The sequence below is a fragment of the Shewanella sp. 0m-6 genome (genome assembly GCF_052977325.1).
In genome coordinates, this window is record NZ_JBRIMD010000003.1 from 230,687 (window position 1) to 273,512 (window position 42,826).

Annotated in this window: 35 protein-coding genes, 1 other RNA gene and 2 pseudogenes; 15 read left to right on the plus strand and 23 right to left on the minus strand. The window is 45.0% G+C overall.

Annotated elements, in window-relative coordinates; all coding sequences use genetic code 11:
- Nucleotides 1-75 precede the first annotated feature (75 nt).
- On the plus strand, nucleotides 76-969 hold the full coding sequence (locus ACVBJC_RS03755; RefSeq protein ID WP_447159542.1) for a LysR family transcriptional regulator: 894 nt from the start codon (nucleotides 76-78) through the stop codon (nucleotides 967-969).
- Between the two features lie 89 nt (nucleotides 970-1,058).
- On the opposite strand, the pseudogene ACVBJC_RS03760 reads toward ACVBJC_RS03755, so the two are convergent.
- From ACVBJC_RS03760 to ACVBJC_RS03795, 8 genes and pseudogenes are all read right to left on the minus strand, one after another.
- A pseudogene (locus ACVBJC_RS03760) lies at nucleotides 1,059-1,319 on the minus strand (ElyC/SanA/YdcF family protein); the annotation flags it as partial.
- 266 nt (nucleotides 1,320-1,585) lie between these two features.
- Nucleotides 1,586-2,118, minus strand: a pseudogene (locus ACVBJC_RS03765) (dihydrofolate reductase family protein).
- Between the two features lie 119 nt (nucleotides 2,119-2,237).
- Nucleotides 2,238-3,035 carry a heme ABC transporter ATP-binding protein gene (locus ACVBJC_RS03770; protein ID WP_447159543.1) on the minus strand — a complete coding sequence of 266 codons (798 nt, stop codon included), beginning with the start codon at nucleotides 3,033-3,035 and terminating at the stop codon, nucleotides 2,238-2,240.
- Nucleotides 3,036-3,046: 11 nt separating this feature from the next.
- On the minus strand, nucleotides 3,047-4,063 hold the full coding sequence (locus ACVBJC_RS03775) for a FecCD family ABC transporter permease (RefSeq protein WP_447159544.1): 1,017 nt from the start codon (nucleotides 4,061-4,063) through the stop codon (nucleotides 3,047-3,049).
- Between the two features lie 45 nt (nucleotides 4,064-4,108).
- Nucleotides 4,109-5,041, minus strand: a complete 933-nt coding sequence (locus ACVBJC_RS03780; RefSeq protein ID WP_447159545.1) for a heme/hemin ABC transporter substrate-binding protein — start codon at nucleotides 5,039-5,041, stop codon at nucleotides 4,109-4,111.
- 96 nt (nucleotides 5,042-5,137) lie between these two features.
- Complete coding sequence (locus ACVBJC_RS03785; RefSeq protein WP_447159546.1) at nucleotides 5,138-5,551, minus strand: ExbD/TolR family protein; 414 nt, start codon at nucleotides 5,549-5,551, stop codon at nucleotides 5,138-5,140.
- A complete protein-coding gene (locus tag ACVBJC_RS03790; protein WP_447159547.1) occupies nucleotides 5,548-6,327 on the minus strand; it encodes a MotA/TolQ/ExbB proton channel family protein in 780 nt (259 codons plus the stop codon). Before ACVBJC_RS03790 ends, ACVBJC_RS03785 begins: the two co-directional genes overlap by 4 nt.
- A 141-nt stretch (nucleotides 6,328-6,468) precedes the next feature.
- Entirely contained in the window at nucleotides 6,469-7,212 is a 744-nt protein-coding gene (locus ACVBJC_RS03795; RefSeq protein WP_447159548.1) for a TonB family protein, read from the minus strand.
- A gap of 334 nt (nucleotides 7,213-7,546) precedes the next feature.
- Between ACVBJC_RS03795 and ACVBJC_RS03800 the strand changes: the two genes are divergently transcribed.
- From ACVBJC_RS03800 to ACVBJC_RS03820, 5 genes are all read left to right on the plus strand, one after another.
- The gene (locus ACVBJC_RS03800) at nucleotides 7,547-9,610 is read left to right on the plus strand and encodes a TonB-dependent hemoglobin/transferrin/lactoferrin family receptor (protein ID WP_447159549.1); all 2,064 of its coding nucleotides are present in this window, start codon (nucleotides 7,547-7,549) and stop codon (nucleotides 9,608-9,610) included.
- 76 nt (nucleotides 9,611-9,686) lie between these two features.
- Entirely contained in the window at nucleotides 9,687-10,199 is a 513-nt protein-coding gene (gene hutX / locus ACVBJC_RS03805) for a heme utilization cystosolic carrier protein HutX (protein ID WP_447159550.1), read from the plus strand.
- An 83-nt stretch (nucleotides 10,200-10,282) separates the two neighbouring features.
- Nucleotides 10,283-10,852 (plus strand): heme utilization protein HutZ, encoded by a 570-nt coding sequence (gene hutZ / locus ACVBJC_RS03810; protein ID WP_447159551.1) that lies wholly within the window; start codon nucleotides 10,283-10,285, stop codon nucleotides 10,850-10,852.
- Between the two features lie 129 nt (nucleotides 10,853-10,981).
- Nucleotides 10,982-12,841 (plus strand): ABC transporter transmembrane domain-containing protein, encoded by a 1,860-nt coding sequence (locus ACVBJC_RS03815; RefSeq protein ID WP_447159552.1) that lies wholly within the window; start codon nucleotides 10,982-10,984, stop codon nucleotides 12,839-12,841.
- 173 nt (nucleotides 12,842-13,014) lie between these two features.
- Nucleotides 13,015-13,554, plus strand: a complete 540-nt coding sequence (locus ACVBJC_RS03820; RefSeq protein ID WP_447159553.1) for a lipocalin family protein — start codon at nucleotides 13,015-13,017, stop codon at nucleotides 13,552-13,554.
- A 117-nt stretch (nucleotides 13,555-13,671) separates the two neighbouring features.
- Here the strand turns inward: ACVBJC_RS03820 and ACVBJC_RS03825 are convergent, their stop codons facing one another.
- From ACVBJC_RS03825 to ACVBJC_RS03840, 4 genes are all read right to left on the minus strand, one after another.
- Nucleotides 13,672-15,270 carry an AMP-binding protein gene (locus ACVBJC_RS03825; protein ID WP_447159554.1) on the minus strand — a complete coding sequence of 533 codons (1,599 nt, stop codon included), beginning with the start codon at nucleotides 15,268-15,270 and terminating at the stop codon, nucleotides 13,672-13,674.
- 516 nt (nucleotides 15,271-15,786) lie between these two features.
- Entirely contained in the window at nucleotides 15,787-17,271 is a 1,485-nt protein-coding gene (gene ccoG / locus ACVBJC_RS03830; RefSeq protein ID WP_447159555.1) for a cytochrome c oxidase accessory protein CcoG, read from the minus strand.
- Nucleotides 17,272-17,511: 240 nt separating this feature from the next.
- A complete protein-coding gene (locus tag ACVBJC_RS03835) occupies nucleotides 17,512-18,972 on the minus strand; it encodes a sigma-54 interaction domain-containing protein (protein WP_447159556.1) in 1,461 nt (486 codons plus the stop codon).
- Nucleotides 18,973-19,093: 121 nt separating this feature from the next.
- Complete coding sequence (locus ACVBJC_RS03840; protein WP_447159557.1) at nucleotides 19,094-19,636, minus strand: thioredoxin family protein; 543 nt, start codon at nucleotides 19,634-19,636, stop codon at nucleotides 19,094-19,096.
- A gap of 365 nt (nucleotides 19,637-20,001) precedes the next feature.
- On the opposite strand from ACVBJC_RS03840, the gene ACVBJC_RS03845 reads away from it, so the two are divergent.
- Entirely contained in the window at nucleotides 20,002-20,616 is a 615-nt protein-coding gene (locus ACVBJC_RS03845; protein WP_447159558.1) for a LysE family translocator, read from the plus strand.
- 93 nt (nucleotides 20,617-20,709) lie between these two features.
- Here ACVBJC_RS03845 and ACVBJC_RS03850 read toward each other — a convergent pair whose 3' ends face one another.
- The 3 genes from ACVBJC_RS03850 to ACVBJC_RS03860 all read right to left on the minus strand — a co-directional run bounded on the left by ACVBJC_RS03850 (nucleotide 20,710) and on the right by ACVBJC_RS03860 (nucleotide 22,244).
- Nucleotides 20,710-21,030: a DUF3144 domain-containing protein gene (locus ACVBJC_RS03850; RefSeq protein ID WP_439267540.1), complete on the minus strand. Its 321-nt coding sequence runs from the start codon at nucleotides 21,028-21,030 to the stop codon at nucleotides 20,710-20,712.
- Between the two features lie 74 nt (nucleotides 21,031-21,104).
- Nucleotides 21,105-21,638 (minus strand): type II secretion system protein, encoded by a 534-nt coding sequence (locus tag ACVBJC_RS03855; protein WP_447159559.1) that lies wholly within the window; start codon nucleotides 21,636-21,638, stop codon nucleotides 21,105-21,107.
- Between the two features lie 54 nt (nucleotides 21,639-21,692).
- A complete protein-coding gene (locus ACVBJC_RS03860) occupies nucleotides 21,693-22,244 on the minus strand; it encodes a type II secretion system protein (RefSeq protein ID WP_447159560.1) in 552 nt (183 codons plus the stop codon).
- 266 nt (nucleotides 22,245-22,510) lie between these two features.
- On the opposite strand from ACVBJC_RS03860, the gene ung reads away from it, so the two are divergent.
- Nucleotides 22,511-23,179 carry a uracil-DNA glycosylase gene (ung, locus tag ACVBJC_RS03865; protein ID WP_447159561.1) on the plus strand — a complete coding sequence of 223 codons (669 nt, stop codon included), beginning with the start codon at nucleotides 22,511-22,513 and terminating at the stop codon, nucleotides 23,177-23,179.
- Nucleotides 23,180-23,268: 89 nt separating this feature from the next.
- On the opposite strand, the gene ACVBJC_RS03870 is transcribed toward ung, so the two are convergent.
- From ACVBJC_RS03870 to ACVBJC_RS03905, 8 genes are all read right to left on the minus strand, one after another.
- Nucleotides 23,269-24,006: a DUF2182 domain-containing protein gene (locus ACVBJC_RS03870; protein ID WP_447159562.1), complete on the minus strand. Its 738-nt coding sequence runs from the start codon at nucleotides 24,004-24,006 to the stop codon at nucleotides 23,269-23,271.
- A 47-nt stretch (nucleotides 24,007-24,053) separates the two neighbouring features.
- Nucleotides 24,054-24,674: a DUF1326 domain-containing protein gene (locus ACVBJC_RS03875; RefSeq protein WP_447159563.1), complete on the minus strand. Its 621-nt coding sequence runs from the start codon at nucleotides 24,672-24,674 to the stop codon at nucleotides 24,054-24,056.
- A gap of 212 nt (nucleotides 24,675-24,886) precedes the next feature.
- Nucleotides 24,887-25,495, minus strand: coding sequence for a 5-formyltetrahydrofolate cyclo-ligase (locus ACVBJC_RS03880; protein ID WP_447159564.1), 609 nt, complete (start codon nucleotides 25,493-25,495; stop codon nucleotides 24,887-24,889).
- A gap of 133 nt (nucleotides 25,496-25,628) precedes the next feature.
- Nucleotides 25,629-27,521: a hypothetical protein gene (locus ACVBJC_RS03885; RefSeq protein ID WP_447159565.1), complete on the minus strand. Its 1,893-nt coding sequence runs from the start codon at nucleotides 27,519-27,521 to the stop codon at nucleotides 25,629-25,631.
- A 25-nt stretch (nucleotides 27,522-27,546) separates the two neighbouring features.
- Nucleotides 27,547-30,021 (minus strand): PEGA domain-containing protein, encoded by a 2,475-nt coding sequence (locus ACVBJC_RS03890; RefSeq protein ID WP_447159566.1) that lies wholly within the window; start codon nucleotides 30,019-30,021, stop codon nucleotides 27,547-27,549.
- Nucleotides 30,014-31,474, minus strand: a complete 1,461-nt coding sequence (locus ACVBJC_RS03895) for a glycerophosphodiester phosphodiesterase (protein ID WP_447159567.1) — start codon at nucleotides 31,472-31,474, stop codon at nucleotides 30,014-30,016. Before ACVBJC_RS03895 ends, ACVBJC_RS03890 begins: the two co-directional genes overlap by 8 nt.
- A 478-nt stretch (nucleotides 31,475-31,952) precedes the next feature.
- A non-coding RNA gene (ssrS, locus tag ACVBJC_RS03900) (6S RNA) lies at nucleotides 31,953-32,134 on the minus strand.
- An 82-nt stretch (nucleotides 32,135-32,216) separates the two neighbouring features.
- Entirely contained in the window at nucleotides 32,217-32,537 is a 321-nt protein-coding gene (locus ACVBJC_RS03905; RefSeq protein WP_012156522.1) for a cell division protein ZapA, read from the minus strand.
- A 362-nt stretch (nucleotides 32,538-32,899) separates the two neighbouring features.
- Here ACVBJC_RS03905 and ACVBJC_RS03910 point away from each other — a divergent pair, with 362 nt between their 5' ends.
- The 7 genes from ACVBJC_RS03910 to ACVBJC_RS03940 all read left to right on the plus strand — a co-directional run bounded on the left by ACVBJC_RS03910 (nucleotide 32,900) and on the right by ACVBJC_RS03940 (nucleotide 42,491).
- Nucleotides 32,900-33,475, plus strand: a complete 576-nt coding sequence (locus tag ACVBJC_RS03910; protein ID WP_447159568.1) for a UPF0149 family protein — start codon at nucleotides 32,900-32,902, stop codon at nucleotides 33,473-33,475.
- A gap of 99 nt (nucleotides 33,476-33,574) precedes the next feature.
- Nucleotides 33,575-34,837, plus strand: coding sequence for a 2-octaprenyl-6-methoxyphenyl hydroxylase (ubiH, locus tag ACVBJC_RS03915; RefSeq protein WP_447159569.1), 1,263 nt, complete (start codon nucleotides 33,575-33,577; stop codon nucleotides 34,835-34,837).
- A 93-nt stretch (nucleotides 34,838-34,930) separates the two neighbouring features.
- Entirely contained in the window at nucleotides 34,931-36,151 is a 1,221-nt protein-coding gene (locus ACVBJC_RS03920) for an FAD-dependent monooxygenase (protein WP_447159570.1), read from the plus strand.
- A 305-nt stretch (nucleotides 36,152-36,456) separates the two neighbouring features.
- Nucleotides 36,457-37,551: a glycine cleavage system aminomethyltransferase GcvT gene (gene gcvT / locus ACVBJC_RS03925; RefSeq protein ID WP_447159571.1), complete on the plus strand. Its 1,095-nt coding sequence runs from the start codon at nucleotides 36,457-36,459 to the stop codon at nucleotides 37,549-37,551.
- Nucleotides 37,552-37,977: 426 nt separating this feature from the next.
- Nucleotides 37,978-38,367: a glycine cleavage system protein GcvH gene (gcvH, locus tag ACVBJC_RS03930; protein WP_447159572.1), complete on the plus strand. Its 390-nt coding sequence runs from the start codon at nucleotides 37,978-37,980 to the stop codon at nucleotides 38,365-38,367.
- A gap of 247 nt (nucleotides 38,368-38,614) precedes the next feature.
- Complete coding sequence (gene gcvP / locus ACVBJC_RS03935; RefSeq protein WP_447159573.1) at nucleotides 38,615-41,515, plus strand: aminomethyl-transferring glycine dehydrogenase; 2,901 nt, start codon at nucleotides 38,615-38,617, stop codon at nucleotides 41,513-41,515.
- A 313-nt stretch (nucleotides 41,516-41,828) separates the two neighbouring features.
- Complete coding sequence (locus tag ACVBJC_RS03940) at nucleotides 41,829-42,491, plus strand: hypothetical protein (RefSeq protein WP_447159574.1); 663 nt, start codon at nucleotides 41,829-41,831, stop codon at nucleotides 42,489-42,491.
- Nucleotides 42,492-42,826 lie beyond the last annotated feature (335 nt).

Consider the following 42,826-nt stretch of genomic DNA (forward strand, 5'->3'; position numbering starts at 1 on the left):
CAGTATTTGTATTGCGGTTTAGGCAGACTATAAGTTAGCACTGCTCGGTAGAAAGGCTGTGAAAGGAAAAGTGGCATGTATAGTTTTGAGCAGTTAAAAATCTTTGTTGCCGTGTGCGAAACTGGCTCGTTTTCTGCTGCGGCACGTAAGTTAAAGCGGGCGCAATCAGGGGTTAGCCAGGCAATTTCAAATTTAGAGATCGCCATTAATCAAGAGCTGTTTAATCGCGATAAAAATACCCCAGTATTAACTGAAAACGCTAAAGCGTTATTGCCAATTGCGTACTCAATCTTGCATCAACAGCAATACTTCGATCAAAAAGTTGAGTCGTTATCTAAAGTTACTGAGCATGAATTGATTATTGCTGTGGACGAAAGCCTAGTAAACGATGAGCTAGTGGCCATTATTGCACCGTTAGCTGATAAGTTCCCAATTACTCAGTTTGAGATTATTGCCGCATCGACCTTTGATGTTGAAGAGCTGATTCGCCAAGGTAAAGCGCAGGTGGGGATCATTTATGCCGATGGTGAGCTTAAAGTGGATATGGACTTCTTTGTATTAGGGCAGGCGCGTTTTCTGACTATTGCAGCAGCTGAACATGATTTGGCCAAACTGACCTTGGTGCAGGACTCGGATCTAAAAAGCTATCGTCAATGTGTGCACCGCAGTTCAGAGCAAAAGGAATTGTGGTTTAGCTACGTGATAAGCACAATGGCATGGTACGCCAATACTCATCAAAACTTAGTTAGCTTAGTTGGCAAAGGAGTGGGCTGGGCGGTTGTGCCTGAATGGTTAGTGAAACAGAGAATTGAACGTGGCGAACTTGTAGCTTTGCCTGTAGCTCATGAATATCACGGTTGGTTAACCACGGTTGGCTGCTTGATATCGAGAAGTCATGGCTCTGGACCGGTGCTAGAAAGTGTAATTGAAAGTTTAAAGGCCTATTTCTTTAGCTATGATAATCCTTAATCTAGCGGTAATTTGATCTACTATCAAAGCTAACGAGTAGGCGTAAATTCGCAGGAAGTTAGCCTACCTCAACATGTTATCTAAACGCCTCATTCAAAATAGTTAGCCAGATTTCTTCGCTCCCTATTCATAACCGACATTTCATGGGTTTCAAGCTGTTGTAACTTTTCAGTGGACAGCGTTGATCGAGCCGTGCAGTAGTTTAGCTTGATATCTGCAATAGCCCGCGGCATATGAAATGCTGAAGTGACTAAGGTCATTTCATTAAATCTATGTTGCTCAACGATAGATTTAGCCAGCGTGGCATCTTCAAAGGTAAAGCGGCTGAGAGTAATATCGGTAAAGGCGCTGTTATCTACGCCTAACTAGGTTAAATAACGCTGGCAATAAATAGCATGTGGGGTGTCAGTTTGGTTAAAGTGCGCATCAAAGCCCCCAGTGAGTAACAGCATACTATTAGGCGATAGCTAGTATTATCTAAAAGCCGTTTGACAGCGAGCAAACGCGATGGCCAACAGATTACCTGAATCGGCATTGTGGGAGCTTAAAACAATAATTACTTGCTTCATGCTGTAAATAACTATAGCAGTTGGTTTTTTGCCGTTTTTGAGAGTCATTATCGTTGTCTGATAAAGCTATTTTGCACTAGGCAGTCAAGTAAGCGCTCGGCTTGAACATGCTTAAATTTAAGCTGCGTAGCAAGCTCGCCAAATAGGGATATCCCACCACCAAGCAATACCGGAATCGTAGTTATAATCAGCTCATCAATTAAGTCTTGTTGTAAGAAGCCTTGAATAGTTTTACCGCCATCAATATAGAACTCATTATATCCTTTAGCATTGAGCTGCTGGATAAGTTCTGGCAATGACCATTAACCAAAAACACTTTTCCCTCAAGCCCATCAGGCACTTGAGTTAGCGTGTTGCTCAGCACAAATACCGGTTTAGTGTAAGGCCAATCAACCCCAAAGCTGAGCACAATTTCTAAAGTGTTACGCCCCATTATCAGTGCATCAATACGCGCCATAAAGTCACAAAAACCAAGGTCTTAACCATCAGAGTTAGGCACATCATGCAACCAATAAACCTGGTTGTTTTTGTCAGCAATAAAACCGTCAAGGCTGGTGGCGATATATACGATATTTGACATAGTAAGCTCTGAATTTATTTAGAAAAACAGTGTACTTTAAGTGATGCAAAAAGCGAGTCTCCAGTAGGGCAACTATGACTCGTCTTTTAGGTTGAGAATGCTAATCGAAGTCGGTTTTTCTAGAACAGTAAAGGCGTTTGCTTACCGGGTTCCATGACCACCACGGGATCGTAATGCCACACCTGCCTTACTGTTTCTGGCGTTAAGGTTTCACTAGGAATGCCATCGCTGACGATACAACCATTTTCTAACACCACTAATCGGTCAGCATAGCGTGAGGCTTGGTTAAGGTCGTGTAGCACCACTATTACCGCATGATTTTGTTCATGGGCAAGGCTACGTGCCAAGCCTAATACACGATGTTGCTGGGCTAAATCGAGTGCTGAAGTCGGTTCATCGAGCAATAAGATCGGCGATTGCTCAGACTGTGCAAGCTGAGTTAGCACGCGCGCCAATTGTACTCGCTGTTTTTCTCCTCCAGAGAGGGTCGGATAGCTGCGCTCTTTTAAGTGCGAAAGCGCTACTTGTTCAAGCTGCTCAGCAACAAGCCTTTTGCCTTGTTGTTGGTTAAGAGATAGTGGATACAAGCCCATCTCCACTACCTCGCGTACCTTAAATGGAAAGGTGAGTGAGGCATGTTGCGGCAACACTGCCATAGACTTGGCTAGCTGTTGTCTGTCCCATGAACTAAGCGATTTACCATGAATTTTAATGTTGCCCGCCTCTACTTCAACGTCTTGGCAAAGGCTTTTGAGTAGGGTGGACTTGCCTGCACCATTGGGGCCTAGCAGCGCGGTCACCTCGCCGGCTTTAATTTGCAGGTTAATATCAGTAAGTACCGGTTTGTGACCAATGCGCACCGATAATTGGTTTACTTCAAGCACATTTGGCGCCGAGTTTGGGTTGTAAGTCTGCATAATGATTGACCTTAAACTAAGCGATGACGTTGCTTAAGTAGCAACACAATAAAGAATGGTGCGCCCAATAATGCGGTAACTAAACCAACGGGGAGTTCAGACGGCGGCACTAGTGAACGCGCACCGATATCAGCTAAGGCTAAGATTGCTGCCCCTAACATAGCGCTAAGGGGTAAAAGCTGTTTATGATCAGGCCCCACCATCATTCGCACAAGATGTGGCACCACTAAACCAATAAAGCCGATAATTCCGGTAGCAGCAACAGAGATACCAACGCCAATGGCGCATAGTACAATCAACTTTAGTTTGAGTTTGTCGACATTTAAGCCCAAATGGCGCGCCTCAGCTTCACCCAGCAGTAACGCATTAAGAGCTTTAGCGCTGCGGTTAAACTGCCAGCTTATCAATGCCAATGCGACTAAACTTAACATCACGTAATGCCACTGCGCTCCAGCAATAGAACCCATCTGCCATAAGGTCAGATCGCGAAGTGCCATGTCATCAGCCATATAGGTGAGTAGGCCAATACCTGCGCCAGTTAAAGCGGCGACTGCGACACCAGATAGCAGTAATAACACCACCGAAGTGCCACTCGGGCTGCTGGCAAGGCGATACACAATCAAAGTGGTGAGCAGGCCTGCAATAAATGCACTGAGCGCGACCATGTATTCGCCGCCTTGTGGAATAAGCACAATACAGATTGCCGCGCCTAATGCAGCGCCCGAAGACACACCAATAATGCCAGGATCCGCAAGCGGGTTTCTAAATAGTCCCTGCATCACTGCGCCGCACTGAGCCAAAATTGCACCGACAGTTAGCGCCAATAGAGTACGCGGTAAGCGTACATTATTGATCACTAGCTGTTCATGGGGAGCAACGCTACCTAGCTCTAATGGTGTAGCCCAATTCATGACGGCATGAAAACTTACAGTGGGGCTAATTTGCAGTGGACCAATGCTGACAGACATTAGGCTCGTTATCACCAAAGTGGCGAGTAAACTGGGCCAAAGCCAACGACGATTATCCATTATATTTCCTGCTCTTTATCTCTAGAAGCGATAGGGCTATGACAACTAATACCGATTAACACTTATAAAGTCGCTGGCCAATTTGTCGGCGGCTTCAATGGCACTTAACCCTAAACCACCAAGCAGTGCTTGTGGCTTGAGTGATTGAATATGTTGATTCTTACCTGCTGGAGTATGTTCAAGTAGTGGCATCTGTTTTAGCAGTTTGGCGACTGGATTTTGAATCTCTTTATCTGAGCGATTAGAGATCAAAATGACATCGGGTTGCAGTGACAAAATCCCCTCTTGCGACACAGATTTATAGCCACTAAATCCTGCAATATTGGTACCGCCAGCTAACTTGATAATGATATCTGCAGCGGTATCATCGCCGCCCACTCGTGCAGGCCTATCAGGTTGCATCAGTAAAAATAAGACTTTAGGTGCATCGCCTTGCTTTGCTATCTGTTGCTGCTTTTGCTCTATTTGCACAAAAGATTGCTGTACTTGATTTTGCAGTGTTTTAGCTTGTTCTTGGCGATTAAGCAGCTCACCCATTTCATCAATATTGCTTAATAATTGAGACTGAGTATAGGCATCTTGCAGTTGGATCACGTTAACTTTGGCACCGCTCAGCACATCAAGTGTAGCTTTAGGGCCCATAGCGTCGGTGCCCAATAACAAACTTGGCGACAGCGCTAGAATACCTTCGGCGCTTAACATACGGTGATAGCCCAGCTTTTTTACTTCATCATAGCCCTGTGGTAGTTGGCTGGTGGAGTCTACTGCGACTAATTCATCGCCAGCATCTAAAGCCAGGAGCAATTCGGTAACTCCAGCGCCAGCGCTAACTACCCGAGCTTGCAGCCCTGAATGATCGTGGCCTTCATGGGCAAAAGCGGTTTGATTAAATACCAATAGCGACAACAAGGCGCCTGCGAGCACGCATTGCTTGGGCCTATTTTTTAACAGTGGCTGTAACAGTTTTATATGTAACATGGGTAACTCCAAATAAATTAATACAGTTGGATTAGCTCGTTAGCTAATCAAAAAAGGGTGAATAAAAATAATTGACAACAGACTATTTCGTGTCGATTAAGGCTCCATCAAAATTTGGGTGTTACTGATGTTTTGTCGCTGCATAGCAGCCAGTAGCGTCATTAAAGGTTGTATTGGTGCGGTTTTATCGGCAGCAATAATCACTTTGGCTTTCGGTGAGACTTTAAAGGCTTTTGTTAATGCGGCTTCAAAGGCGCTAAAATCTGCGTAGCTTTCGCCATCAAGTGCCCAGTGCGGCTCACTTGCTAGCACATTAATCGCAATATGTTTCTCTTGAGATATTGCTGTCAGCTTTGAGTCTGTTTCGGTCGGTACATCCACAGGTAAGCTTAATAACTGGCTATTAGCTGTAAGCAGCAAAAACACCAATACGATAAAAATAATGTCGATAAGCGGGGTCAGGTCTAGGCCAATACTGCCAGTGCTTTCTTCTATACCTGCACAAATCATGAGTGCTGTCCTACAGTTTGAGCGCTTGTGGTATTGGCTTGAACAGTAGAAGCCGCTGAAACACGATTATTACAGTGAGCCTCTTTACAGGTCGTTGCTTTTGAGCATAACTGCGCCGCGCTGTCACTGCCGATGCTCAGTGCTTGATCAAAGCCTTCTAGCCATAAGTTGAGCAGGTTGAGCGCATGGGCGATTTTATTGCAACGACGATCAGCCCAGATAGTAAATAGGTGTGCCATGGTGATTGCTGGCAGTGCAATAATTAACCCTGCAGCAGTGGTGTTCATTGCTAGGCCTAAACCGGAGGCTAACTGCGATGGAGTAACAGGGCCATCGGATAGGCCTAGCTGGTTAAACATTTCGATTAAACCTAAAACGGTACCAAGCAACCCCAGCATAGGACTAATCACGCCGATGATTTGCAGGATCTTCAAGCCTGATAAAAGATTTGATTTTTGCTTTACTAACCAAAGCGATACTATCTCTTCGCGCATAGCTCTTGATTGATCACCATGACTCAACAGTAGCGCTGTGCCCTTGGCTAACATACTGCGGCCTTGGCTTATTTGCTCCATCAGTTGTTGTCTTTGCTCTGGCGTGGCACTGCGTGCTTGCTGACGCAGTTCTGTTAACCAAGTATCACGTTTAGGTAGCTCATAAAGCATTAGCGCTAGGCGCTCTAAGATGATCATTAAGCTTACAAATGCACAGATAATCAATGGCCAGGTTAGATCACCCAGTTGCTCTGATAGTTGTAGATATAATAGTTGAGACATTCACTTTCCTTGGCGAGACCTAAGCATCGCATTTACGGTAAAAATCAATACAAATAATGTTGCATTATCCCTTAAACACTACATTTTTAGAGCGTTACACCCTTAATGTCTGGCTATCCAAGCAAGACTGACTAATACGGGTTAATTGAGCGCAAACTTCACCGGTACTCTCACCGTATAGGAAAAAGCTGTTTGTGGTTTTGGTGCGGTAAATCGCCACTTTTCAACAGCGCTTAATGCGGCTTTATCGAGTAAGCGATAACCCGAGCTATCCACGAGAGTTAACGACAATTGTTCACCGATCTGGTTGAACATCACTTCAATAGTGGCTGTACCCTGAAAGCCGCGTTTACGGGCTTTTTTTGGGTAATGCGGTTGGCTTGGTGGTGCGGCAAATGTGGGCTGACTTAAGGCGACAGTTTGCTTACTCACACCTTGCTTGGCTTCAACTTTAGCTTGGTTGTGCGATTGAGTTTGCTCAACGTCTGTTGTTGGCTCGTCAGTGACTTTTTGATTAACGTCTTTTACGACTGGATTGCTCGCTGGCTTAGTGACGGATTGCGTTTTTTGCTGGGCAAGCTGAGTTGCTGTAGAGCTTGCTTTTACGGAAGTAGGCTTAACCTTTTGTGGTTCAGCTTTAGCAATAGGTTTAGTCGGCTGCTTTTCAGGTATTTTTTGTTGAGGGTTTATCAGCTTAGGCGCTGCAGGTGTTTCTGCTGCCGCTTGGCTGGCTAGCATAGCAATAGACAAACTTACTGCTTGGCTTGACCCCATCGCTGAACCTGTACTGAGTTGCAATTGGGGCGCAGTATTTTGCGATGCAAGTACGCCACCTTGGATTAATACAGTTAAGCAACCAAAAGCAAAATAACGTTTAGGTGTCATGCTGAAACCTCTTACCTAGCAAATAAAACCAAAAATGAATCAATATCAGCATTTTCTAACTTAACTCCAATGTCATCATCTCCTTTACAATCTTGACAGAAGAATTGATTATTTACATTGTTTACAAATAGTTAGGGTTGGCCTGCTGTTCCTAGAGGCATAAGATATATCAATCCTAACGAGATCGCAAATGATAATGATTTTCATTTGATCTTAATTTTTATCTCAGGTAAAGTGCCGAAAAATAACAAAACAGCGATCTGTTTTTTGGGTATTTGCAATCAGCAGCATCCCAATCGAGACGCTATTGATACTGACCTTGAGGATTGAACCAATGATCAAGAAGCCTGTTGTAATCGCAATTGCGATGGCTCTTAGCTCTAGCGCTTATGCTGCACCAACTCAGCAAACTAATGAGCAACAAGTTACTGAATTTGATGAAGTGCTTGTTACCGCAACCCGCGTTAGTGAAAAAGCATCAGAATCGAGCCGCAGTGTGGCAGTCGTAACTGAAGAACAATTGCAAGAGTCGCAACCAGCATCAGTTGCTCAAGCATTGCAAAACGAAGCAAATGTTAACGTGACCAATGGGCCTCGCTCGTCATCTCAAGGGGTTGAAATTCGTGGTCTAGGTGGTCAGCGCGTATTGCAAACTATCGATGGTGCTCGTCAAAATGCTAACTCTGGTCATCGAGGTACCTACTTTATGGATCCCGAGCTACTAAGCTCGATAGAGGTCGTTCGTGGTCCTGCCAGTAGTTTATGGGGCAGTGGCGCAATTGGTGGTGTAGTGGCTCAAAATACCAAGTCAGCGTCTGACTTTTTAGAAGAGGAAGACACTTTTGGTGGCTACTTAAAGCAAAGTTACGACTCCAATGGCGACCGCGTTAAAACAAGTGGTGCAATATATGGTTTGTCAGACACGAGTGCAGGTAATGTCGATTGGTTGCTAAATGGTAGTTATTACGACAGTAACAACATTAAAATTGGCAATGATAAAACCCTTGAAAACAGCGCATCGGAAGGGACTAGTGGCTTAGCTAAGTTTGGCTGGGATCCGACGGAAGCTCAGCGTTTGCAATTATCTGCGCGCTTTTCAAATATTGATGAATTAGTCCCAAGTAATCCTGCAACGAATGTTGGTAGTTCAGTACCTTTGGTTAAACGTAAAACAGAAGACCAAAATGTGACCTTGGATTACAGCTTTAATCCAAGTGACAATGTGCTGTTAGATCTCAATGCCACTGTGTATTGGAATGGTACCGATTACCATGAGGATCGCATCACTAAGAATCAAGTCGATAATACTGAGTATGACACCTTAGGATTTAGCCTTAATAATAGTTCAACGCTTGGTAATACCGTACTGACCTATGGTGTTGATGGTTATAAAGACTCAATCAAAACAGTGCGTGACGATCGCGGTCAAGCTGGCCAGCGTCCTGATGACATAGATGGTGAAACTACAGTTTGGGGCGCATATACGCGAGCAGATATCAAGCTGGCGGAGAGTTGGTCAGTTGACGCTGCGGTGCGTTATGACGCGTTTAAAAACGACAGCAACAACCTAAATATATCATCGGATGACAATGCGTTTTCACCTTCAGTTGGTCTCATCTGGAAAACGACTGACTGGCTAACCTTAAGTGCACGTTACGATCAAGCATTCCGTGCGCCAAGCATGGAAGAGATGTTCTCAACGGGTACTCACTACTGTATTCCTTCAATCCCGGGATTTTTGCCTAATGGCTTATGTAATACCTTTGAAATCAATCCAGATTTGAAAGCTGAGCAAGCACAAAACAAAGAGTTTAAAGCTGACCTACGTTTTGCCAATCTTGCTGGCAATGATGAGCTTGCTATTACTTTAAACGCATTTAGAAACGATGTAGATGACTTTATCGAGCAATCAGTTTCTAACCCATTGATGGGAATTCCTGGTTTTGAGCAAACAACCTCTTGGAGCAATGTTGACGAAGCTAAACTAACCGGCTTTGAGTTTTCAACTCGCTACCGCTATAACCAAACTCGTGTGAGTTTAAACTACGGTCAAACCGAAGGTAAGGATAAGGCTACCGATGAATACCTATCTAATATCCCAGCTAAAAAACTAGGTATCGATCTATCGCAAGCCATTATGGAAGGCGACATGAAGTTTGGTACTCGCTTTACTTATGTTGCCGACCAAGATCAATTACCAACAGACAACGTTAATCAGTACGATTCTTACAAACTATGGGATGTGTATGTGGCGTGGGAACCTGCCATGGGTACATTCGAAGGTCTACGAGTCGACTTTAGCGTTGAAAATATCGGTGATGAGGAATATCGCCAAGCGTGGCAAACTTTGTACGAACAAGGCAGGAATTTCAAATTGTCAGCGCGCTATAGCTTCTAATTAAGTTAATTGAGAGCGAGGTCGATTCATTAAATTGAGTTGACCTCTTTGCCGTTTATTTTACAGGAGGTATTCCATGTCAGTATCAGTTGAGCAAATCCGTCAGCATTTAGACAATAACCCTGCCGCAATGCCAAGTCAGGTGGCAGTAGAGCTTAACATCAGTGAATTTGCTGTTGTGTCGGCTTTGCCAAAAGACCAGCTTACTATCTTGCCGTTAGCGCAGAAAGACGCATTATTAACTGAGCTTCCAGAATGGGGCAATATGACCACAATCGTGTCGACGTCGGCCAGTATTTTTGAGTTTAAAGGTCGTTTTCCTAAGGGAAAATATGCCCATGGTTACTATAACTTAATCACTAAAGGTGATGGGTTACATGGCCATTTGAAGCTTGATGATATCAGTGCGATTGCGCTTATAAGTAAGCCATTTAGAGGTACCGAAAGCCATTCGATTAATTTCTTCGGTGCACAAGGTGAGGTGGTGTTTAAGGTGTATTTAGGCCGTGATAAAAAACGAGTGTTATTGCCAGATCAAGTAGCACGGTTTATTGAGCTAAAGCATAGCGTTAACTCTGTTACAGCTTAATCAATTGAGTTAATCCATGGCTGATATCGTGACTGCTATCAGCCATTTTAATTTGCCGGATAATAGAAAAAGAGACTAGAGCAATGAGCACTGAAAAAGAGCAACGATTACGAGACAAACTGTTACCAGAAATAGAAGCATTCAAAGCCGAACGTTCAACATTGCAACTGGCAACCCAAGACGCTAATGGTGTGCCAAACGCGAGTTACGCCCCTTTTGCTTTAGCGGATGACGGTTTTTATATTTTAGTCAGTGAGCTTGCCCGTCATGGCACTAACCTCAAAGCTGTAAATCGTTTATCGGTTATGTTACTCGAAGATGAAGCTGAAGCTAAAAGTGTGTTTGCACGTAAACGTTTAACGTTTGATGCCACAGCGGAGCTTGTTGATCGTGAAAGCGAAGTATTTACTAAAGGCGTTGCCGCATTATCAGCGCGCTTTGGTGAGATGATAGATAACCTAGCCAGTCTTGGTGACTTTAATCTGTTTAAGCTCAACCCACACCATGGCCTTTATGTTAAAGGTTTTGGCCAAGCATTTAGCCTTTCTGGCGCTGAATTATTAGAAGTTGATTGGAAGCGTGATGGTCACCATAGTACCCCAAAAGTTGATTTGGATCTGCAACAACCAGAGCTTGTTAATTCAGCCAGTTAATCCTCTTCTCCACAATCAGCTATGATGTTAAAAGTATAAATAAACAAATAACAATGCCCGCCTTTGCGCGGGTTTTGTTATTCTGCTGTTGTTTTTATTGTAACCTTTGCATAGGTTAGGGATATTGCATTGAATCAAAACGCTTCTTCTGTTGCCAAAGACAAGCCATACTCACCGACTGCTAATGGTGCTAAACCACATGTTAGTCAGCGTGCGGTATTACCTTGGATTGGCGCTTTTCTAAAACCTTATCGCGCTAAAGTGATCACCGCGATTATCTTTTTGTTTATCGGCTCGCTCGCTTGGCTATCGCTGGGGCAAGGTGTGCGCCTTATGGTCGATGAAGGCTTTTTAAAAGATAACGGATCGCGCTTAAACGAGATCATTTTGTTGGTCATTGGCATTACAGCGCTCAGTAGTAGTGCCATTTTTTGTCGTTTCTATTTAATGACCTGGCTTGGCGAGCGTGTTAGCGCCGACATTCGTTTAAAAGTATATGACCATCTATTAAATCTCTCTCCGGGTTTTTACGCCAAACTCCGAACCGGTGAGGTGATCTCGCGATTTACTGCTGACTCAACACTATTGCAATCCGTCGTTGGTTCAAGCCTATCAATGGCGTTAAGAGCTAGTGTAACTGTGATTGGCGGTATCGTTATGATGGCAATCACCAGCTTCAAAATGACAGGTTTGGTATTGTTGGCTGTCCCTTTAGTGTTAGGGCCTATCTTCTTTTTTGGCCGAAAAGTGCGTGATTTATCGCGTAAAAGCCAAGACAAAGTGGGTGATTTAGGCGCCTATGTGGATGAAACTTTGCATGAGATCCACACGGTGCAGGCATATTCTCATGAAGATCAAGATAGAGCGCTGTTTACTCATCGTGTAGAAGCGGTGATGGATGCAGCAAAAGGGCGAATAAAATACCGCTCAATACTTATCTCGTTGGTGATGTTCTTAAGTATTCTCGCCATCGCGTTGGTAACTTGGGTCGGTGCCCACGATGTCATGAGTGGTGCAATTAGTGCGGGTGAGTTATCGGCCTTTATGTTTTATGCCGTGATGGTGGCAGGTTCAGTCGCAACCATTAGTGAAGTCATCGGCGAAATTCAACGTGCTGCAGGGGCCACCGAGCGTTTAATCGAGCTGATTGAAACCCCAATCGATATTCCGGTTATCACTGAGCCTCTGGAGCTGCCAACACCTGTTCGTGGCGAGCTTGAGCTCAAGCAGGTACGTTTTGCCTACAATAGTATGAGACTGGGTAGCACTGAGTTAGATGAAGAGGGCTTTGAAAGCGAGGTGATCCGCGGCTTGAATATTCATATCAAGCCTGGTGAGCGGGTTGCATTAGTCGGCGCTAGTGGTGCAGGTAAGAGTACCCTATTCGAACTGCTGCAGCGTTTTTATGTGTTAAATAGCGGCTCAATCGAATTAGATGGTGTCGATATCGCCAAGCTCACACCACAAACATTACGTCAGCAATATGCCTTAGTACCGCAAGAGTCGGTGATCTTTGCCACTAGTGTGCTTGAAAACGTGCGCTATGGCCGACTGGAGGCGAGTGAGGAAGAGGTGAGGCAAGCCTGTATTGCCGCAAGAGCCGATGAGTTTATTAGCGATTTTAGCGACGGTTATCAGACTTATCTTGGCGAGCGCGGCCTGCGCTTATCGGGCGGACAAAAGCAACGCATTGCAATTGCGAGGGCGATACTTGCCGACAGACCTATTCTGTTATTGGACGAAGCCACCAGTGCTCTCGATGCTGTCAGCGAGCAAAAGGTGAAGTTAGCACTCGATAGCTTGATGGTGGGCAAGACCACTTTGATCATCGCTCACCGTTTAGCGACGGTAATTAATGCGGATCGTATTTTAGTGTTAGATAAAGGCGTTGTTGTGGCAAGCGGCACGCATCAACAGTTGATGCAAAGCAGTGATCTTTATAGTGAGTTTGCGAGCCTGCAGCTACTGACTGACGATAGCCCGGCATAAGGCTATATCGCGAGGTGAGAAAGCTGGGCTGCCAATATGGAGCGGGCAAAAAAACACATTGGTAAATGAGTGGCTAGATAGAGTTGCTAAATAGAGTAGTGAAAAGAGTGAACTTAATATTGTTGTTAATCGTATGGATTACAAGGTTAATTTAAATTTTTAAGGGGAGTGGTATGCGCTTAGGGCTAATGTTGATATCGATACTGTTTTTATCCGCTTGTACTAGCTTGCCCAGTGGCATTGAGCCGGTTAAGCAATTTGAGTTGCCACGTTATTTGGGCACTTGGTATGAGATTGCACGGCTTGATCACAGCTTTGAGCGCGGCTTAAATCAGGTTACCGCCACCTATGAAATGAAAGATGATGGTGGAGTCAAAGTGATTAACCGTGGTTACTCACAAGCTGAGCAAACATGGGATGAGGCTGAAGGAAAGGCTTACTTTGTCGATAGTCCGAATGTAGGGCATCTCAAGGTATCTTTCTTCGGGCCATTTTATGGCGCTTATGTGGTGTATGAGCTAGATAATGGTGGCGATAGTGAGGACTACCAATATGCATTTATCACTAGCTATAATCGGGATTACTTATGGTTTTTATCGCGCAGTCCCGTGGTGAGTGGTGCGCTTAAGCAACAGTTTATCGATCAAGCTAAACAGTTGGGCTTTGCCACAGAGCAGATCATCTGGGTGAAGCAAAATAAAGTTGAGAGTTGAGAGATAAAGTTAAGGTTGTGATTTAAGAGTTAAGAGTAATAAAAGGAGCCGTAGGCTCCTTTTATGATTTCATACCATGTCAGTAGTTTGATATGCCGCTGTGGGATAACCGCAGCATTACCTGCGTAGTTCGCGCCTTAAAATCTTGCCGACGGTGGATTTTGGCAGTGCAGCGACAAATTCTATCATTTTCGGCACCTTGTAAGCGGTGAGCTGTTCACGGCAATAGGCTTCGATAATTGACTTTGCTTGCTGTGTATCACTGTGAGGTTCGCTCAGTACGATAACCGCTTTGACTGCTTCGCCACTTCGCTCATCTTCAATTCCGATAACCGCACATTCAAGAATACTGTCGTGGTTTGATAGTACGTCTTCGACTTCATTTGGGTAAACATTAAAGCCTGAGACGATAATCATATCTTTCTTACGGTCGACAATTTTGTGGAAACCCTCTTCAGTAGCAATCGCGATATCACCGGTTTTAAAGTAGCCATCGGCAGTCATCACTTTGTCTGTTTCGCTCTGTTTGTTCCAGTAACCTAGCATGACCTGAGGTCCATAGACGGCAAGCTCACCGGTTTGACCAATGGGTACTTCATTGTCATCCATATCAAGGATCTTCACTTGAGTCGCAATAACGGGTTTACCTATGGTGCCCAGTTGCTCAAGTCCTGGTGAGTTAAGCGATACAACGGGTGATGTTTCCGATAGTCCGTAACCTTCAGAGATGGTGCAACCTGTGGTTTGCTCCCAGATTGTTGCCGCAGCTTGGGTCAGTGCAGTGCCGCCTGAAATGGTCACTTTTAGGTGGCTAAAATCTAGTGCTTTAAATTCCGGCTGATGGCATAGGCCAACAAACAAAGTATTAAGGCCGGCAAATCCCGTGAACGGATATTTTGATAGGGTCGATATTAACCCTGCAATATCACGTGGATTAGGGATCAGCACCGAGCAACCGCCACGCTCATAATAAAGCACTAGGTTTACCATAAAAGCGTAGATATGGTACACAGGCAGCGGCGCCACGAAAATCTCTTCGCCCTCGACGATACGGCTACCTAAGCGCGATTTAATCTGCATCGCATTAGCAATTAAATTACCATGAGTCAGCATGGCACCTTTCGACAATCCTGTAGTGCCACCGGTATATTGCAGTGCGGCAATTTGCCCGGAAACGCTGATCACTGCGGCATAGGTAAGTGTTTGTCCTTTTTCCAAGACATCACAAAAAGATACGGTCGCGAACGGTACTTCAGGTTGTGGCTGCGGCGCAATTAAGTCCATCGCATGGGTGGATATAACGGTTTCAATGCCGGTGTTTTCTACCACTTCAGTTAGCGTAGGTAACAAGTCAGACAGCACGACTAAGGCTTTAGCACCCGAGTCATTAAATTGATGAATAAGCTCTCTTTGGGTGTACAAAGGGTTGGTATTGACCAGCACCATTCCGGCTTTGATGGCGCCATAAGCTGCAATAACAAACTGAGTAATATTGGGCAGCTGGATGGCAATTCTATCGCCTTGCACAAGATTAGTTTCTTGCTGTAGATAAGCGGCAAACTGACGTGAATAGCGATTAATTTCGTTGAAGCTGGTTTCTTTGCCTAGGCACGAATATGCGACTTTATCACCGTAGCGGGCACTGGCAAGTTCGATCAGATCGATAAGAGAGGCGTAACGCGATAGGTCTAGTGTGGTGTCTGAATCGTATGCCATTTAAATACCCTTTAGCTTGTTGGATGACTATTTAGGTCACTATTTTGATCACTATGTTCGATCAAGTTCGTTCTGATTCGTTGTCCGTTCTGATGTTCATTCTGATGTTCGATATTGTGATTATTCAAAATCAAACAGGTGTTTAGATTAGTGCTATCTATACCGAAAGGTCAATGGCATTAGTACAAAAGAGTTGCAAACGAGTTGAAATAAATTGTTTCCTTACTGTCGCCAGTATGTGCTGCTTATCTGACTGTTAAGTTTAGACTTTTTGCTCTAAAACGGAGCAGGGTAAAACGAAGCCGGATAGAGCAGAGCCGGAAGAGCCGGGAAAGCGTGGGCGGGGGTAACCGTGTCTGCTATCGCATTAGTGTAGGTCGGGATTTATCCCGTCAAAGAGGTTGGAAAGGGTGGTAAAGATTGGGTTTGTGCTTTGCCTTTATGCTTTTTCTAGCAGGACGAAGTCCGTCCTAGAAGCGCTGCGCTCTCGAAGCGTTGCGCTCTAGAACTAGAACTTTAAATCGGTGCGAAGAAGCTCGATTGCTGCGAGATCTGACCATGATTGTGTTGCTCGGCAATGGTAAAGGTGATCTCATTTTGGCGACTTGCTAGCTGTTCTGGCTCAGCAACCACTGTAATCGGGTAGTCTAATTGTTCTCCGGGCTTGATCTTCAGATCCACTTCACCAATTAATCGATAGCCATTATTGCCAGAGACATAGATGCGGTAAAGTCGAGTTTGTTGGGTTTTATTGCGGATCTTAAGCGTGAAGCTGTTCTCAATCTTGTCATCTAGCGTTTCACGGTACAGGTTTTGTCTATCGCGAATAACGTTGAATTCAATATTATTACGGTTATAAATATCCACAGCAATAACTGTCATCATCACAATGGCTGCGATGCCGTAACCAATAAACTTATAGGACTCGTAAAAGGGTTCTGCTTTGCCTACCAGTGCATTTTCGCTGCTGTAGCTGATGAGGTTAGGCTGATAGCCAAATTTATTCATGGTTTGATTACAGGCATCGACACAGGCGCCGCAGTTAATGCATTCATACTGCAGACCATTACGAATATCAATCCCGGTGGGGCAAACCTCGACGCATAAGTTACAGTCGACACAATCCCCTAAATCAGGCACCCCTAAATCAGAATCCGTTAAATAGGCGCCATTTAGGCGTAAATTAGCGTTATCCATTTTCGGTTTACGCTTACGTGGTCCACGGCTTTCACCTCGCGCTGCATGGTAAGTCACCGTTTTAGTATTAGCATCAAACATCACAGACTGAAAACGTGAATAAGGGCAACAATGTAAGCACATCTGCTCGCGCATCCAGCCTGCATTTAAGTAAGTGCAGATAGCAAAGAACCACACCCAAGTGGCGACCCAAAAGCTGGCGTTAAAGCTAAAAATATTCAGATAGAGTTCACGGGCTGGCACGAAATAAGCGATAAACCCGCAGCCAGTAAGCAGTGCAATAGCGCCCCAGATAGAGTGTTTTAGCAGGCGTTTTTTGAGTTTGTTAGCATTCCAAGGCGCCTTATCTAGGGCAACCCGCTTATTACGGTTACCTTCGATACGGGTTTCAATCCAGACATACATAAAAGTCCAAGCGGTTTGTGGGCAAAGGTAGCCACACCAGACTCGGCCCCAAAATACAGTGATAAAAAACAGTAAAAATGCCGCCGCAATAAACACCCAGGCTAAAATGGTAAAATCTTGAGGCCATAACGTGGTGCCGAAAAAGATAAATTGCTGCTGATCCAAATCAAATAAAATCGCCTGCCGGCCTTGGTAAGAGATGAAGGGCAACAGGAAGAATAACGCAACCAGTAAGCTATTCATTGTTGTTCTAATTCTCTGGTAATCCCCTTTCTGCTCGCGAATATGGATCTTATTTTGGCTCTGCGTCGGGCTTGGCAGGACGTGTACAGGGATCCGCTGTTCTCTGTGGACGCGATTGGCGCTCTCTATCGTATTATTAGCGTTATTGTTAAGCATTGGACTTCTCTACTATGTGCATTTATTACAATGCAGTCATTGTTCACAGCGGTTGTTTTATTCGCTGCGTCTTAGTAGTGATATAGCAAGCATTAGGCCAAAAAGTAATTTTAGTAAGGTTATGTTTTTATTGGTTAAAGTCTGGAGCCTGAATGCCTTGGTACACGATATATCGCGTTATGACGATATATCGTGCTTTGCTGCGCGTACTCATAGGATTGAAGCGGTAACAAGCGCTAATTAAACGGGGCGAGTAATTACTAACTTGTTCATTCGAGAGCGCAATGTGCTTGGTGGAAGACCTAGCATGGCAGCGGCGCCATTGGCACCAGATATACGCCATTGAGTTTGCTTAAGAACGCTGAGAATATGCTGCTTCTCAACTTGTTGCAGCGTTTGGTTACTCACCATGGCATCGATTACATTATCTGGCTGGTGGGGGGCTGGTAATTGTGCAAATTCCAGTATGGGGCCATGAGATAAAATCATCTCTCGCTCAAGAACGTTCTGTAACTCCCGCACATTACCCGGCCAGCGGTGCAGCATTAACTTTTTCATGCCTCTTTGGCTTACCCGATCTACCTTCTTACCTAATTTGCGGTTTAAGTCTTGAATAAGGTGGCTGACTAATGCGGGAATATCACCTAGTCGCTGCCTTAATGGTGGCACGGCAATTGGAAAAACATTGAGGCGATAATAAAGATCCATTCTAAATAGACCTTGTTCTACACGCTTGAGCAGGTCGTGATGCGTCGCAGTTATCAAACGGATATCAACCTTAATCGTTTGGCTACTACCGACACGTTCAAACTCTTGCTCTTGGATCACTCGAAGTAACTTAGATTGGGCTTCTAAGCTGAGTTCTGCCACTTCATCGAGAAACAGAGTGCCTTGGTGGGCCAGCTCAAATCGCCCCTTACGACGGCTTGTGGCACCGGTATAGGCGCCTTTTTCATGGCCAAAAAGTTCGCTTTCTAATAATCCACTTGAAAACGCGGCGCAGTTAACACTGATTAAGGGTTTATTGGCGCGATTACTCAGTCGATGTAAATTACGTGCGACCAGCTCTTTACCTGTACCGTTTTCACCGCTAATAAGTACCGTGCTTTCAGTGTTGGAAACCAGTTTAATTTGTTGGATCAGCTGGATAATCGCCTGGCTGCTCCCTGAAATTTCCACATCACCAGTACGGTCGGCAAGCTCGAGCTGTAGGTATTGATTTTCGAATGAGAGCTTTTCTGACAAGGCTTGAACCTGCTCAAGTGCTTGCCTTAATGAACGCTCAGTTTGTTTTTGAATACTGATATCACGAAATATCGCTACCACGCCGATAAGCACTCTCTCTTTATAGACTGGCGTTGAGGTGTAGTGCACAGGGAAGCTAGAGCCGTCTTTGCGCCAGAACACTTCGTGGCTGATCTCGCGGGCAATACCATCTTTTAGGGTGTTGTAAATGGGGCAGTCATCTTTATGATAATGGCTGCCGTCACTATGGCTATGATGATGGCAATCATGGATATTTGTGCCAAGAAGCTCATCGGCGTTCCAGCCTGTCATTCGCTCTGCTGCAGGGTTAATAAATACCGCATTACCGGCTAAATCAAAACCATAAATCCCTTCGCTAACGGCGTTCAAGATAAGTTGGTTTTCAGGAAGAAAGCCATCGTGAGTGGTTGTATCTTCAAGGTTAATCGCAGACATTTTTGCCCTGTATTCTCAGCAGTTAATCAGTAAAGTATACGCTAAAAGAACAAGGTCACGAAATAACGTGACCTTAGTAGTGATATCTTTAACCAAACGGTTAAAAGGGCTGGCTAGGCTACTAGCCTTTGGCTTTTTGCAAGCCGTGCAGCACCGACTCCATAGTGAGTTGGCTTGGTAGCACTATGCCACTGGGGGCACCTGGGCCGTAGATTTTATTATAAGGTGTACCGCCTCGGCCCTGTGTCTGCATGTAGTTTTCTACCACAACATTGGGCTCGGTCCAGTCACCCTGCATGAGAATAATCTTATTCTCAGATAAGGCATTAACTATCTTCTCTCTATGGGTGACACCAATTTTGTTGGCGTAGCAGATATTGCACCAGTCAGCGGTGATGTCCACAAACACGGTATAACCGTCGTCGACCAGTGGCTGAATTTGCGCTGGGGTTAAGGTTTGCCAGTTAAGCTTTTTATAGGCGTCATAATCTTCGCCGTAATGAAGAAAAGCAAATACGCCACCCACGCACACTGCCATAAAACCCATTACCACAATCACGCCATTAGGAATGACTCTACCCTTAATTTTAAGGGTAATAAGTGATGCGATAATGATACAAATCAGCGTGAAAAAAATCAGAATTGAAACTGAGATGCTGGTCATGAATACTCCATGTAATTAGGTCAATAACGACTCGACGGACATGAGTCTCATCGGGTTTTAAACGGATAGATTAAGACATATTGCATCAATTTGATGAAAATTACCTGAGTACGACAGATATTTATTGGCATCAGCTTAATTAGCCATAAGCGAGGTTGTCGATGCTGGTTGTGACCAATAGAGGTTGATGATGTATATTGTGGCGATTAAAGTCCTTATTTAATGCTCAAGGCTGCTTTTTAAGATTGAGCGCCCAGGTTGAGTGCCTAGGTAGGGAATCGAGATTATTTCAAGGGTAAAAAAAGAAGAGTAATGAAAAGAGCAATCATAAGAACAATGATAAGAGTATTAACAGAGGGGAAAAAATGAGTATTAGCACTTGGCTAGGCTTATTGGCAATTTGCTGTTTGGGCGCGATGTCTCCAGGGCCAAGCTTGGCGATGGTAGTTAGGCATACCTTAGGCGGTGGCAGGGGCAAAGGGATTATCTGTGCGTGGGCGCATTCTATCGGCATTGGTGTGTATGCCTTGCTGACCTTGCTTGGGTTAGCTGTCCTGCTTAAGCAAGCCCCTATGGTGTTTAACGGCATTGCAATTATAGGTGCGCTGTATCTTGCCTATATGGGGATTCAAGCATTGCGCTCTAAAGGCGGTATGTCAGAAAAACTCGCGGCAGGTAAGTCAACCGGAGCCATCACCGCGGCGCGCGATGGCCTGGCTATTTCGTTGTTTAATCCTAAAATCATGCTATTTTTCTTAGCGTTATTTAGTCAGTTTGTGATGGTGGCAGATAACATGACGGGCAAAGCGCTTATCGTATTAACGCCCCTGGTTGTTGATGGTTTGTGGTACACCCTTATCGCCTTGCTGCTGTCCCACTCCGCAGTGTTACCCAAGCTCAGAGAAAAAGCTGCGCTGATTGATAAGCTGTCTGGTGTGGTACTTATTTTACTGGCTGTGCGAGTACTGGTGACGATATAAACTGATCGGCTATAAATACAAAAACGCCATCGAATCGATGGCGTTTTTTGTTTAGCGTTGAATACACTAGTCACTAATTTTAATTAGCGTAGCTTAAGAGTTAAATACCTGTACGGCATCATCTTTAGCTGGTTCTGGCTCACGCGATTGGACAGGGTTCTTGATATGATCTTCAAGGTTGTCCTTTAGCATGGCTTTATATTCATCTGTAAACCATTCAAGAGCATTGTCTTTTTCTGCAGCAAGATCTGATGATTTAAGCGCTGCTTCAAATGCGTTAAAGCGAGAGGCTGCGAAACGCATAGCCGTACCGACTTTACCTACATCTTGCTCTTTACCCGCGAGTTCGTTTGCCAATGCAATGAATTGATCGGCTAGTTCAAAAATTGTGGTTTCTTTTTTAGCTTCTGACATCTTGCTTTTGCTCTTCTTTACCTAGGATAGTAGTTCGATTCTATCTTAAATTAGCCGTTAATAAATCATTGTTATTAACTATTGGGATCTGAATCGGTAATAACGCTGCCATCACGGGAGTCGTAATAGATAGACATAGTTTGATCTGGAAGGTGAAGGTAACGGCATTGATCTGGATTAATATAGGTCGCTAAGTATTCAGCATCTGGTGTGGTTGCAGAGTTTGACACTTGCGGCGCGTCTTGCAAAACTGTGCGCCACACCGACATGCAATCAGCAACGTTGTTTAGCCTTGAGCTTGACTCAAATGGCGGATAGTTCTGCGCTGGAAAGCCCCACTGGTTGATATCGAGCTGGCCATTACTGCCATTACCAAAAACTTGCAGGTTATCTACTGGCCCAGTCGCGCCTTTAGAGGCCCATTTGACGTTAGCTAAGCTAATGCCGCCTTTAAACGCCCCGCCAGTGGCTTTTACACTGGCAATTTCAGCATCTTGCTTTAGGTTGATAAACTTAGATGCCGCGACAACAGCCAAAATCGCCAAAACGATGATAACGACAATCATCTCAATGAGAGTAAAGCCCGAAGATGTTGTGTTTCTAGTCATGAATCAATCCGTAATTTTAGTGTGTTGCTTTATCCAAAGCAGGCACTATTTATACTAGCTGCTGGGGTCCGAGTCCACCACTACGCTGCCGTTATTCGAATTGTAGGTAATTGATAGATTGGTATTATCGCTGTAGTCATAAGTACATACACCTAATGCCACATAACGAGCCTTGTAGTCAGTTTCGTCAGCAGAACCCGACTTTGAAACCGTCGGTTCACTGTTTTGAAATAGCACTTGCCATACTGATATACAGTCTTCTACGTTATCTAACTGAGGCGAGGCTTCATCGGCGGTGTAATAATGCTGCGCAGGCCAGCCGTTAGCATTAAAGTCGACGTGGTTATCATCAGAGTCACCAAATACTGGCAGGTTTTCAGCGGGGCCGTCACCGTTCTTAACCGCCCAAACCGCTCTTGCTAAATCGATCCCTGACTTAAAGGCGCCGCCAGTCGCTTTAACATGTGATACCTGTGCATCTTCCGATAGGCTTAAAAACTTAGGGGCTGCGACAACGGCAAGAATGCCCAGGATAATAATCACCACGACCAGTTCTATCAGAGTAAAACCAGACTGTTGCTTTGATGAGTGGGCTCTAAAGTACATCGTTTAGCGATCCAAGGAAAAATGAACGGCTATCTTAACACTGACAATTTTTAATACCAATGATTAAAGGTTGGCCATTATCGAGAGCCTTGAGTGGTTAAGTGGCAGTCTTGTTGGTTTTTATCGGGTTATTTTATCGGGTGGGGGCTCTATTGTTGGCAGATAGTGCTGTTGGCTTGGTGCTCGCTTCAATGATTTTATCAAGCATGATTGCAAGGCCGCAGCTGACCTTTTAAGCTTAGGGAAATTCACATCAAGGTTCTGTCATGACGTCGCATTCTAGCTGGTCCTCTTTTATCGAAGAGCAACAGCAACAAGGTTATTTTCAATCAGTACAGCAGTTTGTCGAAGCTGAGCGCGCGGCAGGTAAAGTCATCTTTCCGCCTGAACATGAAGTGCTTGCCGCCTTTGATGCTACACCGCTAGACAAGGTGCGAGTCGTGCTTATCGGGCAGGATCCTTACCATGGCCCCAATCAGGCTCATGGTTTGTGTTTCTCAGTGAAAAAAGGCGTAAAAACACCGCCATCACTGGTTAACATGTACAAAGAACTCGTTACCGATATTGACGGATTTACTATCCCAGATCACGGTAATCTAACGCGTTGGGCAGAACAGGGAATACTGATGTTAAATACGGTATTAACTGTAGAACAGGGTAAAGCCCACTCCCATGCTAAATCGGGTTGGGAAACATTTACCGCCAATGTACTTACACTGCTAAACGAGCAGTCTCAGCCTATTATCTTCGTACTGTGGGGCGCCCACGCGATGAAAAAGGGAAAAGGCATTAACGCAATCCAGCATCAAGTGATTTCAGGGCCGCACCCATCGCCATTGTCTGCTTATCGTGGCTTTTTTGGTTGCCAGCATTTTTCAAAAATCAATCAGCTGTTACAAGCAAGGGGCGAAAAACAGATAGATTGGCAGGTCTAAGTGGCATGCCGTAACGCGCAAAAAAGAGCGTATAACGCTCTTTTTTGTTCAGTCGGCGCAGATTGACCACTGCTAGCGTAAACGGATCTTTAACCCACCAAAAAATAAAGCCCAAATCCAAGGCAAGTTAGGCAAATACCTAAGTTGATAGTTTTGGTCCAAGGTAATACTTTTTCGAGCAAGACTAAGATCGATAGCGCTAAAATCCAGCCGATATGCATCACGCCAACGACTAACAATAACGCCATTAACAGCCAGCAGCAGCCAACACAATATTGCCCATGCTTCATCCCCATCTTGACCGCTCCAAGCTTACCTTCTTGCCACTGTGACATTAAAAAGTTGAGTGGTGAGCGGCAGTAATGTAAACATTGCTGCTTGAAGGGGGAGACTTGATACAGGCCAATCATAATCAACAATATCCCGCTGGCGATATCATTGCTGCTTTGCATCATAGGCGTCATTAGTGCGAGGCGATGTAGTTGCCATTGAACAAGGGTGATACCAAGGCTGTATAAGCACCATAACAACAGATAGCCCAGAATAAACAGATTGGTTGAGACAAACTCTGCCGACCTTTGCTGACGAGTGCGGCTGATTTTGGCAAACAGTAAAATCATCGGTGTGGCAGAGGGCATCATCATGCCGACCATCATTACGGCCCACATGGTAAACACCATGGTTAGTTCATAAATATACCAGTGCGGTGACATCACCATTGTCATGTCAAAGAGCATGTAATACCAACTGAGACCCGTAAGCAGGATAATACTGGCCCAAGTGATAGGAGAGTGTAATTGTCTTTTGAGTGACTGGGCGCTTATCATCTGACTTGAGGCCTTATTTGAGTCACGCGCCAGATCATTGGCATAGCTTATCCATTAGGCCACTGCACATTGGCCCTCGCGGCAAACTTACCCGCATGATTAAAACTCAGCGCGTCATGTTTAAGCCACATGCTGTCAGTGGTCCCTATTCGGCCATCACTCCAGATAAAACCGCCATCAGGAAAGGTAATGTGTACGTGTTGTTCATCGCCTGTTACAGGGTTCATCAGTGGCTTTTGCTGGACTTGCATAACCCCTTTTACATCGAAAGAGGCATTTTTTTCACTGGTGTCCATATTAATATCAACAACAATGGGGCCAACTAGCGTGGTAAAGGTCGCGGCTAAGGCTTCTAATGGCATTCCGCCCGCTGCGCCGGTAAATATTGTGGCTAACGCAGTGACTTGCTCTTTACTGGCATTCGAGTCGATAAACAAGATGCAGGTACCATTACCCTCATGGATTGCAGCAGGCCATCTTATCGCTAACACAAGCTTTAAATCGTCGAGTTTAACTTCATCGTAATGGCCTTGATTGACCTTGAAACCGAGTAATGCCTCGCAGGAACCAAAGTCGGGAAAACCGGCAAACTGACAACCGCAACCGTGATTACAATTGCAGGTTTCAATCTGGTGCATGTTTAATGACCAGTTATTTTCAGCGCTCATAATGGCTGTCCAAAATAACGAAAGGTGCTGTTAAGTATAGTCTCGCCGAGTTGTGGAATTTGAGGGGCAATAGAGCAAAGTGTGGTGGAATATGTTGAGTGACAAAGTGAGGATTTTAAGCTGTTGTTTTCACAACAGCGACGAGTAAAACATATAGCCAAAAGGGTTAAGCAGCCAGTTATCAGCAATAATTAGTCTAATGACAGAGATGGCTAAAATTGATAATTGTGGCTAGGAGTGAAAATAAACGGTAATGCTACGTCCCAGTGTTCACAGGGGAGGGCGTCGACCAACTGGCAATCATGGGCATAGCCTATGGGTAACGGCTTACCCTTGCGCTGCCAATTAGCGAGAGTCCTATCATAGTAGCCGCCGCCCATGCCCATTCTGTTGCCTTGCAGATCGAAAGCGACAAGCGGGGTGATCACCACATCGAGCTGATGCGCCAGCAGCATCTGAGTAATATCAAGTTTTGGTTCCCAAATACCTAAGTGACTTTGTTGTAATTCTGAGTCTGGCTCATAGCGAAAAAACAGCAAATTGCCAGCGCTGAAGGGGTGTAACCGTGGTAAATAAACCTTGATGCCTTGTTGCCAAAGCGCCTCGATAAGTGGCTTAGTATCAAGTTCACCATCATTAGTTAAATACAGAGCAACTCGGCGGGCATTAAATTTACGAATGGCAGATAAAGAGAGGTTGGCTGCTGACTTGGCGTATCGTGTTTGTTGCTCAGCAGATAGGGCGCGCCGTGCTTGTCGAATCATGCTGCGGAGCTGCTTGCGGCTCGCTTGGTTTGTATTGGGACTCGTCTCTATAGGCATTGAATAGCACTCCTTTTAATCACCAAAGCAGTCTAACTTTCACACAGGGTAATTGCTATAGATATAAAAACGCCGTTTGGCTTGATAGAACCAAACGGCGTGATTTAAACAAGAGCTTCTAGGCGACCATTAATTAACGTTCCATATTCATCGATTTGAGTAGAACGGGGCTGTTGTAATCCGCTACGGCTGTTTTGGCATTTAACCAGAAACGTCGTCGGGTTAAGAAGTAACTGAACAGCACTGATAACAAAATAATTTCGACAAAATTGTACAGAGTATACATAACTGCTGGCTGCATAATGTCGCTAATTCCTCTCGCGTAGTTCTCTTCTGCAGGCACAATACCCAGTGGACCATTAAGCATGGCAATTACAAACTGAAGGCCAACATATAGTGCTGCTGCGACAATCAAGCCTACTGGCTTTAAATACCATTTCTTCGGTAATTTAACACCGATAACCAATAGATATAAGCCTAGGACGATGGCGCCGCCTGCGAGTGCATTAACAAGTGCTGGTGGCTGAACAAATGCGTTTATAGTGTTGTAATACAAGCTTAAGCAAACATGGGGCAGTAGCAAGGTGATACCTAATGCTAAAGCGTAGGTTTTAGCCTTAGCGATGTTTTTCCAATAGAATTTTTTAACAAATTGATAGCTGACAAAAAATAAGCTTAACGCGAACACGTAGTTGGCAAAAGGGTGAATGCCAAATAGTGCAAATTCGGCACTTAATAGCGCAATAATCCATTGTGGATATTCCATTATTCCCATTCTCATAGTGGCATCTTCGGCAAAGTGTGGGAATAACAGCGCGATCATTACCGCTAAGGTAAAGAACAGGGCGGTATATTTAACCAGCGAACCCAGCATTTTAGGAACTATCCCTTTAATACTCTGCTTTTTAAGCTGGCCAATTAGGCTATCGTAATTAGCACCGATAGCGTCTTTGATATCGGTTGAAACCCAGTTTTCTTCAAGTAACGCAATTTTACTCTTGGTTTCTCTAGCTTCAATAATGTCCTTAATTGCAGGCGTCGCTAGCGCAACCATATCGTCGCTCTTGCTGCCAGCCCCAAGTTGCTGCGCAACTTGCCAAACCGCAGGGTCATAGACTCCGCCTGCATCGTGGGTAAGATTTTGCTTACCAGCAAAGCACATTTTAGTGTCTACTTTATCGATGCTTGCGGTAAATTGTAGCGTAGGTAATACCGCGGTAAAGCCATATATAAAGGTACAACCGTCAAGCTCATCCTTCACATCGATTTCAGTGATATCGTTAACGCAGTGAACAACGTTCAACCCTGTACGTTTAACAAAGTCGTCAGTCCATTCATGGTAATCGCTGCTGGTGTAGAACCATTTGGTACTGCGCTTTGCTTCGCCATCAATGGTGTAGCTATAGTATAAATAACCGCTACCATCACAGGTTCCGCAAGTGGTATCACCGCTACCATTGCAGCTGGTACAAGTGCGGTTACCGCTGCCGTAACAGGTTGAGCAAGTTTCAGTGGTGTAAACCGTACGTTCATTGTAACTGTCGTAGCGACTGACGCTGACTCGGCCGCTGCCACTACAAGATAAACAGTTCAATTTACCGCTGCCACGACAACTTCTACATCTGACACAGCCAGAACCATTACAGGTATTACAAAGATCTTCGCCTACATAGACATCTGGCGCTGAGTTTAGATTAGTATTTTTTATTAAGAAGTTTTTTGAAACATCCGGGCCGAGGATCTTTAAAAAACGTTCGTTGAACAGTGGATTACGGCCACTAACATATTCTTGAGCGGATTTATTGGCCTCTTGGCTTGCTCTTGAAGAGCTACCACTGGCAATCCCTGATGGGCGTCGGCCACCGTGTTTATGGCGGCTTACGCCAATTTCGACTCGCCAGCCAAAGTTGAACTTTAATTGGGCATCTTTAGCCTGTTCATCGCTGAGGACTACGGGGACATTAACCCCTGTGATTTTTTCACCATTGCTTCGAATAAAATCTTGAAACTGTTGCAATTTACTCACGTGAGACTTCCTATAAAATCACTGATTAAAACTTAAGGTTAAACTGGGTTTGGTCGGCTTTGAGGTACACCCATTGGCGGACGTCTTGATAGCCAGGTGCGCTGACTTTGATGTCGTAGCCACCGGGTGGAAGCTGCATGCCAGGCTGATACTTTGGTTTAATATTCATCACCGAAATCCTGGCATTATCCACGTTGGTATTAATGGTTAATGGCAGCGACAAGCTAGGCTTGGCAGCGATATTCTTTTGGTTTGCCACCTCATCATGCTCTGGAAGAACTGCTAAATCGAAACGGTTTAATGGCTCACTAATCGCATGAAAACCTTGGGTCATTTTTAGTAAGCTATCCAATGATGTACCAATAGGTTGTACCAATGGTTGGGTGACGAGTAACCACTTTAATGCGTAGGAAACACTGGCAGAATCATTCTTCTCCATCTGCTCAAAGAAGTAATTCATCGCCGAGTCATCCATGGTGTATTTATTACCACCAATAGATAAAGGCACCACAAAAATACAGGCTAATAGGGCGATAGTTACAGCAGGTTTGATATAGGGTTTAGTTGCGTTCTCACATTCAGCTTCACTTTTAGACATTGCCTGTTTAGCTTGCACTAACTCCACCAGTTTCATTGGCAGTTTAAGTACCGTAAGCAGTACTAAGGCCAAGCTTATTGACATTGAAATCGGCGGAATAATGGTTGCTCGTAGCGCCGATTTACCCGTTGCAGCAAATACACCTCCATCGGCAAACTCAACTTGTTGTGCTTCTAATACATTGATGTATTCGGTGGTTTTGCGCTGAATATTGGGTTCAATGATCTGCTGCTTAAACTGACGGTTGTTCCAGTCCGCTAAGGTTGGCTTGACGTATAGCTCGCCCATACGCTTTTCAATGCGTTGTTGGATCTCACTATGACGTTGGAACTGCTGCCAACTAAGATTGGGCGACATTTCAGTATTTTTAGCGCGCATGTTTTTGCGCCATTCAATATCAGCCTGTTGGCGTACCTTACTGGCAACGGCTTTATCAAAGGTTAAACGGTCTGTAATAGACCAAGCCGTAGGTAAGCTTAAGCCCTTTTGTTTAAGTTTTTTATTCACTTTAACGCTAGTGAGCTCGTGCACTCTAAAGGTATGTAGTGAGTTAATACCTAGCGGGTAGCCGCCTGACTCTTTAATAAAGTCGGGCTCCATTTTTACCATCAGCACGTTCTTATAGTGATTCACATCATTGGTGTAAACCATGCGGTGATCTTTCAAGCCCGCATCGCCACCGGTTGCCGCGTCTACCGCTTGCATGGCGGTGAATAAGCCAAAGGTCATAACACCAGCAATGATAGAGTTACCGACATTTTCAGAGGTAGAGATCTCTTCACGAATAAGCCAGTCGTCAGGTGGGATATAAGGAATGCTTAACTTTTTAATTTCACGGTCATAGTTTGTTTGTAAACGCTCATAGCAGCTATTACGGCTGCTGCCTTTTCGCTCTTTACACTCGTTACGACGTTCGAAATAGTCATACATTTTAGGTGCGATTTTCTGCGCTCTAGATTCAACACGAGCTTCATAGGCGGTTACGCCTTTCTGGTACTTTTCCCAACCTTGTTTGACTTGGTTTTGGGTATCTAACCAATACTCATCAGAGCGCTCTGGTGCGCTGGCAACTGCTCGGTTGTATTTAGCTGAGCCATCGGCATACTCTTGGTACTTGCCGCGCAGGGTTTGGCGAAAATCGTCGTAATCTTTATAGTGAGTATTGAAGCTCGCCATCGCTTTATCACGGACAAACTTTTCCATGATCATGCGTTTTTTCTGCGAGAGATCATCAACCAGTTTATCATCGGCATAGACTAAGCCGCCAAACACAGATAGAAAGGCTTTTTCGGTGCTGCTGTGAGCGGTATCTGGGTCGTAGTTTATACCTTCAAATTGAATCGACTTTTCAATTAATGCGCTACGTAGTACCTGTGAAAGATAGGCTTGTTGGCGTTCAGCAGGCGTCGATGCATCAATAATAAATTTATCCACTAACCACTTTTGGCCGAAAAATACCGTAGGCCACACAAGTACCGCAATTAGGCTGAAATAGCCTAAAGCGTGGCCAACCCGTGCCACACGTTTGCCACTCAGTAGCATATCTGCCAGTAGCAAGGTAACGCCAATACCACTAATTGTACGGCCAAAAAGCTCGACTGCGCGTAAGTCATCGTGGCTAGCGTTACGACCGCCGGCCACATCAGTTAAAGCTGCGTTGAATATCGCTTCTGGAAACAGGTAAACCACAGAGCAGATGAACATGGTCATCAACCACCAAAATGGCTTTCCGGTAATCGCGATCTGCTGCTCTACTTCTTGCTGCTTTTGTTGCTTAGCTGCGGTTGATTGTTGCTTTTGTTGAACTTTTTGCAGTTCTTTTTCGGCTTGTGCCATTTTAGTTTGCGTTGGCGCCGATTTTAATAAACCGGTGGCAAATGGGCTGTGTTTTTTATCAGTCATTGTTGCTACTTGGTAGGGTTAAAATAATGGTTTTGCTATTAGTGGTTTCTATTTTTTCATCAACAATTGTTGGGAAACCATGAGGATTGCTCGCATGAGACTTGTGAGTTACTTTTTTAGGCTTGGCTTTAGCGCTAGCAATCGCTTTAAGGCCCGAGTTTAGCGAGATGTAATAGCCTTCTTGTTGGTAACCTAGCATTTCGTTAAAGCGGTCAAAATCAGCGTCTGCGGGGAGCGAGGCGATATACTTACCTGAAGCGGTTAGCGGCTGATAGCGTTTTTTAGGTACAGATGCATTAAATAGTTTTTGGCAGATTTTATAAGGCGTGGTGTCGACAATAACCCCGTCAGGTAGCTTTGATTTAGACAAACGCTTTAGTTGCGACTGATGATAATCGGTGCCGTTGATCGTGTAGCTATACACTTTCATGCCATAACGATGCGCACTATTTAGGACACTAGTATTTTGCATAAAGCTGCGTATATCTAAGTGCAAGCCTGAGTTTGAGCCAAGTTTATCGTTAAGCATTCTTATGCCTGACGATGAGGCATAGTTTTTATAGCGAGAACGATATCGCTTAGTGCCATACTTGCCGGCAAACTCGATATTATTTTGGTTATCTAAGTAGTAGTCATCGTTTTGTGCGCCGCGGCGCAGATCTGCAGTCACTTTATCGACACTGGTTGGGTGCGCGCCTTGAACAAATCCAAGATAGACAAGAGGGTTTATCCCACGGAGCTTCTCCAGCATTTCAAGATCCGATGCCGAATAGTAAAAGCCTCCCTGACCAATAGTTTGGCGTAACATATTGTCGAGCTCAACTAACTCATGGCCATTGGCTTCAGACTTAATCTCTACGTTTAGTAGCTGATCATAAGAGCGATATGCTGCAAAGGTTGTAAAGGCCTCATATGCAGTAATTGGGCGCCTATCGAGCAATTCATTCGAGCCTTTTTGGCGTAGTTTTAGGTTGGCATATTGTTTGAAGTTCATACGCTCAAGTTTGTAGCGCTCGCCAGTGTAATAAACCGTAGCTCGCCCAGTTTGGCTATCATGATGGTTAACCCAAGTGCCATCTCCTAATTGCATGACATCGATTTCGACACTGTTGTAGTTATCAAACAGTGCCGATGCAATGGCAAGATCGCTACTTTCTGGTAATCGAAAGTCACCGCGATGCGCTGATATATCAAGTGGGCACTGTGCAATCGAAACCATTTTGATATGGCCATTATCGCTCAGGTATAAGTTGCGATCGCCTAGTGTTAATTGAATATCGACAATATCAGCGCCATCGACTTTAACGTCAAAGGGTAAGTGGCTTAACGCTTGAGGAATAATCTTCGCTGGTGCAGGTGGTGTATTGGGGGTAGATTGACAACCAATAAGGGCGAAAAGTGCAATGAGCAGTACCGCGTAGTAACGGCGAGGGGCTTTTATGTAACTTGCCATAGTCCCGGAATTGTAAGTTATTAATTATGCGAGCTTTATACTCGAAAAGAGTGTTAAAAACAATAATGAACAAAAACCATTTTTAGCTAAGACATTGATTTAGAATAACTTATAAAGAATTGTAAAACCGAAAATTTTACAGATTGTGATATATGTATAACAAAACTCAGCTATTAGGGTCAATAAGGTATAAATACCAATGGCTTAAAAAGTAAACAATATGTTAGCGAGGTCTTAAAAAGGTCCTAGGTTCTAGGAAATGAAAAGAAAGGTTCTAGATGCTAGGAAGGGCTGAGACGATACAGGCAAAGACGGTATAAGCGGAAAGAGTAGAGCGTTTTTTTGAATTTTTTGAGCTTTTGCTTTTCCTAGTAGGACGAAGTCCGTCCTCGAAGCGAAGCGCCCTAGGATCTAGGACCTTTATAGAAACAAAAAAGCCACTCAGTCATCGACAAAGTGGCTTAATGTAAGAATTAAATTGCTCCCCAGAATACCGACCGCTGGTGTAGCCCTTGAACCGTAGGTTCAAGGCGGGTAAATGAATACCTCCTAAGGCTTCTCGGTACGAGCCGAGCTTGCACAATGTCAGTAAAACATTCACCCTGGGTTTGTAAGTATCGGCACAGGGACATTACCAGCTAGCGAATATCCCAGGGAGCAAAACTTGTGTTCGTAAACCAGTCGGGTGACTAAAGTGGGCTTACGATAAAACTGTAATCAGCTGCTTATTAAGCAAACTCTATTATAACGACTTTTCGTCAGGTTTTGTAGCGCGTTCAACCAACGCGTCTTCAAGTGTCGACTGCAGCAAACCGATTTTATTATCCATCTGCCTTATATAATCTTGATTCTTTTGCTGTTCTTCTAACAGCTCATAACCGATATTTAATGCTGCCATAATGGCAATTTCTTCACGGCTAATGTTATTGGTACGTGCCTTAAGCGAGGTTAACTGCTTTTCGAGATTATTGGCCACATGCCTAAGCGCAGCTTCTTGTCCTTGTGGACAAGCAATAGAGTAGGTACGACCCATAAGGGTAATTTCAATCGCCTTGCTACTCATTCCGAAAAGGATCCTTTAACCGTGTACTTGAGCGGACTATATCGGTCTCAATAGCAAAGTGCAACACGATCGACGCGCAAACTCGCTCAGTTTAGATTAATTGTTGTTTAGATCGCCATTGGCGTACAAACATAGAGCGACTCGCTAGTTTAGATGTTACTTAATAGCAAGTTTTACATCATCAATAATGGCCAAAATTAACCGCTTTTTTGTCGGTGTATACTTTGCAACTGATTACGATTGTTGCATTTGTGGCTTACTCCACATAGTTTTAGGCACTTTATTGCGGCGACTATTGGTCGAGCTCACCACTTCTGCTAGCATGAACAATAGTAAATTTTGTGATTGGATAACACTTTATTATGGCGAGCCTTCCTACATTGCGCATGGATAAATTACTTGCAGCACTTAATGCTGCCGAAATTGGTCAGCACCCTGTCGAAGTTCACGGTGCTCTTGTTGGGCTTATTTGTGGCGGAGTAGAGCAACACGCCTCAGGCTGGACCCAGCCGTTACTTGAGCTGATGAATGACGGCCAAGCACTGCCAAAAGATCTGCAAGCCTTGATTGAAGAGCTATACCAAGATGCGGTGACGCGTTTGTCAGATACCGATTTTGGCTTTAGCCCAATGCTACCAGAAGAGGAAGAGCCGCTTTCAAAGCGTGTTGAAGCGTTATCTTTATGGGTGCAAAGCTTCTTAACGGGTATCGCGATTATCCAACCTAAACTTAACCAAGCGCCGCTTGATGTGCGTGAAGTTATTCAGGACTTGTCAGAAATCGCACAAGTTGAGTTTGATGTTGGTGAAGACGAAGAGTCTGAAGCGGCACTGATTGAGCTGATGGAGTTTACTCGTATGGCGGCATTAATGTGCTACGCCGAGTTTGGCCCCGCCATCGATGACGACGAACCCATCGACGTGGGTGTTATGCACTAATTATCACGCGTGACCCAATACCGCCATCGCATCTGTTTGCATGGCGGTTTTTGTATCAGCAATATCACACATTATTTTGTTATTGAGTTCATACATTCCATGGCGAATCCTAACGAGCTAGCAAGTAGCAACCAAATCAACGAGGTCGACATCGCGATTGTTGGCGGTGCAATGGCGGGAGCTACCTTAGCTCTGGCGTTGGCCCTGCTGACAAAATCGCTCGCAAAACCACTTAATATCGCCTTAATTGAAGCCCACAAGCCAAGCTGCGATCACCCAGGCTTTGATGCACGATCAATTGCTATCTCCCATGGCTCAATATTTCAGTTAACGCAACTGGATCTATGGCAGCATCTTGAGTCATTAGCAACGCCGATTGAAAATATCCATATTTCAGAGCGCGGCAACTTTGGTATGACAGAGCTTAACAGTGAGTCATTTAATCTGCCGTATCTTGGCCAAGTGGTTGAGCTTGAAGCCGTAGGTAAGCAGCTCTTTAGCTTGCTTGAAAAGAGCGATGTGGCGCTATATTGCCCAGCTAAACTGCAAAGCGTAACAGCCCAAGTTGATGCCCAATTACTTACCCTTGAAGATGGTCAGCAGATCTCGGCTAAGCTATTAATCGCAGCCGATGGAGTTAACTCCAAAGTGCGCCAAGCGTTTAAGCAGCCACTTGAACAGGTCGATTTTAATCAAACCGCCATTATTGCCAATATTCATACCGAGCAGGCGCATCAAGGCTGGGCCTATGAGCGCTTTACTCAAACAGGGCCATTAGCGCTACTGCCAATGGCTGATAGTAAGCATGAATCGCGGTTATCTATGGTGTGGGCCTTACCGCCTAGCGAAGCTGAGCGACTACTAGCTGCACCCAAAGCCGAGTTTATTGAGCAATTGCAGCAAGCCTTTGGTTACCGGGCTGGACGCTTTATTGATATCGGCAACCGCTATAGCTATCCGCTGTTGCTGTCGTATATGCCAAGGCCGATTTACCATCGCACGGTATTTTTAGGTAACGCGGCACAAACGCTACACCCTATTGCAGGCCAAGGTTTTAACTTAGGTCTACGTGATGTGGTGTGCTTGATTGATGTGATTGAAAAAGCGCTAACAAAGTTAGCGCTTGCTAACCCCGAAGGGGCTATCGATTTGGGCGGCACAAGCGTCACCCACGCCTACCTTGCAAGGCGTAATGACGATAGAAAAAGCACCATGAATAATATTGAGTTTCTCGTGCGCGGGTTTTCAAATGATCATTGGCCATTAGTGATTGGGCGTAATTTAGGCTTGCGATTACTGTCATGGTTCCCACCGCTAAAAGCTCCCGTGGCGCAAAAAGCAATGGGCTGGCTCCAAAGCTAGCCACTCGCGTGGCAAGATAGCCTGCGCGAGATTAAACACTACGATTAATCGTGTTTTTAGGTCAAAAGCAGTTTTAATGAGTAAGGGTAAAAGATGTTAAGCACGCAAACTTATGATGTTGCCATCGTTGGCGGAGGCATGGTTGGCCTAGCAACGGCTATTGGCTTAGCAATGGAAGGCATTAAAGTCGTGGTGATTGATGCAGGCCACACCCAAGCGGTATCGGGCCCAGCAAAACTTAGGGTTAGCGCCATTAATAAAGCTAGCCAGCAACTTGTTACCAACTTAGGTGCCTGGCCTTACTTGGCTGCAGCAAGAGTGAGTCCTTACCAAAAAATGCAGGTGTGGGATAAAGACAGCCTAGGTAAAATCGATTTTGATGCGCATTCACTGGGCGAAACTCACCTAGGCTCAATTATCGAAAACGACGCCATCGCCTTTGCACTTGCTGAGCGCGCCTCAGAATTTAGTGAGTTGACCTATATCGAAAACCAGCGTTTAGAGCGAATCGCCTTTGGCGAGCGAGAAGCCTGGTTAACCTTAGATAATGGCGACAACTTAAGTGCCGCATTAGTGATTGCTGCAGACGGCGCCAACTCATGGGTGCGCGAGCAATGTAAAATCCCCATGACCTTCTGGGACTACAATCACCACGCCATAGTGGCCACCATTCGCACCGAACTGCCTCACGGCGACACCGCAAGACAAGTATTCGATAAAGAAGGCCCATTAGCGTTTCTACCTTTATATGAAAAAGATCTGTGTTCAATCGTGTGGTCAGTCTCGCCAGAAAAAGCACAGCAGCTTTTAGCATTAGATAAGGTGAGCTTTGAGCGCGCCTTAACCGCCGCATTCGATGGTCGCCTTGGTATGTGCAGCCTCGAAAGTGAACGCCAATCGTTTCCTTTGCGTATGCGTTACGCACGCCACTTTGCACGGCCGCGCTTGATCCTTGCGGGCGACGCCGCTCACACCATTCACCCGCTCGCAGGTCAAGGTGTTAACTTAGGTTTTCTCGACGCTGCCAGCATCGTCGAGGTGGTAAAGGAGCTTAAAAACCAAGGTAAAGACATTGGTGATTATCGTCACCTGCGAGATTTAGAGCGTTGGCGTAAAGCCGAGGCGCTTGAGATGATCGCGGCAATGGAAGGGTTTAAAAAATTATTCCAAGGCACTAACCCGATTAAAAAAGCCATTCGCGATCTGGGCTTAAATATCGTTGATAATTTTGCGCCATTGAAAACACTGTTTATTCAACAGGCGCTAGGCAACAAGAACAACTTGCCGAGCCTGTGTAAGCGCAAACAGAGTTAACAATTTTGACTCATTAGCTGAATCTAAATAAGCCTTTAATTTCATGGGTTTGTTTTAGTGTTGTTGGTGAAAGCTGTTTTTGTGTGAAATTTTCACAAATTCATAATGAGAAAAACTAATGACAAAACTGTTCGGATTAGAAAATTCTTTTGTATACAAAGTAGCGTCTCAAGGTATAATTTCGCCGCATTTTAATACGACGACATTAATCTGAACCCCATAGCTGACTCGAGTACCCTACACAGTACTCTATATAAAGAGCGGGGATCAGCAGCAGACTAGAAGACCCCAAAGAAGGGATAAAAATGGCTAACAAAACTGTACTTTTTAACAAGCATCTAGAATCGAACGGCAAAATGGTAGATTTCCACGGTTGGGATATGCCACTTAACTACGGTTCACAAATTGAAGAGCATCACGCGGTTCGCCAGGACGCCGGTATGTTTGACGTTTCTCACATGACAGTTGTTGATGTGATTGGTGACGACGCTTGTGCCTTTTTACGTAAATTGCTAGCCAATGACGTCGCTAAGCTTAAAGTTCCGGGTAAGGCGTTATATGGCGGTATGCTTGACCATAACGGCGGCGTCATCGACGACCTTATCACTTATTACCTATCAGATACCGAGTACCGTATTGTTGTTAACTCAGCAACACGCGAAAAAGACCTAGCTTGGATCAATGAGCAAGTTAACGGTTTTAGCGTTGAAGTTACCGAGCGTCCAGAGCTGGCGATGATCGCCGTTCAAGGCCCAAATGCTAAGGCAAAAGCTGCCACAGTATTTAACGCCGCGCAAAACGCTGCCATTGAAGGTATGAAGCCATTCTTTGGTGTACAAGCAGACTCACTATTTATCGCAACCACTGGTTATACCGGCGAAACAGGCTACGAAGTTATCGTACCAGAATCAGAAGCCGAAGCCCTATGGCAAGCATTCTTAGACGCGGACATTCGCCCATGCGGCTTAGGTGCACGTGACACCCTTCGTCTAGAAGCAGGCATGAACCTTTACGGCCTAGATATGGACGAAAGCGTTAACCCACTAGCCGCTAATATGGGCTGGACGGTAGCGTGGGAGCCAGCGGATCGCGACTTTAACGGTCGCCAAGCGTTAGAAAAGATTAAAGCTGAAGGTACCGACAAACTTGTTGGCCTCATCATGGATGCTAAAGGCGTTATCCGTCACGGCATGTCAGTATTCTTTACCGATAGCGACGGTGTTGAGCAGCAAGGTACCATCACAAGTGGTACTTTCTCACCGACACTCGGTTACTCAATTGCCATGGCTCGCGTACCGCGCAGCATTGGTGACGTAGCTGAAGTTGAAATGCGTAAAAAGCGTGTACCAGTAAAGGTTATCGCACCGTCGTTTGTACGTAACGGTAAACAAGCATTCTAATTATATTGGTGGGTTTATAGCTATTTGCATTGGCTTCGTTGTCGAAAGTGCTCATTGATGCTTATCAACTGCGCGCTTTCTCCTAGAATCCAAAGCAACTATCGGCTAAACCCACCATATAATGGCTACTGAGTTTGAATAGCTCAGAAAAAGGTTTGTGATACTGCGAATAGAAAGCTTATTCGCAGCATGTAAGATAGAGCAAAATTGACGATTTCATCTATTTTTAGCTAATGCTTAATAAAGCGTACAAAATAATAGATTTACCTCGTTGAACTAAAACAATGTGGCAAACGTCAAAAAGTAGATGAAATCGCTGCACTTATGATGTAAAAAAGGTGCAAAAATTGATATAAGCCTTACAGGCAAGTCAGTGTAACGTCTTATTAAATACAGAATTAGAACATCGAATAAGGATTTAGACCAATGAGCAATATCCCAGCTGAACTTAAATATGCTTCTTCTCACGAGTGGATCCGTAAAGAAGAAGACGGAAGCTACACAGTCGGTATCAGTGAGCACGCTCAAGAGCTTTTGGGTGACATGGTGTTCGTTGAGCTTCCAGAAGTGGGCGACGACGTAAGCGCGGGTGAAGACTGCGCAGTAGCTGAATCTGTAAAAGCGGCGTCAGACATCTACGCACCGCTTTCTGGCGAAGTGATTGCCGTTAACGAAGCGCTGGAAGATTCTCCAGAGCTAGTTAACAGCGATGCATTTGGTGATGGTTGGTTCTTCCGCGTTATGCCAACCGACCTTACTGAACTAGACAACTTGCTTGATGCCGAAGGTTATCAAGCAGTTATCGACGAAGAATAAGCGTCGATGATAAACAAAGCCCCAACTCATCGCTGAGTGGGGCTTTGTTCGTTATATGGCTTATGCCGCAAAAGCTAAAGACATGTAATTAATAATATTTCAGTCAAAGTGTGTGAGCCGAGATACGTTTGCCAAGCTATTCAAGCAAACGTACATAAGCCAAACAACAATCGAATTCTAAACTAAAGAGACCGGTAGCACCGCCCCCCTACAGGCAGGATACTGGCAAATAGGAACTAGGTTACCCATGACCAAAGAAACCCTTACGCAGTTAGAGCAGCACGAACTATTTCTACGCCGTCACATTGGCCCAGGTGCTGATCAGCAGCAAGAGATGCTTAATTTTGTTGGTGCTGAATCGTTAGAAGATCTCACCGCTCAAATCGTACCCGGCGCTATCTTGCTAAACCGTGATTTAGCGGTTGGCGATTCGTGTGGTGAAGCGGAAGGCTTAGCTTATATCCGTAAAATTGCAGACAAGAACAAAGTCTTCAAGAGCTACATTGGTATGGGATACCACGGCACTGAAGTACCGAGTGTTATCCAGCGTAACGTATTAGAAAATCCAGGTTGGTACACCGCCTACACGCCTTACCAGCCAGAGATTGCTCAAGGCCGCCTTGAAGCGATTCTAAACTTCCAGCAAGTATCAATGGACTTAACTGGTCTTGATCTCGCTTCATCATCACTGCTTGATGAAGCCACAGCTGCCGCAGAAGCGATGGCGCTATCTAAGCGTGTCTCTAAAGCGAAAAAAGCTAACATCTACTTTGTGGCAGACGATGTGTTCCCACAAACGGTTGACGTGATTAAAACTCGCGCCGAGTGTTTTGGTTTTGAGGTTATTGTCGGCCCTGCACAGGACGCTGTTAACTACGAGCTATTTGGTGCGCTATTTCAGTACACCAACCGCCTAGGTCAAATTAACGATTTCACTGAGCTATTTGCTCAGCTACATGAGAAAAAGGCGCTGGTATCGGTTGCAGCCGACATGATGTCGCTTGTCTTGCTTAAGTCGCCAGGTTCTATGGGCGCTGACGTAGTATTGGGTAACTCACAACGCTTTGGTGTGCCAATGGGCTTTGGTGGGCCACACGCTGCATTTTTTGTGACCCGTGACGAATATAAGCGTTCACTACCGGGTCGTATTATCGGTGTATCACAAGATACTCGTGGTAACCGCGCACTGCGTATGGCAATGCAGACTCGTGAGCAACATATCCGCCGCGAAAAAGCTAACTCAAACATCTGTACCGCGCAGGTGCTACTTGCCAACATGGCATCATTCTATGCGGTATTCCACGGTCCACAAGGCCTTAAGACCATTGCTGAGCGCATTCACCGTCTAACCGACATCGTTGCCGCTGCACTAACGGCAAAAGGCGTTGAGCTCTTGAACAACACTTGGTTCGATACCCTGTCAATTAAAGGCTTAGACGTTGCGGCTGTACAAGCACGCTCTGCAGCTGCAGGCCTAAACCTGCGCATCGACAGTGATGGCATTGTGGGTTTAAGTTTGTCTGAAACCACGACTCGCAGCGATGTTGCTGAGCTAATTGCCGTTATCCTAGGTGATGACGATAGCTCAAATGGTAGCGCTGATATTGCAGCACTTGATGCAGCGATTATTGCTAACGGCAGCACGTCAATCCCAAGCGAACTTATCCGTAAAGATGCCATCTTAACGCACCCAACATTTAACCGTTACCAGAGCGAAACGGAAATGATGCGTTATATCAAGCGTCTTGAAAATAAAGACCTAGCCCTGAACCACTCAATGATTTCATTGGGTTCGTGCACCATGAAGCTAAACGCAGCCACCGAAATGGCGCCGATTACATGGCCAGAATTTGGCAACATGCACCCATTCTGCCCACAAGATCAGGCGCAAGGTTACGCGCAGCTACTTGAAGAGCTATCTGCATGGCTAATTGATATCACAGGTTACGACGCGGTATCACTGCAGCCTAACTCAGGCGCGCAGGGCGAATACGCGGGTCTTCTAGCAATTAAGCAATACCATGAGTCACGTGGCGACGCGCACAGAAATATCTGTCTAATCCCACAATCGGCGCACGGTACTAACCCAGCTTCTGCGCAGCTTGCAGGCATGAAAATCGTGGTCACGGCTTGTGATAAAGCCGGCAACATCGACATGGCTGATCTTCGCGCCAAAGCGGCAGAAGTGGCTGACAACCTATCGTGCATCATGGTCACTTACCCGTCGACGCACGGCGTGTACGAAGAGACCATCGCTGAAATTTGCGATGTGATCCATGATCACGGCGGTCAAGTTTACCTAGATGGCGCTAATATGAACGCACAGGTAGGCCTAACATCACCAGGCTTTATTGGCGCAGACGTATCGCACCTTAACTTACACAAGACCTTTGCTATCCCACATGGCGGCGGTGGACCAGGTATGGGCCCAATCGGTGTTAAAAAGCACCTTGCGCCATTCCTATCCGGTCACGCGGTGGTTAAGCATGGTCTTGAGTCTGACAACAATGGCGCAGTATCAGCCGCGCCATTTGGTAGCGCAGGCATCTTGCCTATCACTTGGATGTACATCAAGTTGCTAGGTAAAAAAGGTCTACGTCAGTCAACGCAAGTAGCACTGCTTAATGCTAACTACATGATGAAGAAACTGTCGGCGCATTACCCAGTACTTTATACCGGCCGTAACGACCGTGTTGCCCACGAGTGCATCATCGATTTACGTCCACTTAAAGAAGCATCTGGCGTGACCGAAATGGATATCGCTAAGCGTCTAAATGACTATGGTTTCCACGCGCCAACCATGAGTTTCCCAGTGGCGGGAACCTTGATGATTGAGCCAACAGAATCAGAGTCTAAGGTTGAGCTAGACAGATTTATCGAGGCAATGGTGTTTATTCGTGGCGAAATCGCCAAGGTAGAAGCAGGTGAGTGGCCAGCGGACAACAACCCGCTACACAACGCGCCGCACACCCTAGCTGACATTATGGACCCAGCGTTTGATGAGCGTCCATATACGCGTGAAGAAGCGGTGTTCCCAACGGCAGCGGTGAAGCTGAACAAGTTCTGGCCAACGGTTAACCGTATTGATGATGTGTTTGGTGACCGCAACTTAATGTGTAGTTGCGCACCAATCTCTGACTACGAGTAATTGCTGCTTGGGCTTGATAATACTGCCTCAGTTTGACGTTTTCGCATATCTCGAAATAAGGAGTTTGACTGGAGTCAACTCCGCGGCGAAAACGACAAACTTCATTGTCTTATCATCGGCAGTAACGCCATTACGGAAACAGTGAGTTTGGTGGTTTCCGGTGGTTAAAGAATTGAAAAAGCGACCTTTTGGTCGCTTTTTTTGTTTTTAAGCGCATGACTTTTAGAGTAAAAGTAAAATAATTTGATTTTTATCACCCTGAGGAGTCATGAAAACCCCTATTGTGAGGAACACAATTTTAAAGGAGTAAGAAATGGATTTTATTTCATGGCGGAAGCGTGAACTTCACAAGGAAAAGTTTTTCATTGAAGATGGGATTCTTAATAAAGACCTTTGGGAAAAAGCACCTGTTAAAGTGCTGTTTCTGATGAAAGAGGCTTATGAAAGTTCAACTGAAACCGAACAAGAATGGGCGCTAAATGAATACCTAGCTTCTAAAACGTTAAAAGAGCTAGGTAAGCCGATGTGGTGGTCTGTAGCACACTGGCTTGATGGTATTAATAAGCTTATCGCTACTGATGAAATTCAGCCATTTGATGAAGGTTACAAATCAGATCCCAAGGTCGAAGAAGCCTTTCAAAGCTGCGCTATTATCAATATCAAAAAGAGTGCTGGCCAAAGCTCATCTGCGGCAGATGAACTATCAAAATATGTTGATAGTGATTGGGAATTATTACTTGGACAAATCAAAGCTATTAACCCTGATTTGATTATTTGCGGTGCGACCTACCCACTAATTGCGCCTAAGTTAGGTAAACCAAAAAAGTCTGCCGAATGGTTGTATCAAGCCGAAGGTTATTACTTTGTCGACTTTTGGCATCCATCAAATCAATGGCCGTATAAAGTGAAATATTACTCGTTACTGTCTGCGCTGAAGCAGTCGAAAGAGTTGTGGCAGCCACTGCGAGTCCTATAGATTAAGCTCTACACCGACAGCTACGCAATTATGTAAATGCACCCTCAGTAGTGCATTTTTTTATTGGATAGGATTTGTGGGGCTTGTGATAGCTGGTGGTTGCAACCAATGGCATTAGCCAGCAGAATCAGTATTATAACGATAGAACTAGACCAGAAAAAGTGACGGTAAATACCGATGACCAATATTGATAAGCAAGAGAAACTTCCGATTACGATTAGCGCCGATAGCGGCTTTTCTAGTTCGCTTAAGCCGTTACTGGTTGAGCTTGAAATGTGGATTAACTTTCAAGCGCTGAAAGCAGATTGGTATGGCGATGAAGCCTGTATCTTAGC

Excerpts from the sequence above, each read along its gene's own strand:
- ACVBJC_RS03835 (WP_447159556.1), bottom strand. The coding sequence starts at position 18,972 with ATGTCTGCGATTAACCTTGAAGATACAACCACTCACGATGGCTTTCTT.
- ACVBJC_RS03895 (WP_447159567.1), bottom strand. The coding sequence starts at position 31,474 with ATGGCAAGTTACATAAAAGCCCCTCGCCGTTACTACGCGGTACTGCTC.
- ACVBJC_RS03775 (WP_447159544.1), bottom strand. The coding sequence starts at position 4,063 with ATGGATAATCGTCGTTGGCTTTGGCCCAGTTTACTCGCCACTTTGGTG.
- ACVBJC_RS03855 (WP_447159559.1), bottom strand. The coding sequence starts at position 21,638 with ATGACTAGAAACACAACATCTTCGGGCTTTACTCTCATTGAGATGATT.
- ACVBJC_RS03920 (WP_447159570.1), top strand. The coding sequence starts at position 34,931 with ATGTTAAGCACGCAAACTTATGATGTTGCCATCGTTGGCGGAGGCATG.
- gcvH (WP_447159572.1), top strand. The coding sequence starts at position 37,978 with ATGAGCAATATCCCAGCTGAACTTAAATATGCTTCTTCTCACGAGTGG.
- gcvT (WP_447159571.1), top strand. The coding sequence starts at position 36,457 with ATGGCTAACAAAACTGTACTTTTTAACAAGCATCTAGAATCGAACGGC.
- ACVBJC_RS03870 (WP_447159562.1), bottom strand. The coding sequence starts at position 24,006 with ATGATAAGCGCCCAGTCACTCAAAAGACAATTACACTCTCCTATCACT.
- ACVBJC_RS03840 (WP_447159557.1), bottom strand. The coding sequence starts at position 19,636 with ATGACCAGCATCTCAGTTTCAATTCTGATTTTTTTCACGCTGATTTGT.
- ACVBJC_RS03780 (WP_447159545.1), bottom strand. The coding sequence starts at position 5,041 with ATGTTACATATAAAACTGTTACAGCCACTGTTAAAAAATAGGCCCAAG.
- ACVBJC_RS03795 (WP_447159548.1), bottom strand. The coding sequence starts at position 7,212 with ATGACACCTAAACGTTATTTTGCTTTTGGTTGCTTAACTGTATTAATC.
- hutX (WP_447159550.1), top strand. The coding sequence starts at position 9,687 with ATGTCAGTATCAGTTGAGCAAATCCGTCAGCATTTAGACAATAACCCT.
- ACVBJC_RS03790 (WP_447159547.1), bottom strand. The coding sequence starts at position 6,327 with ATGTCTCAACTATTATATCTACAACTATCAGAGCAACTGGGTGATCTA.
- ACVBJC_RS03860 (WP_447159560.1), bottom strand. The coding sequence starts at position 22,244 with ATGTACTTTAGAGCCCACTCATCAAAGCAACAGTCTGGTTTTACTCTG.
- ACVBJC_RS03820 (WP_447159553.1), top strand. The coding sequence starts at position 13,015 with ATGCGCTTAGGGCTAATGTTGATATCGATACTGTTTTTATCCGCTTGT.
- ACVBJC_RS03850 (WP_439267540.1), bottom strand. The coding sequence starts at position 21,030 with ATGTCAGAAGCTAAAAAAGAAACCACAATTTTTGAACTAGCCGATCAA.
- ACVBJC_RS03905 (WP_012156522.1), bottom strand. The coding sequence starts at position 32,537 with ATGAGTAGCAAGGCGATTGAAATTACCCTTATGGGTCGTACCTACTCT.
- ACVBJC_RS03880 (WP_447159564.1), bottom strand. The coding sequence starts at position 25,495 with ATGCCTATAGAGACGAGTCCCAATACAAACCAAGCGAGCCGCAAGCAG.
- ACVBJC_RS03910 (WP_447159568.1), top strand. The coding sequence starts at position 32,900 with ATGGCGAGCCTTCCTACATTGCGCATGGATAAATTACTTGCAGCACTT.
- ACVBJC_RS03755 (WP_447159542.1), top strand. The coding sequence starts at position 76 with ATGTATAGTTTTGAGCAGTTAAAAATCTTTGTTGCCGTGTGCGAAACT.
- hutZ (WP_447159551.1), top strand. The coding sequence starts at position 10,283 with ATGAGCACTGAAAAAGAGCAACGATTACGAGACAAACTGTTACCAGAA.
- ccoG (WP_447159555.1), bottom strand. The coding sequence starts at position 17,271 with ATGCTTAACAATAACGCTAATAATACGATAGAGAGCGCCAATCGCGTC.
- ACVBJC_RS03940 (WP_447159574.1), top strand. The coding sequence starts at position 41,829 with ATGGATTTTATTTCATGGCGGAAGCGTGAACTTCACAAGGAAAAGTTT.
- ACVBJC_RS03890 (WP_447159566.1), bottom strand. The coding sequence starts at position 30,021 with ATGACTGATAAAAAACACAGCCCATTTGCCACCGGTTTATTAAAATCG.
- ACVBJC_RS03785 (WP_447159546.1), bottom strand. The coding sequence starts at position 5,551 with ATGATTTGTGCAGGTATAGAAGAAAGCACTGGCAGTATTGGCCTAGAC.
- ACVBJC_RS03845 (WP_447159558.1), top strand. The coding sequence starts at position 20,002 with ATGAGTATTAGCACTTGGCTAGGCTTATTGGCAATTTGCTGTTTGGGC.
- ung (WP_447159561.1), top strand. The coding sequence starts at position 22,511 with ATGACGTCGCATTCTAGCTGGTCCTCTTTTATCGAAGAGCAACAGCAA.
- ACVBJC_RS03875 (WP_447159563.1), bottom strand. The coding sequence starts at position 24,674 with ATGAGCGCTGAAAATAACTGGTCATTAAACATGCACCAGATTGAAACC.
- ubiH (WP_447159569.1), top strand. The coding sequence starts at position 33,575 with ATGGCGAATCCTAACGAGCTAGCAAGTAGCAACCAAATCAACGAGGTC.
- ACVBJC_RS03770 (WP_447159543.1), bottom strand. The coding sequence starts at position 3,035 with ATGCAGACTTACAACCCAAACTCGGCGCCAAATGTGCTTGAAGTAAAC.
- ACVBJC_RS03825 (WP_447159554.1), bottom strand. The coding sequence starts at position 15,270 with ATGGCATACGATTCAGACACCACACTAGACCTATCGCGTTACGCCTCT.
- ACVBJC_RS03800 (WP_447159549.1), top strand. The coding sequence starts at position 7,547 with ATGATCAAGAAGCCTGTTGTAATCGCAATTGCGATGGCTCTTAGCTCT.
- gcvP (WP_447159573.1), top strand. The coding sequence starts at position 38,615 with ATGACCAAAGAAACCCTTACGCAGTTAGAGCAGCACGAACTATTTCTA.